Source organism: Acidimicrobiales bacterium, from assembly GCA_035533595.1.
Taxonomy (GTDB): domain Bacteria; phylum Actinomycetota; class Acidimicrobiia; order Acidimicrobiales; family Bog-793; genus DATLTN01.
The window spans coordinates 1-43,838 of record DATLTN010000058.1 but is presented as its reverse complement, the minus strand read 5'-3'; the positions used below and the strand labels follow the sequence as shown (position 1 = coordinate 43,838).

Genomic DNA, 43,838 nt, shown 5'->3' with positions numbered 1-43,838 from the left:
CATGTGCTCGGTGCCGATGTAGTTGTGGCCGAGCTGCAGCGCCTCGCGCAGCGACAGCTCGAGGACCTTCTTCGCGCGCGGCGTGAAGGGCGGCGAGCCCGTCGGCGCGGAGCCGGCGGGGCCGATCGTCTCCTCGACCTTTTCGCGCACCGCTTCGAGCGAGATGCCGAGCGACTCGAGCGCCTTGGCCGCGAGACCTTCGCCCTCGTGGATCAGGCCGAGCAGGATGTGCTCGGTCCCGATGAAGCTGTGGTTGAGGAGGTGGGCCTCCTCCTGGGCGAGCACCAGCACTCGTCGCGCACGGTCGGTGAATCGCTCGAACACTTCCCGAAGGTTAAAGCGCCGAGCGCGCTCGCACCGCTCGGATCCCTTGAGGTTCCCGGCGGGCGCCCTCAGTGTCCGGTGGCCGAGAAGTGCATGTAGTCCTTGGTCGACCCCGCCCAGGAGCCGCCCCAGCCCCAGCCGACGGAGCCGAAGGCGGCGACCACCGCCGGGGTGACCATCCCGGGGCGGACCTCGGAGCGGTTCATGTAGGAGACGGCGAGCTTGTCACGGGTCTGCCCACAGCCGACGTACGGGTTCTGCATCGGGTTCAGGTCCACCGCCTCTCCGTAGGCGTGCTCGGACCAGCTCCCGGTCCTTCCGCCGACGCACGGCGATGCCGCCGCCTGACGACACTCGAACGACGCCGACACGTCGTCGCCCGCCGGGACGTCCTGCGGCGGGCCGTAGGTGTTGACGAGCGCCATGTGACTGATCGGGAAGCGCATCGCGTAGAGCTTGGAGAACACGACGGCGAGCTTGGCCGCGGCGTCGGCGTTCACCACGAGCTGGCCGGTGTGGGCCTTCGCGTCGAATCCCCAGTACGAGACGGTGAGGACGCGCAGCTGGCTGAGCGGCACGGGGCAGCCCGGCTGCCAGTTTCCGCTCGACACGACCTCCGAGCGGGCCGGCGCCGGCAGCGGCGCGCTCGAGGAATGGAAGGTCGGAGCAACGAGAGCGAGCAGGAGCGCGACGCTGCGGAACATGGGTTGACCTCTATTCAGTCGCGGATGCCGGCCGTGGCCACCGGGGCCGCGCCGCACCGTGGCCCTGTGAGCGCCTTACCCAGCGGCAGGGCGCTGCACACGGTGCCCCGCCCCTCCGCCACCGCGCCGACGAGCGAGGTCGATGTGCCAAAGTCGACATCCGGAGAGTCAGGGATCAGCATGCGATCGCACGGCGACGAGGTGTGGAAGCAGACCGCGAAGCTGCTTCGCCGCCGACCCGGTTGGGTCGTCGAGGCGATGTCCACCCCGGGCATGCCGACATTTTGGTGCTTCGCTCGTGGCGCGAGCGCGGAGCTGTCGGTGCAGGTGGAGCGCGGCTCGATCAAAGTCCAGCCGGGAGGGACGGATCAGGTCGTGGTGCTGGGCGACGTGGGTGAGCTCGAGGCCTGGCTGGCCGCCAATCGGCCCGCATCGCTGCAGGAGCCGAAGCAGCGGGTCATCGACAAGTTGCGGGCCGGGAAGCTCTTCACCTGGGGCTGATGCGACAGCCGAGCGCGCCCGCCGCCGTCAGGCGTCGGAGGGGAGCAACTCCATCTCCGCCAGCGCGACGACTTCGCTCATCGTGAAGCCCGGCGCGGTCCGCTCGATGACGAAGCGGCCGTCGCGCCGGCGCAGGACGCAGAGGTCGGTGACGACGAGGTCGACGCAGCCGATGCCCGTGAGGGGCAGGCTGCAGCGACGGACGAGCTTCGCCTCGCCGTTGCGCTCGCAGTGCGCCATCAGCACCATGACGGTCGCACCACTGGCCACGAGGTCCATCGCCCCGCCGATCGCCCCGCCGACGATCTCGGGCGTCGTCCAGTTCGCGAGGTTGGCCTGCGAGTCGACCTGGAAGGCGCCGAGGACGACGACGTCGAGGTGACCGCCGCGCACCATCTCGAAGGAGGTGCAGCTGTCGAAGAACGAGGCGCCCGGGGCGAGCGTCACGAACTGGCTGCCGGCGTTGTACAGCTCGGGGTCGAAGTTCTCGGCGGTGGCGAGGTCGGAGTAGCCGAGGAGCCCGTTCTCAGAGTGGAGCACGATGTCGCGCCCGCTGATGTAGTCCGACATCAGCGTCGGCATCCCGAGGCCGAGGTTGACGTAGGACGGCTCGGGGAGGAGCCCGGCGGCGATCTCCGCGACCTCGGCGCGGCTCCACGCGAGCTTCCCGTTGTAGGTGCGCGCCACCTCGGCCCCCTCGGCGGTCCGTGGCACCGGCGGCACGACGGGGGGAACCTCGGTCTGGCGCACCACCCGGTCGACGAAGATGCCGGGGAGGCCGACGAGCTCGGGGTCGAGCTCGCCCTCGACGATCTCGTTCACCTCGGCGATCACGATCCCGGCGCTCTTCGCGAAGCTCGGATTGAAGTTGCGCCCCGCGCCACGGAACTGCAGGTTCCCGAAGCGGTCGGCGCGGAAGGCGCGGATGAACCCATAGTCGGCTCGGAGCGCGGTCTCGAGCACGTGCGGGACGCCGTCGAACAGCCGGATCTCCTTTCCCGCGGCAATCTCGGTGCCGACCCCGGTGCGCGTGTAGATCGCGCCGATCCCGGCGCCGCCGGCGCGGAGGCGTTCGACGAGGGTTCCCTGCGCGACGAGCTCGACGGTGATCTCTCCGGCGCGGATCTGCTCCTCGGCGGCGGAGAGGCCGGCGCCGGCGCGACCGGTGAAGGAGACGATCAGGCGGTCCACCTGGTGGTTCTCGATGAGGGACTGCGCCCGGAAGGGGCCGGTACCGAGCGAGTTGGCGATGATGCGCAGGTGCCGTGCGCCCTGGGCGCGCAGGGCGACGATGAGGCTCGCCGCGAAGCCGTGGTTCACTCCGAAGCCGGAGGTGACGATGGTCGCGCCGTCGCGGATGTCGGCGACCGCCTCCCTCGGGGAGGCGACGACCTTGTCGATCGTCATCTCACCTCCCCCGGCCGGTGCCGCGCCCTGTCGGGTCGGCGGCAGCGGGGACGGTCATCGGGGGCGGAAGCGGGGGAGGGCCGCCGCACCCTCGGTCATGTGGAAGACGAGCTCCACCTCCTGGTCGACGGCGAGGCCCTCGGGGTCGCAGTCCACGATGTTCGTCATCATCCGCGGCCCTTCGACGAGTTCGACATAGGCGAGGACGTAGGGGGTGGCGGCAGCGAAGGGAGGGCCCGCCCGACGGATCACGGTGTAGGAGTAGATGCGACCGCGTCCGCTCGCCTGCTCCCACACGGTGTCGTCGGAGTGACAGAAGGGACAGATCGGTCGCGGGTACCAGATCGCCTCGCCACAGGCCCGGCAGCGACGCAACAGCAGCTGGCCCGTGGTCGTCGCCGCCCAGAACTGCGCGGTGTCGCTCGTGATCGACGGTGTCGGCGCCGGCAGTGAAGGCGTGGTGACGACCTCGGCCATCAGGAGGACCTTCCGAGGATCAGCGTCGCGCCCCCCATCCGGCTCCCGATGTTGCCCCCCGTCCCCTGCACGAGGGCGACTTCGCAGTCGCGCACCTGGACGGCGGGGTGGGCCTCGCCGCGCAGCTGGCGGACCGCTTCGATGACCTTGGTCATCCCACCGCGGTTGGTCGGATGGTTGTTGCACAGACCGCCGCCGTCGGTGTTGAAGGGGAGGCGGCCGTCGGGCGCGACGAGCGCGCCGTCGAGGACGAAGCGACCGCCGGAGCCCTTCTCGCAGAAGCCGAGGTCCTCGATCTGCATCACGACCGTGATCGTGAAGCTGTCGTAGATCGAGGCGTAGTCGATGTCGCCGTGGGTCACGCCGGCCTCCTCGAAGGCGCGGGGTGCGGAGTAGACGGCGCCGGTGTAGGTGAGGTCGACGTGCCCGCCGTCCGCGTGCTTGGGCGACTCGCCGTGACCGAGCAGCGGCACCGCGTGGCGGTCGAGGTCACGCGCGACCTCGGGCGAGACGACGACGAGCGCCCCGCCGCCGTCGGTCACGACGCAGCAGTCGTCGCGGTGCAGTGGGTCACAGACGAGGGGCGAGTCGAGAACCTCCTCGACCGTGAGCACCCGTTGCAGGAAGGCGTTCGGGTTGTGCTGCGCGTGCAGCGAGGCGGCGACCTTCACCTCGGCGAGCTGTGCGCTCGTCGTCGCGTACTCGTGCATGTGGCGTCTGGCGGCGAGCGCGTAACCGGACGCCGTGACGGCCGGTCCGTAGACCTGCTCGAAGGCGGCTTCGGGGGTCGAGAGGTCGGGGGGCGTGGCGCCACCGGTCCTCGGCTTCCCCCCGAGGGTGATCAGGGCGACGCTGCACTTCCCCGCCGCGATCGCGGCCGCGGCGTGGCCGACGTGAACGAGTGGCGAGGCTCCGCCGCTGTCGGTCGAGTCCATGATCGCGGGGCGGATCCCGAGGTACTCCGCCATCGACAGGATCCCGCTGCCGGGGGCGTCGCGGCCACAGAAGTAGCCGTCGACGTCGTCCATCGTGAGGCCGGCGTCGGCGAGGGCGCCGAGGGCGACCTCCGCGTGGATCTGGCCGACCGATTTGTCCGGGAGCTCGCGACCGGGGTGCTCGTAGACCCCGGCGACGAGTGCCTTGCCGGATACGCCCAAGCTCTGCCCCCGCCTGCTCGGTGGCGGTCCGCGAGAAGCGGATCGCGTCCAGATCGAACCGTGGGCCACTGTAGGACGGACCGCCCGAGGCGGCCCAGCTCGAGACCTTCGGCACGCGGCGCGAGGCCTTCGTCCGTCGTCGCCCGGTCGCTCGCCAAGCAGCTCCCGAAAGGGGCCAGGGGGCGCCGGTGCGTCCCGCGCCGCACGCGTATCGTTCGCCCCGATATTGCTCGCTAGGTCACCTTACGATTATTTTCAGGTACGCTTGATATTCCGGTGAAGCGGCCGCGGTGACAGGGCACGGGGGAGGAACGTGGGCATGAGCTGCGGAAATGCGCCGTGCGGTGCCGCCGTGTCCGCCGCGTCGAAGTGGGCCGCACCGACGGCAGGGTGCGCGTGACCGCCCTCGAGGTCCGTGACGTCCACAAGTCCTACGGCGAGCAGCCGGTGCTGCGCAGCCTCTCGCTGTCGGTCGCGCCCGGCGCCTTCGTGGCGATCCTCGGCCCCTCGGGGAGCGGCAAGACGACCCTGCTGCGGGTGATCGCCGGCTTCGAGCGGGTCGACGGCGGTGAGGTCCGGCTCGCGGACGAGGTCGTCGACGACGGCCAGGGCCACTTCGTCTCCTCCGAGCGCCGTCGCATCGGCTACGTGCCCCAGGAGGGGAGCCTCTTCCCGCACCTCTCGGTCGAGCAGAACGTCGGCTTCGGCCTGCCGCGCGCCGAGCGCAAGGGCGCGAAGGTGGACTCGCTGCTCGAGATGGTCGGCCTCGTCGGCCTCGGTCGCCGCTACCCCCATCAGCTCTCCGGCGGCCAGCAGCAGCGGGTCGCCCTCGCCCGCGCGCTCGCCATCCGCCCGACCCTCGTCCTGCTCGACGAGCCGTTCTCCTCCCTCGACGCCGGGCTGCGGGCGAGCGTGCGCGCGGACGTGCGCAACGTGCTGCGTGAGGCAGGGGCGACCGCGGTGCTCGTCACCCACGACCAGGACGAGGCGCTCTCGCTGGCCGACGAGGTGGCGGTGATCAGCGCGGGGCGGATCGGGCAGGTCGACAGCCCGCAGGGCCTCTACTACCACCCCGGCAGCCCGGCCCTCGCCCGCGCCCTCGGGGAGACGAACTTCGTGCGCGGCGTCGCCCGCGGTGGGAGCGTCGAGACGCCGCTCGGCGTGCTGCCCCTCGAGAACGCGGCGGCGTCGGAGGGGAGCAAGCTCCTCGTCCTCGTCCGTCCCGAGCAGATCTCGTTCGAGGAGGGCGGCGGCTCGCTCGCCGGCCGGGTGGTCGAGTGCGAGTTCTACGGCCACGACGCGGTGGTGCGGATCCGCCCCGAGGGGGAGGGCAACGAGCTCATCGTCGCGCGCACGATCCGAGACACGGCCTCGCTGCAGGTCGGAACCCCGGTGCACGTGCGCGCCGAGGGAGCGGTCGTGGGCTGGCCCGACCAGGCGGCCTGAGCGACTGCTCGGCCCCTCTCCCCGGGGGCTGCTCCGTTAGGCTCGGCGGCCCGACCGCCCGATGGAGTGAGGATTGGATTTCGGCTCGAGTTTCGTCGTCCCCGCACCGCTCGCAACGGTCTTCGAGAAGCTCCTCGACCCGGCGGTGATGCGGAGCTGCATCCCCGGCTGCGAGGAGCTCGAGCGCCTCTCCGACGAGCAGTTCCGGGGGCGCTTGCGCAGTGAGATCGCGCACGTCCGCTTCGACGCCGCCTTCTCGGCGAACGTCCTCGAGCTCGACGCGCCCCGCCATCTGCACGCCCTCCTGCAGGGGGAGGACAAGCGGATCGCGAGTTCGATCAAGATCGACGCGCAGCTCGACCTCAAGGACAAGGGCGGCGAGACCGCGGTCACCTACAACCTCGAGCTCGCCCTCTGGGGCCGGGTCGGCCGCCTCGGCGAGGCGATCGTCCGCCGTCGCAGCGTCGAGGTGCAGCAGCAGTTCGAGGCTGCCTTCATCGTCGCCTGCGACCCCGACGGCGCCGCGGGCGACGAGACGCTCGGGGCGGCGCTCACGCCGCCGCAGGCGACGGCGGCGCGCGAGCTCGAGGAGGGGCCCGTGGCGATCCTGGACGCCCCGGCGCCCGTGGGCACCGCGCCAGCGCGCCGCTCGTGGTGGCGGGCCCTCCTCGCGCGCCTCTTCGGGGGGCGCTGAATGCCCGAGCTCCACCGTCCGACCTCGCTCGCCGCGGCGCTCGAGCTCCTCGCCGAGCGCGAGGACGCCGTCGTCTACGGGGGTGGCACGGCGATCCAGATCCTCTCCAAGCAGGGGGTGCTCTTCGCGAGCGACCTCGTCTCGCTCGGCGCGGTGCCCGGCCTCGACTTCCTCGAAGTGAGCGACGAGGCCCTCCGCATCGGCCCGATGGTGCGCCTGCGGCGGCTGGAGCGCGACGCCGAGGTGTGCCGCCGGGTGCCGCTCCTCGCGCTCGCCTGCCGCGAGGTCGCGAACCCACGGGTGCGCAACACCGCGACGATCGGCGGCAACCTCGCGCACGGCGACTACCGCCTCGACCCGCCGGTGGCGCTCATCGCCCTCGACGCGACGGTCGAGGCCTCGACGGGGCGCGGCCGACGGAGGGTCCCGGTGCGGGAGTTCTTCGCCGGCTTCGAGCAGACTGTCCTCGCACACGACGAGGTGATCTCGGCGATCGAGGTGCCCTGCCCGCGGGGAAGCGTCGTCGCCGCCTACGAGAAGCTCTCCTCCCTCGCCGCCAACGACTGGCCCTGCGCCTCGGTCGCCGTCTCCCTCGAGGAGGGCGCTGGCGGGCGCCGCCTCACCGTCGGCCTCGGGGCGCTCGCCCCGACCACGACCTACTTCGCGCTCGACCTCGGCGACGCCGACCTCGAGACGGCGACGGCGCGCGCCCTCGGGGCCGCCGAGGAGCTGCTCGACCCGCTCCCCGACGTGCGCGGCAGCGTCGCCTACAAAGCCGAGCTCGGCCGGGTGGCGATCACCGACGCGCTGGCGCGCGCCTGGGAGGAGCTCGCGTGAGCATCGAGGAGCTCGCACAAACGGGCGCCGTCGGCCAGCGCTGGCGGCGCAGCGACGACGTCGCGAAGGTGCGCGGCCAACTGCAGTACACGGCGGACCAGCGGACCCGCCAGGTCGTCCACGTCGCCTTCCACCGCAGCCTGCGGCCGCACGCGCGCCTCGCCGCCCTGCACCTCGAAGAGGCGCGGGCCCTTCCCGGGGTGCTCGCCGTCGTCACCGGCTCCGACCTCCACGACGCCCTCGGCGACGCGATCTTCACCGGGCCCGCCTTCGCCGACCAGCCACCGCTCGCCTACGAGCGGGTGCGCTTCGTCGGCGAGCCGGTGGTCGCGGTGATCGCCGAGGACCTCGCCACGGCGCGCGCCGCCGCCGACCTCGTCGGGGTCGATTACGAGGAGCTCGAGGCGGTCCTCGACGTCGACGCCGCCCTCGAGAACCGCGCCTTCGTCCACGAGGAGCTCCGCCCCTCGACGGTCTTCCAGGACCTCGCCCACCTGCGCGGCGTGCGCGAGACGAACGTCAACTACCACTTCCGCCTCCGCCGCGGCGACGCCGAGGCCACGATCGGGAGCGGCGCGAGCCGCGTCGAGGGGGAGTTCTGGTCCCCGCCGATCCACCACGTCCCGATCGAGCTGCCGCGCACCGTCGCCTGGCGCGAGGGCGACCGCCTCGAGCTCGTGACCACCACCCAGACGCCCTCCTACGTGCGGCAGATGGCCTCGGACCTGCTCGGCATCCCCCTCGCCGCGGTGCGGGTGCGCGCCGCGCCGCTCGGCGGCGGCTTCGGCTCGAAGATGTACGACCGCCTGGAGCCCGTCGCCGCCGCGCTCGCCTGGGTGACCGGCCACGCGGTGCAGCTGGCGGCGAGCCGGGAGGAGGCCTTCCTCCTCACCACCCGCCACGGCGCGCGCGTGCGCTCGCAGATGGCGGCCGACGAGGCGGGGAACCTGCTCGCCTCGGTCGCCGACATCGTCTACGACACCGGCGCCTACGCCGACGTCGGGCCGCGCATCACCGCCAAGTCGGGGATGATCGCCGCCGGCCCCTACCGGGTCGAGAACGTCGCGATCAGCTCGCGCTGCGTCTACACGAACAAGCCCTCGGCCGGCCCCTTCCGCGGCTTCGGCGTTCCCCAGCTCACCTTCGCCCACGAGTCGCTCGTCGACGAGCTCGCCCGCGCGCGCGGCGAGGACCCCGTCTCGTTCCGCCGCCGCAACCTGCTGCGCGAGGGCGACGTCGCCCCGGTCGGGACGCGCATGCACAGCGCCGATTTCCTCGCCTGCCTCGACGCGGTCGCCGCCGAGATCGGCTGGGAGGAACCCTTCGACCGCCCGGAAGGGCGCTTCCGGCGGGGGCGGGGGGTGGCGGTCGGCGTGAAGGCGGTGCTCACCCCGACGATCTCCAACGCCGTGCTGCAGCTCAACCAGGACGGCTCGGCCTCGCTGTCGATCAGCACGGTCGACATGGGCCAGGGCTCGGACACGATCATGGCCCAGCTCGTCGCCGAGGTCCTCGGTCTCGCGCCGGGCACGATCCGGGTGGTGCCGACCGACACCGACGTCACCCCCTACGACACGATCACCGCCGGCAGCCGCTCGACCTACCACACCGGTAACGCGGTGCGTCTCGCCGCGGAGAAGATGCGCGACCGCCTGCTCGAGATCGCCGCGGCGCGCTTCGGGGTCGCGGAGACCGACGTGAAGATCGGCCCCGAGGGGTTCCTCGCCTCGAGCACGCAGGAGCGCCTCACCCTCGCCGAGCTCGTGCAGGGGCACTTCGGCGCCCGCGGCACCACCCTCTCCACCGAGGCCGGCTTCGCCACCGAGTGGATCCCCTACGACCACGAGACCGGCCAGTCCGAGCGCGTCACCGAGCACTGGTTCGCCGGCGCCGTCGGGGTGGTGCTGCACGTCGACACCAAGACGGGGAGGATCGCGCTCGAGCACCTCGCCGTCGCCGGCGACGTCGGGCGGGCGATCAACCCGACCCTCGTCGAGCAGCAGCTGCGGGGGGCGGCGATCATGGGCATCGGCCTCAGCCTCTTCGAGGAGATGGTCTTCGACAACGGCCAGCTGGTGAACGGCTCGATGCTCGACTACCAGCTCCCCTCGCTGTTGGACATGCCCGAGCGCCTCACCCCGCTGATCATCGAGAGCCCGCACCGGAGCGGCCCCTTCGGCGCGAAGGGCGTCGGCGAGACGGGCATCCTCCCGGTCGCCCCGGCGATCGCGAACGCGCTCCGCGACGCGGTCGGGGTGCGCATCACCACCCTCCCCCTCACCCCCGAACGGGTGCGCAGCGCGCTCGGGGACCTCGGCTGATGCGGCGGCTCACCCTCGTCGTGAACGGCAGGTCGCGCGCCGTCGAGGCTCGCGACGAGGACCTCCTCCTCGACGTGCTGCGCGAGCAGGTCGGCGTGACGAGCGTGCGCGAGGGCTGTGGGGTGGGGGCCTGCGGCGCCTGCACGGTGCTCGTCGCCGGCGCCAGCGTGAGCAGCTGCCTGGCGCTCGCCGCCGACTACGACGGTGCGGAGATCCTCACCGTCGAGGGCCTCGGCGAGGAGGACCCGGTGGTCGCCGCCTTCGTCGCGGCGGGGGCGCTGCAGTGCGGCTACTGCATCCCGGGCTTCGTGATGATGACCCACGAGCTGCTCTCCGAGCGCCCCTCGCCCTCGCCCGCCGAGATCCGCGAGCACCTCGCCGGCAACCTCTGCCGCTGCGGCACCTACTTCGAGATCACCGAGGCCGTGGCGGCCGCCGCCCGCCGGCGCGGCGGCGGCTGATCACCCGAGCGACCGAGCGGCCGAGCCAGCCGACGAGCGTCAGCCGGTGACGCCGAGCGCGCCGAGCACGCGGGGCGGGGTGAGGGGGAGGGTGGTGATGCGCGCCCCGAAGGGGCGCAGCGCGTCCTCGACGGCGTTCGCGATCGCGGCGGGCGTCGGGATCGTCCCCGACTCGCCGGTCCCCTTCACCCCGAGCGGGTTGAGGGGGCTCGGGGTCTCCTGGTGGAAGAGCTCGGGGGTGACGAGCTCGAGGGCGCCGGGGAGCGCGTAGTCGAGGTAGCTGACGGTGAGCGGGGTGCCCTCCTCGTCGTAGTGCATCTCCTCGTAAAGGGCGTTGCCGACGCCGTGCGCGAAGCCGCCGTAGACCTGGCCGTCGACGAGGAGCGGGTTGAGGACCGTCCCGCAGTCGTGGCCGAGGATCGTCCGCAGCAAGGTGACGAGGCCGGTCTCGGCGTCGACCTCGATCACGGCGACGTTGATCGCCGAGGAGTAGGCGGCGCGCTCGGGGGTGAAGTAGGCGGTGCGCTCGAGGCCCACCGGGGAGCCGGGCTTCACGGCCATGCCGTGGCGACCGACGTTGTAGTGGCGGGTGAGCTCGAGGAGGGTGGCCCGCTGCTCCGGGTCGCTCCGCAGCACCGCCGCGTCGCCGGCGATCTCGATCTCCTCGGCGTCCACCCCGAGGAGCATCGCGGCGGCCTTGCGCAGGTCGGCGGCGAGCTGGCGGCAGGCGTCGTGCACCGCGGGGGCGGCGTTCGCGGTGACTCGGCTCCCGAAGGTGCCCTGGCCGAAGGGGATGTTCGCGGTGTCGCCGTGGCGCACGTCGACGAGGTCGAAGTCGACGCCGAGGGCATCCGCGGCGAGCTGCGCGTAGACGGTCTGGTAGCCCTGGCCCTGCGGGGCGGCCGCGAGGGTGACGAGGATGCGGCCGAAGTTCGTGAGGCGGACGCGCGCCCCCTCGTAGGGGCCGAGGCCGGTGCCCTCGACGCACATCGCGATCCCGACTCCGAGGAAGCGGCCGGCCTTGCGGGCCTCTGTCTGCTCGGCGCGGAAGGCGGCGAGGTCGATGCGCGCGAGCGCGCCGTCGAGCAGCCCCGGGTAGTTGCCGCTGTCGTAGGTGAGGGGGGAGCCGTCGCGGAAGAGGAGGCCGACGCGGTAGGGGAAGGCGTCGGCGGGGATGAGGTTGCGGCGCCGCACCTCCTCGGGGGCGAGGCCGAGGTGCTCGGCGACGCGGTCGACCATCCGCTCCATCACCGTCACGGCCTGCGGGCGTCCCGCGCCCCGTAGCGAGCTCGTCGGCGCCATGTTCGTGTAGCAGGAGACGAGCTCGCTGTGGATGTTCGGGATCACGTACGGCCCGGGCAGCGTCGACATCGTGATCGTCGGCACCTGCAACCCGAGGCAGTAGGCGCCCTGGTCGTGCTCGAAGACGTCCTTCAGCACGAGGAGGTGCCCCTCCTCGTCGAAGCCGACCTCGACGCGGTGGGTCTGGGTGCGCTCCATCGCCGCCGAGACGAAGTTCTCCCAGCGGTCCTCGATCCACTTGATCGGCCGCTCGAGGCGCATCGCGAGGTAGGGGATGAGCACCTCCTCGCCGTAGAACTGGGCCTTCGGGCCGAAGCCGCCGCCGACGTCGGTCGGGGCGATGACGCGGATCCGGTCCTCGGTGAGGCCGTAGAGCACGGCCAGCTGCTGGCGGGCGTAGTGCGGCGCCTGCGTCGCGTCCCACACCGTGAGCTCGCCGGTCGCCGCCTCGTAGCGGGCGGCGACGGCGCGCCCCTCCATCGAGTGGCCGCCGCCGCGCGAGATCCGGAAGGTCTCGCTGAGCACGTGCGGCGCGCTCGCGAGAGCGGCGTCCGGCTCGCCGGCGCGCTGGGTGATGCGCACGCAGACGTTGTCCTCGGCGTCGAGGTGGGCGACCGGCCCGCCCGCTGCGAGCGCCGCGGCGGTCGACGCGACGGCGCCGAACGGCTCGTAGTCGACGACCACGAGGTCGGCCGCGTCCTCGGCGACGCGCCGGCTCTCGGCGACGACCACCGCGATCGGCTCGCCCACGTAGCAGGCCTCGTCGAGGACGATCGGGAAGCGGACGCGCGGGCGGAGGTCGGGATGGGTGACCTTCGGCGGCAGGTCCTGGAGGAGCTCCTCGAGGTCCGCGGCGGTGAAGACCCCCGCGACCCCCGGGAGCGCGACGGCGGCGCTCACGTCGACCGAGCGGACGCGGGCGTGCGCCACCGAGCTGCGCACGATCGCCGCCTCGAGGAAGTCGGCAAAGGCGAGGTCGTCGAGGAACTCGCCCTTGCCGGTGAGCAGGCGGCGGTCCTCGCGGCGCTTCACCCCCGTGCCGACGAGGGGGGTGCGCACCGAGGTTGCGGGGAGGGTCATCGGTGCTCCGCGGCCGGCGCGGCGGCGCCGGAGAGCTCGAGCAGGGCGCGCACCATCCCGGCGTAGCCGGTGCAGCGGCAGAGGTTGCCCGAGAGCGCCTCGCGGGCCTCGTGCTCGTCGAGGACCGGCCCGTGGCGCAGGCGCGCCGTGAGCGACATCAGGAAGCCCGAGGTGCAGAAGCCGCACTGCAGGCAGTGGTGCTCGTGGAAGGCCTGCTGCAGCGGAGAGAGCTGGCCGTCGACGGCGAGCGACTCGACGGTCTCGACGTCGGTCCCCTCGGCCTGCACGGCGAGCATCAAGCACGAGCGCACGGCCTGGCCGTCGACGATCACGGTGCAGGCGCCGCAGCTCCCCTGTTCGCAGCCGAGGTGCGTCCCGGTGAGGCCGAGGCGGTGGCGGAGGAAGTCGGCGAGGCTGACGCGCGCCTCGACGAGCGCGCTCTGCGACTCGCCGTTCACCACCAGGTTCAGCGCGTGCAGCTCCTGCTCCTCAGCCATCGTGGGCCTCCCTCGTGGCGCGCAGCTCGCCGAGCGCCCGGCGGGCGAGCGTGCCGGCGACGACGCGGCGGTAGCTCGCCGAGGCGTGCACGTCGGCGGGCGGGTCGACCGCCCGCCGCACGGCCTGGTCGACCTCCATCAGCACCTCGTCCTCGAGCGCGCTCCCGGTCGCGATCGCCGCCGCCTCCTCGAGGAGGAGCGGCGTCGGGGCGACCCCCGAGCAGCTGAGCGCGGCCGCGAGGACGCGGCCGCCCTCGGAGAAGCTCGCCTGTGCGGCGGCGCCGACGAGCGCGAAGTCCCCGGCGCGCCGGGCGAGCTCGACGAAGGTCCCCGCCGAGCGCGGCGGCGACGCGGGGACCTCGACCGCGGTGAGCAGCTCGTCGGCCTCAAGGGCGGTGCCGAGGTGGAACTCGAAGAACTCCCGGGCGGGGATCCGCCGCTCGCCGCGCACCGAGCGGGCGACCATCGTCGCGTCGAGGGCGACCATCGTGGCCGGAAGCTCGGCGGCTGAATCGGCGTGCGCCAGGCTGCCGCAGACGGTGCCGCGGTTGCGGATCTGCAGGTGCGCGACCTGGCCGAGGGCGCTCGTGAGCAGCGGGTAGGAGAGCGCGGCGTCGGGTGCCTGCTCGAGGGCGTGCTGGCGGACGGTGGCGCCGATGCGCACGCCGTCAGGGGTGAACGTGAGCGTCCCGAGCTCCTCGACGGCGTTGATGTCGACGAGGTGCGCCGGTGCGGCGAGGCGGAAGTTCAGCATCGGGATCAGGCTCTGCCCGCCGGCGATGACCTTCGCCTCCTCGCCCTGCTCGGCCAGGAGCCCGAGCGCCTCGTCGAGGCGGCGGGGGCGGTGGTACTCGAACTGGCGGGGCTTCACGCCGCGGCGCTCCCGGAGTGCGCGGGGCAGCAGCCCTCGACGAGCTCGCGCTCGGTGACCGTGAGCGACCGTCCGGCGAGGTGCTCGCGGACCACCTCGCGAAGGCGCGGCGACTCGAGGATCGCGAAGTGCCGTGCCGGAGAGACGAGGAAACGGCCGTCGGGCACCCCGGCCGCGATCGCCTCGCCCATCGCGGGCGGCGTCGCGTAGTCCTCCCTCCCGGTGATCACGAGCGTCGGCGCGGTGATCGCGGCGAGCAGGTGGCGGGAGTCGAGCGCCCCGAGCGCCCGGCAGGCCTCGGCGTGCGTCGCCGGCGCGGTGCGCAGGAACAGGCCGGTCACCGCGCTCACCACCTCGGGGTGGAAGCGGCGGAAGTCGGCGGTGAACCAGCGGTCGACCTGGAAGGCGATCTGCTGGTAGCGGGGCTTGCCCGCCGCCTGCGCAGCGCGCTCCGCCCAGGCCTTGGGGGCCTCCTCCCCGTACCAGGCGGTCGTGTCGCAGAGCACGAGGCGCTCGACGCGCTCGGGCGCAAGTCCGGCGAGCGTGAGGGCGACGCTCCCGCCCATCGAGAGGCCGAGGAGGTGGGCGCGGGCGTGGCCGAGGTGGTCGAGGAGGGCGAGGACGTCGTCGGTGAGCTCCTCGACGCCGAAGGGCGCGCCGGACCACTCCGAGGCTCCGTGGCCGCGCAGGTCGAGCGCCAGCACCTCGTGCTCGGAGGCGAGCTCTCGGGCGAGGCCCGCCCACATCTCGGCGCCGAGCGCGAGCGAGTGGAGGAGGACGAGGGGGCTGCCGCTCCCGGTCCGGTGGTAGGCGAGCCTGCCGTCCGGCCCCGCGAAGCGCTCCGGGGCGCCGAAGCGCGCGGCGGGCGCGGGGCTCACGAACGCAGCTCGGGCCAGCGGTCTCCGACCTTGGTGAGCAGCTCGTGGCTCGCGGTGACGACCTTCGGGAAGTCGGCGAGGCGCTCGAAGGGGCGACAGGCGTCGATCACGGCCCGGCTGTTGTAGTACGGCGGGCCGCCGACGGCGAGCGGGTCGACGCGGCTGCCCCAGGTGTTCTTCATCACCTCGATGTCCTTGGCCGGGTCACAGCGCGTCGACATCGCCCAGATCACCTCGCCGAGGTCGCGGGGGTTCACGTCCTCGTCGACGACCACGACGAAGCGGTTCATGTAGGCCGCGCTCGGGTGCTGGGCGGCGAGGTAGCCGGCCTGCCGGCTGTGACCGGGGTAGCGCTGGTCGATCGAGACGACGAGGAGCAGGCGGCCGCCGGCGACCTCGTGCAGCCAGACCCCGGAGACGCCCGGGAGGCCGGTCGCGATCAAGCCGTCGGTGACCATCGCGGACTTCATCACGCAGCGCATGTAGGAGTAGTCGTTCGGAGGCTTGCCGGGGGGGGCACCGAGGTTGATCGGGTCGTTGCGGTGGTAGATGCGGGTGACGTCGACGGTGAGCACCTCGGTGACTCCGCCCGAGTAGTAGCCGGTCCACTCGCCGAACGGCCCCTCGGGGCGCCGGCGGTCGGGGTACATCCAGCCCTCGAAGGCGAGCTCGCTGTAGGCGGGGATCGGCAGGCCGGTGTCCTGGCCTTTGATCACCTCGACCGGCTCGCCGAGGATCGCGCCCGCGTAGTCGAGCTCGGAGACGCCGAAGGGGACTTCGGTGCCGGCTACCACGAGGAAGATCGGGTGCTGGCCGAAGCTGCCGGCGATCGGCGCCCGTCCCTCGCGCTCGAACCAGCGGCGGACGTGCTGCATGCCGTGCTTGCCGGCCTCGATGTTGATCGAGATCGCCCGCCCGTCGTCCTGCAGCTCGACGCGGTAGGCGCCCATGTTGATCACGTCGGTCTCGGGGTCGACGGTGATGATCCCGCAGCCGGTTCCGATGTACTGGCCGCCGTCGCCCTCGTGCCACCAGGGGGCGGGGAACTTCGTGAAGTCGATCTCGTCGCCCTCGAGCACGTTCTCGAGCAGCGGGCCGCTGTCGACCTGCTCGGCCTTGAACTTCGTGGCGTCGTTCACCCACTGGCCGGGCTTGGAGCGCAGCGCCTCGACAAGGCCGATGTCGTCGAGCTCGCCGCCGAGGCCGATCGTCAGGCCGAACAGGCGGGGGTTGATCACGCTGCCGGCGAGGACGCGGCCCCCCTCGGGGTAGCCGACGAGGTCCTCGAAGAGCAGGGCCTCGGGGTTCGCCCGCCGGTAGTTGAGGTGGCAGGCGGCGCCGAGCTCGAGGTGAGGGTCCGCCCCCTTGATCCTGCGCAGCTCTCCGAGCTGCTCCGCCTCGACGAGCCACTGCCGCAGATCGAACCTCGACATCACACCTCCCGAGGGCCGCTGCCCCCCGCGCGCGGGCGGCGCCTTGTGACCACGCCCAGCTGGGGCGACAATAGCCAACCGGCCCGGAAGCCTCCGGTGTGTCAGCGCTGGTCCGCGGCGCCGGCGGGAAGGGAACGAGTGGGCGCGACCGACGATGCGAAGCGGGGCCGACCCTGAGCGCCACCCGCCCGCGGCTCATCGTCGGGATCTCCGGCTCGAGCGCGCCGCAGCTCGGCGTCCACCTGCTGCGCGTCCTCGCGCGCCTCGCCAGCCACGAGGTGCACCTCGTGCTCTCCGCGGGCAGCACGCGCACGATGGAGCTCGAGATGAACCTCGCCCCCGAGGCGGTGCGCGGCCTCGCGGACGTCTGCTACGAGGTCGGTGACCTCGCGGCGGCGATCTCCTCGGGCTCCTTCCTCACCGCGGGCATGGTCGTGATGCCCTGCTCGATGCGCACTCTCGGCGCCCTCGCCTCGGGGGTCACCGGCGACCTCGTCACCCGCGCCGCCGACGTCTGCCTGAAAGAGCGCCGCCGCCTCGTCCTCGTGCCCCGCGAGACCCCCCTCAACCTCATCCACCTCCGCAACATGGAGACGCTCACGCTTGCGGGGGCGACGATCCTCCCGCCGGCGCCCGCCTTCTACCACCACCCCGAGACGATCGAGGACCTCCTCGACCACCTCTGCGGGAAGGTGCTCGACCAGTTCGGGATCGCCCACGACCTCTTCGATCGCTGGAAGTGACCGGTCGGTGGGGCGACCCGCCCGGACGGCCGGCGGCGGTGGCTGAGCCCCGTCGGCGGGGCCCCACGCCGCTGCGAAGGCTCCTCGTCAGCGCTGCCGTCGGCTGCACCGTGGCGCTCGGCGCGACGCCGGTCGCCGGCGCCGCCGCGGCGAGCGAGGCCCCGGCCTTTTTCGCCGTCGGGCAGGTGGCACGGGTGCCGGGCGGCGCCCACGCGACCGGCGCGCTCGCGTCGAACCGGCGCCTCGATCTCGGCGTCGTCCTCGCCGGCCGCGATCCCGCCGGGCTGAAGGCGCTCGCCACCGCGATCGCGAGCCCGCAGAGTCCCGAGCACGGCCGCTTCCTCGGCACCGCCGCCTTCGCCCGTCGCTTCGGCGCCACCGAGGGGGCGATCGCCAAGGTCAGCGCGGCGCTGCGCCGAGCCGGGCTGCGGGTCGCGCCGGCGAGCGCGAACCACCTCATGATCCCGGTGAGCGGCAGCGTGCGCGCCGTCGAGGCCGCCTTCCGCACGCGCGTCGAGGGCTACCGATTGGCCGACGGGCGTGCCGGCTGGGCGGCCGCGAGCGCCCCCGAGCTGCCGCGCGCGCTCGCCGGCACGGTGAGCTCGGTCCTCGGCCTCGACGACCTGGTGGTGCCGCACGGCTCCGCCGTGGCCGCGAGGCGCGGCGCGGCCACGGGCCGGGCGGGCAGCGCCCCACGGGAGGCGCCGGTCACCGGCGGCCCGACCGCCTGCGCGGCGGCGCGGCGTGACGCCTTGGCGGCGGGGGCCTGGACCGACAGCCAGGTCGCGCACGCCTACGGCCTGGATCGCCTCTATTCGGCGGGCGACCTCGCGGCGGGCCAGACGATCGCCCTGTTCGAGCTGGAGCCCTTCCTCGCCTCGGATCTCGCCACCTTCGAGCGCTGCTACCTGCACACGAGCGACCCCGGCCGGGTGACGATCGACGCGGTCGACAACTACTCGCTGTCGGGGAGCGGGACCGGGGAAGCGATCCTCGACGTCGAGGACCTCGCCGCCCTCGCCCCGGCGGCGAAGATCATCGTCTACGACGCCCCGAACACGACCTTCGGCGCGCTCGACGCCTACAACGAGATCATCAGCCAGGACCGGGCGAACATCGTCACCACCAGCTGGGGGGAGTGCGAGTCGGCGCTCGAGACGAGCGCGCCGGGCGCGGAGCAGCTCGAGAACATTCTCTTCGAGGAGGCGGCGACCGAGGGCCAGACGGTCTTCGCCGCGACAGGGGACACCGGCTCGGACGACTGCGCGAGCACCCCCTTCTCCACCACCACCGCCGTCGCCCCCTTGCTCTCGGTCGACGACCCCGCCAGCCAGCCCTTCGTGGTGAGCGTCGGCGGGACCTCGCTGTCGAGCACCGACCTCCCCCGCCCGGCTGCCGACGCCGAGACGACGTGGAACGACGGGGCGAACGGCGGGGGGAGCGGTGGGGGGCTCTCGCTCGTGTGGAGCGCCCCCTCCTGGCAGAGCGGGGTCGCCGGGCTGCTGCCCGGCGCGAGGCGCGAGCTCCCCGACGTCTCGGCGAGCGCGGACGAGCAGCTCGGGATCACCGTCTACAGCGCCGGCTTCGCCGGGGGCGCGGGCAACGTCCAGAGGCGGCCGGACGCGGGCTGGTCCTCGATCGGCGGGACCTCCTCGGCGACGCCGATCTGGGCGGCGATCGCCGCCGAGGTCGCCGCCTCGGCACCGGCGGGCACCTCCTGCGGCGCGCTCCCGGTGCGGGCGGGCGGCGCCGACCTCGGCTTCCTCGCCCCCGCCCTCTACGCGATCGCCTCCACCCCCAGCGGCTACAGCGGCTCGTTCATCGACATCACGTCGGGGAACAACGACATCTTCAGCGTCTCGGGGGGCTCGTACCAGGCGGGGGCGGGCTTTGACCGGGCGACGGGCCTCGGCGCGCCGATCGTCACCGAGCCCGCGGGTGCCGGTGGCCTCGCCGCGGCCCTCTGCGCCGAGGAGAGCGGCAGCCCGCTCGCCGGGCCGGCCGCGCCGGTGGTGACCGCGCTCAGCCCGCCGTCGGGGCCGACGACTGGTGGGACCTCGCTCGCTGTCACCCTCGCCGCCGCACCGCCGGCGGGGGCGACGGTCACCGCCTCGCTCGGTGGGGCGCCCGCCGCCGTCACGACGATCGCTGGGCGGGGACTCACCGTCGTCACCCCGGCGAGCCCCCTCCCTCCGGGCTCGCCGGCGACCGACGGCAGCGGCGCGGTGCAGCTCGTCGTCACCGTGTCGGGGCCGACCGGCAGCGCGTCGAGCCTCACCGGCCCGGCGAGCGTCTTCCAGTACGTGACGGTGGGCGCCGGCGGCGGCCCCCCCGACGTGTCGGGGATCGGCCCCTCCGCGGGGCCGATCGCGGGGGGCGCCACCGTCACCGTCTACGGCAGTGGCTTCGCCGCCGCGCAACTGCGCGTCAGCTTCGGCGGGCTGCCGGCGCGCTCGGTGTCGGTCGTGAGCAACGACGAGCTCGTCGCCGTCACCCCGGCGCGTGACGCGGGGGTCGCCTGCGCGACCGGCAACGGCTTCGAGCCGACGGTGAACTGCCAGGCCGAGGTGGTCGTCGCCGACGCGCTCGGGAGCTCGGCCACCGCCGCGATCCTCCCCCCGGTGCGCGGGCGGATCGTCTTCAACCCCGAGGGGGTCGTCCCGCCGACGCCGGGGCGCGAGGTCGCGCCGGCGGCGACGGAGTACGACTTCTCCTCCAAGCCGCGGATCCTGCGCATCACCCCCAACCCCGGTGACGCCCGCGGCGTCCACCCGGTGACGATCATTGGCCGCGGCTTCAGCTTCGACACCTTCCAGTGGGTGAACTTCGGCCCGCCCGGGAACCCGGCGAGCGAGGTGGTCGGGATCAGCTACCTGAGCGCGACCGAGATCGTCGTCGTCCCACCCACCTCGCCGGCGGGGGCGCTCGTCGGCGGGGTGAGCGTGCAGAGCATCGTCGGGCGCAGCAACGTGAAGGCCTTCTCGTACGCGAAGGTCCCCGCCGTCTCGGGCCTCTCGACGCGCACGGGCGCGGGCGGGAGCCGCATCACCCTCGTCGGCGACGACCTCTCGATGGCGACCTCGGTGCTCTTCGTCTCGGTGGCCAACGTGCGCGTCTTCCGCAGCGTCACCGGCGCCGCGCTCGGCCACCGCGCCCCGGGTGAGCTCGTCGTCGCCGTCCCCGCGGGCCTCTCCGGTGCGGTGCACGTCGAGCCGTGCTCGCCGACGGGCTGCGCCACGCCGAGGACCTCCGTCGACACCTTCTCCTACGCGCCGCTCCCGCAGGCGGGGCGGCGCGGGGGCTGACGGCCGGGCGCTGCCGCCGTAGGCTTCGCCGCGAAACCGAGGAGGTCGAGATGATCGCACGGGCACCGTTCGGACGGACCGGCCACGAGAGCTCTCGGGTGCTCTTCGGCGCCGCCGCGCTCTCCAAGGTCGACCAGCAGCGCGCCGACGAGGTGCTCTCGCTCCTCCTCCCCGCCGGCGTCAACCACATCGACACGGCCGCCTCCTACGGGGAGTCCGAGCTGCGCCTCGCGCCCTTTTTGAAGGAGCACCGCGACGAGTTCTTCGTCGCCTCCAAGACCGGCGAGCGCACCGGCGAGGAGGCCCGCCGCTCCCTCGAGCGCTCGCTCGAGCGCCTCGGGATCGACCAGCTCGACCTCATCCAGCTGCACAACCTGGTCGAGGAGGAGGAGTGGGCCGTCGCGCACGGCCCGGGCGGCGCGGTCGAGGCCCTCGCCCGTGCCCGCGACGAGGGGCTGGTGCGCTTCATCGGCGTCACCGGCCACGGTCTGCGCATCGCCGGCATGCACCTCCGCAGTCTCGAGCGCTTCGCCTTCGACTCGGTGCTCCTCCCCTTCAACTTCCCGCTGCTGCGCGAGCCCGCCTACCGCGAGGAGGTGGAGGCGCTCCTCGACCGCTGCGCGGAGGGTGGGGTCGCGGTGCAGACGATCAAGTCGATCGCCCGCCGCCGCTGGCCCGAGCCCCGCCCCGAGGAGCGCCGCAGCTGGTACCAGCCGCTCGGCGACGCGGCGGCGATCGGGCGCGCCGTGCGCTTCGTCCTCGGCCGGCCGCAGCTGTTCCTCAACTCCTCGAGCGACTTCACCCTGCTCCCCCTCGTCCTTGAGGCGGCCGCGGCCGGTGGCGGCGTGCCCGCTGACGAGGAGATGGAGGGCGACGTCGACGCCTACGAGATGGCGCCGCTGTTCGACGGCGAGGCGCTGGAGCGGATCTGAGTCAGCCGACGCGGGCGCACACCGCGGCGGCGACGGCAGAGGCGCCGCCGGCGACCGAGCCGTCGCGGGCGACGACGACCGCCTCGTCGGCGAGGGCGCGGGCCACCGCCCCCCGCAGCCGCCCGCTCGCCGGGGCCTCGCCGAGGTGCTCGAACATCAGCGCAGCGGAGAGCAGCTGGCCGACCGGGTTGGCGAGGCCCTTGCCGGCGATCGAGGGCGCCGAGCCGTGGATCGGCTCGAAGTAGGCGGCACCGTCGCCGATGTTCCCCGAGCCGCACAGCGAGATGCCGCCGATCGTCGCCCCGCCGAGGTCCGAGAGGATGTCGCCGAGCAGGTTCTCGGTGACGATCACCGAGAAGTGCCCGGGCTGCAGCACGAGCGCCTGCGCGGCGGCGTCGACGTAGAGGCATTCGACGTCGAGGTCGGGGTAGTCGGCGGCGACCTCCAGGAAGATCTGCCGGAAGAAGTAGAGGCTGCGCAGCACGTTCGCCTTGTCGACGCAGGTCACCCGTCGCACCCCGTCCTCCGGCGCGCCGGAGCGGCGGCGGGCGAGCTCGCAGGCGTAGCGGCTGACCCGCTCGCAGCCCGGGCGGGTCGCCAACAGCGTGTCGGTCATCGCCCAGTCGTTGCCGACGCCGAGGCCGCGCGAGGCGTAGAGGCCCTCGGTGTTCTCGCGCACGATCGTGTAGTCGATCGCCCCCGCCCCGACCTTCAACGGCGACTCGACCCCGGGCAGGAGGAGCACCGGACGGACGTTCGCGTAGGTGTCGAGGCCGCCGCGTAGCACCCCGCCGAGCAGGCCCGCCTCGGTGCCGTCGGGGAAGCGCACCTCGGGGAGGCCGACGGGGCCTTTCAGCACCGCGTCCGCGGCGCGCACCGCGGCCATCGACTCCTCGCTGAGCGGGCTGCCGTTGCGGAGGTACTCGGCGGCCCCGCCGGGGAGGTGGCGGTAGGAGAGGGTGAAGTCCTCGTCGGCGGCGAGGGCGTCGAGGACCTCGAGGGTGGCGGTGACGAGCTCGGGGCCGATGCCGTCGCCCTCGATCACCGCGACCTCGTACCGGCGCTCCTCGCCCACGCGCTCCCCCTATCGTCGCCAGGGGACGGTAGCCGCGGGCGCGGCGGGGAGGGACCGATGGACGAGCAAGCGGTGGCGGCGCTGCGCCGCCTGCGGGCCGCCTTCCAGGCGGGACGGACGCTCCCGCTCGCGACGCGCGCCGCGCAGCTCGCGGCGCTCGAACGCCTCGTCACCGAGGAGGAGGCGCGGATCAGCGGGGCGCTCGCCCGCGACCTCGGCAAGCCCGCCGTCGAGGGGCTGATCACCGACGTCCTCAGCGTCCGCCGGGAGATCGTCCTGCAGCGCCGGAACCTCGCCCGCTGGAGCCGGACGCGGCGCGTGCGCCTGCCCGTCGCGCTCCGGCCCGGGCGCGCCGAGCTCCGCCACGAGCCGCTCGGCGTGGTGCTCGTCGTCGCCCCCTGGAACTACCCGGTGAACCTCGTCCTCGTGCCGCTCGCGGCCGCGCTCGCGGCGGGGAACACCGTCGTCGTGAAGCCCTCCGAGCTCGCCCCCGCGACGGCGCGGCTCCTCGCCGAGCTGATCGGCCGCTACCTCGACCCGGCGATCGTCGCGGTGGTGAACGGCGGCCCGGAGGTCACCGAGGCGCTCATCGACGGCGGCGTCGACCACGTGCTGTTCACCGGGAGCACCGCCGTCGGGCGCAAGGTGATGGCGCGCGCCGCCGCGACCCTCACGCCGGTCACCCTCGAGCTCGGCGGCAAGAGCCCCGCCTACGTCGACGCCTCGGCCGACCTCGGCGTCGCCGCGACCCGCATCGCCTGGGGCAAGTTCCTGAACGCCGGGCAGACCTGCATCGCCCCTGACCACGTGCTCGTGCACCGCGAGGTCGCAGGGGCCTTCGTCGAGCGGCTCGTCGCGAGCGTGCGCGCCCTGTACGGCGAGGAGCCGAGGGAGAGCCCCGACTACGGGCGGATCGTGAACGACGGCCACCTCGCGCGCCTCGAGGCGCTGCTCGCGACCTCGCGGGCGACGATCGCCTGCGGCGGCGAGGTGGACCACGCCACCCGCTACCTGGCACCGACCGTGCTCGTCGAGCCCGCCGCCGACGCGCCCCTCCAGCACGAGGAGATCTTCGGGCCGCTGCTCCCGGTGATCGCCGTCGAGGACGCCGCCGCGGCCGCGGCGCGGATCGCCGCCGCGCCCGTGCCGCTGTGCGCCTACGTCTTCACCAAGGAACGCCGCGTCGCCGACCGCTTCATCGCCGCGACCCGCTCGGGGTCGGTGTGCGTGAACACCACGCTCGAGCACTTCGCGACTGGGAAGCTGCCCTTCGGGGGCCTCGGGGAGAGCGGGAGCGGCCGCTACCACGGCCGCTACGGCTTCGAGACCTTCAGCCACCTGCGCCCCGTGCTGCGCAAGGCCAACCACCCCAAAGTTGGCCTCGCCTATCCTCCCTACCGCAGGCGCACGGTCGCGCTGCTGCGCCGCCTGCTCTAGCCCCAATACCGTTCTGTCGGCCCCGCCGACGGGGCCGTCGCGCGAAGGGGGGACGGTGGACCAAGCGATCCTGCTCGACGAGGTGCTGGCGAACGCGTGGCCGGCGCCGCTCACCGAGGTGGTCGACCGCTGGCAGCTGCGCTTCGGCCAGGGCCTCGACCGCCGCACGAACACCGCCTGGGCGATCGGCGAGCCCGACTGCGGCCTCGAGGCGGCGGTCGAGATCACCGAGGACTTCTACGGCCGGCGCGAGATGGACGTCGAGATCCGCACCGGCGGCTCGACGCCGCCGGCGCTGTTCGAGCTGCTCGCGGCGCGCGGCTACGACGAGCGCCCCCGTCACCCCCTCGTCTGCGTCGCCGAGACGGGCGCGCTCCGGGCGGAGGCCGCCGCCGGCTTCGAGATCGTCGACGAGGAGACGATCTCGCCGGACTGGTTCGCCGTCTACTGGGAGGAGGAGCAGGGCCGCCTCGGTAGCGACCAGCGCGCCGTCGAGCAGGCGCACGCGCTACTCCGCGCCGGCCCCGAGTGCCACTACCTCTCGGCGCGCCGCGCAGGCGAGGTCGTCGCCGTCGGGCAGGCGGTGCTCTCGCGCGGCCTGCTCGTCGTGCAGGCGATCGCGACCCGCGCCGAGCGACGGCGCGAGGGGGGAGCGCGCACCGTGCTCGCGGCGCTCGGCGAGCTCGCCCGCCGGCGCGGCGTGCCACGGATGTGCCTCGCCGTCCAGGAGCAGAACGCCGCGGCGCGACCGCTCTACGAGGCGATCGGCTTTGGCGTCGACCACCGCTGCCGCTACCTGTTCCGTCCCGCCGGGGGCTGAGCGGGGCAACGGCGCCCCCCGAGGGGGCCGATAGGCTCGCCGGGCTGGCCCGGCTGGGCCGCTCCCCCCTCCGGAAGTCGGTGATGACGAACAACGCCCGCCTCGCGGCCCTGAAGTCGAGCCGCCGCGGCCGCTGGCTCGCCCTCGTGGTGCTCTGCCTCGGCCAGCTCGTGATCGTCGTCGACGGCACCGTCGTGAACGTCGCGCTGCCGATCATCGAGCGGGAGCTGCACTTCACCCAGGCCTCGCTCGCCTGGGTGGTGAACGCCTACCTCGTGACCTTCGGCGGCCTCCTCCTCCTCGCCGGCCGCCTCGGCGACCTCTTCGGCCGGCGGCGCATCTTCTTGTTCGGGCTCGGGCTGTTCAGCGCGTCCTCGGCGGCCTGCGGCTTCGCCGAGAGCCGCGAGCTGCTGATCGGCGCCCGCTTCGTGCAGGGGGTCGGCGCCGCCTGCTGCTCCTCGATGGTGCTCGGGATCCTCGTCACCCTCTTCCCCGCCCCCCGTGAGCGCGGACGGGCGATGATCGTCTACGCCCTCGTCGCGAACATCGGCGGCTCGATCGGCCTGCTCGTCGGCGGCGCCCTCACCCAGTACCTCTCCTGGCACTGGATCTTCTTCATCAACGTCCCGATCGGCGTCGTCGGCGGGGCGCTCGCGCTCGCCCTCCTCGACGAGCATCCGGGGATCGGGATCCACGGGGGGGTCGACTGGGTCGGCGGCCTGCTCGTCGTCGCCGCGCCCACCCTCGCGACGTGGGCGATCGTCAACGCCTCGGCGATCGGCTGGGGCTCGACGCGCACCGTCGGTTCCTTCCTCGGCGCGGCGGCGCTCGGCGCGCTCTTCTTGTTGAACGAGGCGAAGGTGCGGCGCCCGCTCATCCCGCTGCGCCTGCTCGCGACCCGTCGGCTGGGCGTCGCGAACCTCGCGCGCTTCTTCCACGGCTTCGCGATGAGCCCGGTCTTCTTCTGCGGCGCCCTCTACCTGCAGCACGTCCTCGGCTACAGCGCGATCCGCACCGGCCTCGGCTACTTCCCCCTCAACTTGATGATCGGCCTCTGCTCGCTGCTGCTCGTCTCGCGGATCCTCCGCCGCTTCGGCCCGTCGCGGCCGATCGCCCCCGGCTTCTGCCTCGTCGCGGCGGGGCTCTTGCTGCTCGCGAGGGCGCCGCTCGGCGGCAACTACTTCACCGACGTGATGCCGGCCTTCCTCCTCGTCGGCCTCGGCGCGAGCCTCGTCTTCCTGCCGACGGTGACGATCGCGATGGCCGGTGCCGGGTCGAACGAGTCGGGCCTCGCCTCGGGGCTGACCAACGTCACGCTGCAGATCGGGATCGCCTTCGGCACCGCGGTGGCGGCGAGCATCTCGAGCATCGAGACCAACCGCCGCCTCGCTGCGGGGGCGCCGCTCCGTCTGGCGCTCACCGCCGGTTACCACCTCGCCTTCGTCGTCACCACCGCCGCGCCGCTCCTCGCGGCGGGGCTCTGCCTCGTGGCGCTGCGCGGCTTCGGGCCGCCCGCTGCGGTGCCCGATCCCGCCGCTGGGCGCGCTCGGGCGCTCGTCGCGGAGTAGCTCAGCTGCCGGGCTCGGTGGTGCGGCGCTCCACCTCGTAGAGCTCCTCGAGCCCCGCGGCGGGGGCGAGCTCGGCGTAGAGGGCCTTCACCCGCGTCGCCTCGTCGGGGCCCGAGCCCCCCGCGTGCTGCGCGCGAAAGGCGCTGCGCATCGCGTCGAAGGCGACCGACTGGCCGGTGTAGGGGTCGACGACGAGCGGGTAGCCGAGGCGGCTCCACTCCTCGCGGGGGCGCAGGTCGAGGGGGGCCATCGCGATCAACGGGCGGGGGAGGAGCTGCGGCGCGCGCACGAGCTCGTCGCCCTCCAACAGCCCCGAGAGCAGGAGGTCGGCACCGGCCTCGGCGTAGGCGGTGAGGCGGGCGATCGCCGCGTCGAAGCTCTCGAGGCGGAGCGCGCTCGTGCGGGCGATGATCAGGAAGTCGGGGTCCTTGCGGGCCTGCACGGCGGCCCGCACCTTCTCGGCCATCTCCTCGGCCGGGACGAGGTGCTCGATGCCGCGGTGGTGGCTGACCCTCTTCGGGGCGACCTGGTCCTCGATCTCGATCGCGGCCGCGCCGGCCGCCTCGAAGTCCCACACGGCGCGCATCGTGTGCACGGGGTCGCCGAAGCCGACGCCGCCGTCGGCGATGAGCGGCAGCGCCGAGCGGCGGGTGATCGCGGCCGTGCGCTCGGCGAGCTCGGTGAGGGTGAGGAGCGCCTCGGAGACGCCGCTCGAGAAGCCGAGCGCCCCGCCGGAGAGGTAGCCGCAGCCGAAGCCGATCTCCTCGCACAGGCGCGCCGTCAAGGCGTCCAGGCAGAGCGGCGCGAAGAGGCCCTCCCCGGACTCGATCCCCCGCTTCAGCGCGAGGCGTGCCTCGTGACCCATCGCTCCTCCTCTGTTCGGACGCTACGTGCTCGGCCGTGCCGTCGTCGGTCGACGGCGACCGGCGACGGGAGGCGGCGGCGCGCTCGCCGGCGCGTTCGCCGGCGCCTGCAGGGCGGTGAGGGAGATCAGCACCGCGGCGAGCCCGACGCCGGCGCTCACGCCGAGCGCGAAGCGGATCCCGTGCGCCTCGCCGCTGAGGCCTCCCCCCACCGCTGCCGCGGAGGCGATCGTCACGATCGCCGCCAGGCCGAGCGCCCCACCGAGCTGCTGGGACATGTTGTAGAGGCCCGCCGCGATGCCCTGGTCCTCGCGCCGCACCCCCGAGGTGGCGACGCCGACCGCCTGCACGACGACGAGCCCCTGGCCGAAGCCGCGCACGAAGAGCGCGGGGAGAAAGCTCGCCGCGTAGTCGGGATGGAGCGGGGTGAGCGTCAGCCAGGCGAGCCCCGCGGTGGCGAGGCTGAAGCCGAGGACGACGGTCCCCCGCACGCCGAGGCGGGGGCCGAGGCGGCTGCTCACCCGCGAGGCGAGGCCGAAGCCGACCGGGAGGGGGAGGGTGGCGGCCCCCGCGTGCCAGGCGGAGTAGTGCCAGACCTGCTGCATGTAGAGGGGCGCGAGGAAGGCCGTCGCCGCACCGATCGACTGCTGCAGGACCGAGAGGACGTTGCCGACCGCGGCGCGGCGGCGGAGCAGGGCGAAGGGGAGGAGGGGCTCGGCGGCGCGTCGCTCGACGAGCGCGAAGGCGGCGAGCAGCAGCGGGGCGGCGAGGAGCGCTCCGAGGGTGTCGCCCCCCGTCCAGCCGTTCGACTGCGCCTCGCCGAGGCCGAAGATCACGAGCGCGAGGGCGCTCGTCACCGTCACCGCCCCCGGCACGTCGAGGCGCCGCCGCCGCAGCGGCTCCTCCACGGGGTGGAGGAGGAGGGAGGCGCCGGTGAGGGCGAGCGCGGCGATCGGAATGTTGATGAAGAAGATCCACCGCCAGCCGAGCGCCGAGACGATCACCCCGCCGAAGAAGAAGCCGGTGAGGCCGCCGATCGAGCCGGCGGTCGCCCACATCCCGTAGGCGCGCTGGCGCAGGTGCCCCTCGGGGAAGGTCGCCGCGAGCAGCGACAGGACGGCGGGGGAGACGACCGCCGCGCACAGCCCCTGCGCGGCGCGCGCCCCGATCAGCTCGGCCGAGTTCTCGGCGAGACCGGCGCCGAGCGATGCGAGGGCGAAGGCGCCGATGCCGAGGAGGAAGAGGCGCCGCCGGCCGTAGAGGTCGGACATCCGCCCGCCGAGCAGCAGGAAGCCGCCGAAGGTGAGCGAGTAGGCGGTGATCGTCCACTCGAGGTTGGCGGCGGTGAAGCCGAGGGCACGCTCGATGCTCGAGCTCGCGACGTTCACCACCGTCACGTCGACCGCGAGGATGACCTGGGCGGAGCAGAGGACGGCGAGGATCAGCCCGCGGTGCGACGGCGCCGCCGTCGGGGCCCTGCCGACCTGCGGGGCCTCCTCCACGGCGAGGGACCCTACCGAGGCGCCCCGCGAGCGGCGAGCCCGGCGCTCAACCCTCGGTCGGCTCCTCCCCGGCGGGCTGGGGCGTCGGGCGGTTCCACGGCCGCGCGTACGTCGCCCAGAGGAGGCCGACGCCGAGCAGCACGCCGCAGAGCACCCAGCCGAGCGCGGTCGTCCCGAGGCCGGCGTACTTGAGCCCCGAGGCGAAGATCACGAAGGTGATCGCCGGGCGCACGACGCGGTCCGGGGCGCTCGAGGAAAGCAGCGAGCCGACGAGCACCGCCGGCTCGCTGCCGATGATCAGCGACGTCGTCACCGCGAGCTCGATGTGGCCGAAGGCGAGCGCGCCGAGCGCGGCGGCGAGGGCGAGCGGCACCGCCTGGGTGAGGTCCGTCCCGACCAGCTGGCTCGCGCCGAGCATCGGGTAGACGAAGAGCAGCAGCACGATCATGAGCGAGCCCGAGCCGACCGAGGTCATGCCGACGATGAGGCGCCATACCGATCGCGATCGTCGGCAGGATCCGCACCGGGAGGTCCCTGACGATGCCCTCGCGGACGTTGCCGGCGCGGCGGTCGAGGACGTAGCGCAGCACCATCGCGCCAGCCCCGAGGAGGAGCGCCGCGCCGAGGGCGTGCTCGATGTTCGCCTGCGCGGCGGACTTCGAGCCGAGGAGGTGCAGCAGGTAGGCGCCGAGGAAGGCCATCGGCGCCGAGCCGACGACCATGTAGCCGACGAGGCGGAGGTTGACGCCCCCCTTGCGGAGGTGCACGAGCGAGCCGATCGGGCGCATCACCACCGCGGCGACGAGGTCGCTCGAGATCGCCGTCGAGGGCGTGACGCCGAAGAGGAGGATGAGCATCGGGGTCATGAGCGCCCCGCCGCCGGCTCCTGTCATCCCGACGAGGAAGCCGATGACCGCGCTGCCGAGGACGATGTAGGGGTCGACGTGCATGCTCTCCAGCTTCGGATCCGAGCCGCATTGGTAACACAGCGGGTGCGCCCGCCACCGCGTCGGCGGGCGCGCATTTGGAATACTCGGCAGATGGCGGAGCGCAACGTCCTCGGCGGGGAGCTCGAGCCCTGTGGCATGGACCCCCTCACCGGCTTCTACCGCGACGGCTGCTGCAACAGCGGCCCGGAGGATCTCGGGAGCCATACCATCTGCGCGGTCGTGACCGCGGAGTTCCTCGAGCACCAGCGGCGGATCGGCAACGACCTCGTCACCGCCCATCCCCAGTACCGCTTCCCCGGGCTCGTCCCCGGCGACCGCTGGTGCGTGACAGCGGTGAACTGGCTGCGGGCCCATCGCGACGGCGCCGCCGCCTACGTCGTGCTCGCCTCCACCCACGAACGTGCGCTCGAGATCGTGCCCCTCGAGGCACTGCAGGAGCACGCCGTCGACGTCCCGCCCGACACCGCCGACCTCGACGCCTGAGCGGGCCGATCAGGGCTTCGCGGGTGGCTCCTCGGCGATGTCGCCGACGATCACGCCGCTGCCGCTCGGCCACGCCACGTAGCGCCAGGTGAGGTTGAGCAGCGCCGAGGCGCGGCTGCGGTTGCCGAGCAGGGTCACGATGTGCAGCGCCAGCCAGGCACCCCAGGCGAGCGTGCCTCGCAGGCGAATGCCGCCGCGCAACTCGGCGACGGCGGCGCGCCGGCCGATCGTCGCCATCGTCCCCTTGTCCCGGTAGGCGAAGGCCTCTGTGGCCCCACCGGCGAGGAGCGCCGCGATCTGGCGCCCGGCGTGGCGGCCCATCTGGATCGCCGGCTGCGCGAGCTGCGGGAGGCGCTCGCCCGAGAGGGCGACGTCACCGACGGCGAAGATCCGCTCCTCGCCGCGGACGCGCAGGTCGCCGTCGACCTCGATCCGCCCGCCGCGCCCGAGCGGCAGGCCGAAGCCACGCACCTGCGCGGCGACGGTCACCCCCGCCGCCCAGACGGTGAGGTCGGAGCGGAGGGAGGAGCCGTCCTCGAAGTGGACGGCGCCGGTGGCGACCGAGCTGATCGTGGCCGCGAGCCTGAGCTCGACAGAGCGCCGCTCGAGCTGGGACCTCGCGTAGGCGCGCAGCGCCGGGTGGAAGGGCGCGAGCAGCTCGTCGGCGCGCTCGACGAGCACGACGCGGATCGTCTTCGGGTCGAGCTCGGGGAAGGCGTGGGTGAGCGCGGTGTCCCGCAGCTCGGCGAGCGCGCCCGCCATCTCGACTCCCGTCGGGCCGCCGCCGACGACCACCGCGACCAGCCCGCGGGAGGCGTCGCCCGAGGCGAGCTGCTCGAGCTCGCCCATCAGCCGGTCCCGCAGCGTGATCGCCTCGCCGCGGGTGTAGAGCGCGGCGCTGTGCTCTGCGGCGCCCTCGACGTCGAAGTAGTTCACGGCCGCGCCGCAGGCGAGGACGAGGTAGTCGTAGGCGAGGCTCGCGCCGCCCGCGAGCAGCAGCTGGCGGTTGGCGGTGTCGATGCGCTCCGCCTCGCCGTGGCGGAAGTGGATCCGCCGCTTCCTCGACAGGGCGCGGATCGGGTAGGCGATGTCGCCGGGGTTCAGCGCGCCCGTCGCCACCTGGTAGAGGAGCGGCTGGAAGGTGCTGTAGACGTGGCGGTCGACGACGGTGACCCGCGCGCCGGCGCGCTCGAGGGCCTTCGCGGCGGCGAGGCCGGCGAAGCCGCCCCAACGATCACCACCTCCGCGGCCACCGACTCCGCTGCGCCGGCCATGGCACCGGTCTACCGCCCCGCCCCTGGGGCGCGCCCGCGGGGGATCCGCGGCCGGGAGCGGGTAGCAATGGGTCGGGATGACGGTCTACGGAACGCCGCGGCGGCGGCTCGGGCTCCTTCTCGTGCCGGTGGTCCTCGTCGCGATCGCCGCCGCGGCGGTGATCGGCTTCGAGGTCGGCCGTCCCGGACGGCCCGCCGGGACCCCGACGGGCACCCTCCCGGCGGCGGCACCCTCCGGCCGCTCGGGCGCCGTCACGACCACGACCCCGGCCGCGCCGCTCGTCGTCGCGGGCACCAGCCCCGCCGACGGGACGAAGGGGGTCGACCCGGCGGCGCCGGTGACGGTGACCTTCTCGGCCGCGCTCGCCGCCGGCTCACCGATGCCGGTCTTCAGCCCGCCGCTGCAGGGGAGCTGGGCGGTGGCGGGCGACGTCGCCACCTTCACCCCCGCGAGCGACGCCCTCCCGCTCTCGGTGGTGACGCTCACCGTGCCGGCCGGGGCCGCGGGCCCGCACGGGGCCGCGGGTGGGGAGCTCGCCTCGGGCACCGTGACGCACTACCGCGTCCGCGACGGCTCGCTCCTGCGGTTGCAGCAGCTGCTCGCCCTCCTCGACTACGCGCCCCTCACCTGGACCCCGTCCGGTGCCGCGATCGCCCCCGGTGACAGCACCGCGCAGGCGGCCGCGCTCTTCAACCCGCCGGCGGGGAGCTTCAGCTGGACGAACAGCGGCTGGCCGAGTGAGCTCGTCAGCCTCTGGAAGCCCGGTCGTGACAACGTCTTCACGAGGGGCCTCGTGATGTCCTTCGAGGCCGACCACAGCCTCACGACGAGCGGCGTGATCGGCCCCGGGGTCTGGAGCGCGCTGCTCGGTGCGATCGCCGCGAACACGCTGAACACCGGTGGCTACAACTACGCGCTCGCCGACAAGCAGGCACCGGAGAGCCTCACCGTCTGGCACGACGGGAAGGCGGTGCTGCACAGCCCGGCGAACACCGGGATCGCCGGCGCCCCGACCCCCGACGGGAACTTCCCCGTGAACACCCGCCTCCGCAGCCAGGTGATGCGCGGCACCAACCCGGACGGCTCGCACTACGCCGACCTCGTCCAGTACATCGCCTACTTCCACGGCAGCGACGCCGTCCACTACATGGACCGCGCCGACTACGGCATCCCTCAGAGCCTCGGCTGCGTGGAGCTGCCGTTGAGCGACGCGGCGCGCGCCTGGCCCTACCTCGCCTACGGGACCCTCGTCACCGTCATCCACTGACGCCCCGCCGGCCGACCGGTAACCCCCCTTCCCCGCGCGCGGAACCCGGCGGGAGACGCAGCCTTCCTGTCCGACTCTTTAGTTGCGCCTTCAATGCACCGATCTGTGAGGGGACAACCAGTTCATCCCCCGAACATCGGCAAAGCACCGGCGGACGGGCCGTCTCGTCGGAGCACGGCGAGGGAGGGAGGTTCCATCCGCATCACGAGGCTTGTCAGGCACAAGTCGGCCATCGGCGCGGTGGTGGCAGGGCGATCGGTCTCTCCGCGGCCGGCGCCAGCGTCTCCACCAACAGCACCACGTTCTCCAACACGAACACGACGGTCGGCTACGGCTCCGAGACGGTGAGCGGCGCTGTGGTCACCTCGATGCAGTACGGGTTGAGCGCCGACGGCTCGACCATCGACTCGCTCGAAGGGGTGCTCGACGACGAGGCGGCGGCGCCCCCCGTCCCCGAGCCGGCGGTGGTGCCGGCCGAAGTCGACGGGCACCCTGAGGCCGACGGAACCGACGCCGTCGTGTTCCACTTCCCGCCGACGCGCGAGACCGCCGAGGGCGCGGGCGGCGGCGCGGACGGCGACGCAGCGGTGATCCCCCTGCGCGCGCCGCTGCCCGCCGGTGGGGCAGCTCCGGTGGCAAGCGGCGAGGCGGCGGCGGAGGCGCCCGAGGACCTCGGCCTCAACTCCTGGTTCGCCGAGGAGATGCGCGAGGAGTTCCTCGAGGACTCCGGTTCGGTCCCCGAGTCGTGGCGGCGGTACTTCGACGAGCACGGCGGAGCCGTCACTGGCTGAGCGCGCCGGCGGCGAACACCCTCCTCAGAAGGCCGCGCCTTCGTGCACTCAGACGGCCGAGACCGCTGCGGCGAGCGTCTTCACCGCCTCGCCCATGGCCCTCACGGCTTCGCCGAGCATCTGGATCGCCGACGCGGCGCGGGGGTCCTCTGCCCCGACGCCGGCGGCCCCCGAGGCGATGTTCGCCGCGGCGTCCGCCTGTGCGACGGCGGAGGTGAGCGCTGATGAGTCGACGGGCATGGCGATCTCCTTCGGTAGGCGGCGGGGCGCGGCCGACCGCCGGGCCATTCAACCGCACCGGGGGGTTGCGCGGAGATCGCTCCCCGGGGCTCCCTCGCGCCGCGGGTCGTGCCGGGCGCGCTGGCCGCGGCCTGCTCCCGTACGATCCGCGGGCCACCGACGGCTGCAGAACGGGAGGGTCATGGGCGAGGGCCTGCCAACGGCGACACTCGGAAGTAGCGGGCTCGCGGTCACCCGCCTCGGCTACGGGGCGATGTCGCTGCGCGGCGCGGGGTCGGGCTACCCGGCGCATCTCGATCGCGCCGCCGCCGGACGGCTCCTCAACGCGGTCCTCGACGCCGGCATCAACTTCATCGACTCGGCGCCCGTCTACGGGGTCACCGAGGAGCTGATCGGCGAGCACCTCAGCCACCGCCGCGAGGAGTACCTGCTCGCGACGAAGATCGGCTTCGCCGTCGGCCAGCTCCCCGTCCTCGAGCCACGCACCCGCTCCGGCTACCTGCACGACTGGTCCCCCGAAGGGCTGCGCGAGGAGCTCGACTGGAGCCTGCGGACGCTGCGCACGGATCACATCGACGTGCTCCAGGTCGCGAGCAGCCCGCCGCTCTCGTCGCTCGTCGCTTCCGGGGCGATGGACGTGCTGCTCGAGCTGCAGCGAGCGGGCAAGTTCACCCACCTCGGCGTGACCGGCGTCACCGCGACCGACATCGAGGCGCAGGTGGGCGGCGGCCGCTACGCCACCGTCCAGCTCTCCTACTCGGTGCTCGACCCGCTCCTCGAAGCGGGGATGAGGAAGGCCGCGGCGGAGGGCCTCGGGGTGATCGTCCGTGGCGGGGTGGCGCAGGGGAGCCTCTCGGGGGAGACCGAACGGCTGCGCATCGCCCGCTCAGAGCGCCGCGAGAGCGCGGCCTCCAACCTCTTGGCGTGGAGCGCCGCAGGCCTCGACGACCTGCTCGAGGGCGAGGAGCGGACCACCTTCCTCCTGCGCGCCACGCTCTCTCATCCCGACGTGCACACGACGATCGTCGGCACCTCCCGGATCGAACACTTGCAGGACAACCTCGACGCGCTGCGGAGGGGCCCTCTCGACGCGTCCACCTACGGAGAGCTGCGCCGCCGTCTGGCGGCGGTGATCCCCGCCTGAATTGGGCGCGAGACGGGCCGGCCGCCGCGAGCGCGTCCGTGAGCGCGCTCGCGTAGATTTGGCTCGTCCACGGGAGGTAGCGAGATGGCCGGCGTACGTGTGCTCGTGGGCACCCAGAAGGGTGCCTTCATCCTCACCTCGGACGGGGCCCGCCGCTCGTGGGAGGTGAGCGGACCGCACTTCGGCGGCTGGGAGATCTACCACGTCGCCGGCTCACCGGCGGACCCCTCCCGGCTGTACGCGTCGCAGTCCTCGGGCTGGTTCGGTCAGATCATCCAGCGCTCCGACGACGGGGGAGCGACCTGGGAGCCAGTCGGCAAGGACTTCGCCTACGCGAGCGAGGCCGGCACGCACCAGTGGTACGACGGCACCCCACACCCCTGGGAGTTCGCGCGCGTCTGGCACCTCGAGCCCTCGCCGGCGGACCCCGACGTCGTCTACGCGGGCGTCGAGGACGCCGCGCTGTTCCGGTCGGACGACGGAGCGAAGAGCTGGTCCGAGCTCCCGGGGCTGCGCACCCACAACTCGGGGCCCTCCTGGCAGCCCGGCGCGGGCGGGATGTGCGTGCACACGGTGGTGCTCGACCCCGTCAACCCTGAGCGGATCTTCGTGGCGATCTCCGCCGCCGGCGCGTTCCGCACCGACGACGGCGGTGCCTCGTGGCGCCCCATCAACCGCGGCCTGCGCTCCGAGGGCATCCCCGACGACGACGCCGAGGTCGGCCACTGCGTGCACCGCATCGCGATGCACCCCGCCCGCCCCGACGTGCTCTTCATGCAGAAGCACTGGGACGTGATGCGGACCGACGACGCGGGCGAGTCGTGGCGGGAGGTGAGCGGGAACCTGCCGAGCGACTTCGGCTTCCCGATCGCGATCCACGCGCACGAGCCGGACACGGTGTACGTCGTCCCGATCAAGAGCGACTCGGAGCACTTCCCACCGGAAGGCAAGCTGCGCGTCTACCGCAGCCGGAGCGGGGGAGACGAGTGGGAGCCGCTCACCGACGGGCTACCCCAGAAGGACTGCTACCTGAACGTCCTCCGGGACGCGATGGCGGTCGACAGTCTCGAGCCGTGTGGCCTCTACTTCGGCACGACGGGGGGCCAGGTCTACGCCTCCGCGGACGAGGGGGACTCCTGGGCCCCGATCGTGCGCGACCTGCCGCGCGTCCTCTCGGTAGAGGTGCAGACGCTGCAGTGATCCGCGTCACCCTGCCCGCCCACCTGCAGCAGCTCGCCGGCACCGGTCGCGAGGTGGGCCTCGAGGTCGCGGGCGCCGTCACCCAGCGCAGCGTCCTCGACGCGCTCGAGGCGGAGCACCCGGTGCTGAAGGGCACCATCCGCGACCCGGTCACCCTCAGCCGTCGCCCCTTCATCCGCTTCTACGCCTGTGAGGAGGACGTCTCCCACGAGGCCCCCGAGGCCCCACTCCCCGACGCCGTCGCGGCCGGGCGAGAGCCTCTCCACGTGATCGGCGCGATGGCGGGGGGCTGACAGCCTCCCAAAAGCGCGTTCGGGAGCTCGGCCGCGCGCGGGTCGCTGGTCGTTTGTGCCCGCTCGGGGTAAGGGAGGGCCATGAGTCCCTCGCTGAAGGCGCGCCACCTCCCCCGCTACGGCGAGCTCGGTCGGCTCCTGGTGAAGCACCGCGGCGCAATCCGCCTCGCCGCCGACGGTCGGCCGGAGCCCGGTACCGACACGACGGCGGAGGACGCCAAAGCCTTCGCGCAGCAGCTCGAGGAGCTCGGGCCAACCTTCATCAAGCTCGGTCAACTGCTCTCGACCCGCTCGGACCTCCTGCCGGCGGAGTACCTCGCGGCCCTCGTGCATCTCCAGGACGACGTCGCCCCGCTGCCCTACGACGTCGCGCGAGAGATCGTCGAGAGCGAGCTCGGTGTGCGCGTCTCGACCGCCTTCTCCTCCTTCGAGGAGGAGCCGCTTGCCTCCGCCTCGCTCGGGCAGGTCCACCGGGCCTGCCTGCGCGACGGCCGCGCGGTGGCCGTGAAGGTGCAGCGCCCAGGGGTCCGCGAGCAGATCGTCGAGGACATGGCCGTGATCGACGAGCTCGCCGAGTTCGTGGAGCGCCACGGGGACGCGGCCGGCCGGCTCGACTTCCGGGCGATGGTCGAGCAGTTCCGGCGGTCGACCCTCGACGAGCTCGACTACCGCGTCGAGGCGGCGAACCTCGTGCGCCTGGGCGAAGACCTCGCCGACTACGACCTGCTCGTCATCCCTCAGCCGGTGCACGACTACACCAGCGAGCGCGTGCTCACGATGGAGCTCCTCGACGGCCGTAACGTGGGCTCGATCCCGCCGATCGGCCAGATCGATATCGACGGCGCACCGATGCTCGAGGAGCTCTTCTCCGCCTACCTCGACCAGGTCCTCATCCACGGCTTCTTCCACGCCGATCCGCACCCCGGCAACATCCTCCTTACCTCCGACGGCCGCCTCGGCGTGATCGACCTCGGGATGGTCGCCCACGTCGCCCCGGGCACCCGGACGACGCTGCTGCGGTTGCTCCTCGCGATGGGCGACGGGCGCGGCGAGGAGGTCGCGGGCGCGCTCGAGGAGCTGGGCGAGCCGCTCGAGGACTACCAGCCGCGGTTGCTGCGTCGCGAGGCCTCCGACCTCGTGATGCGGAGCCAGGGTGCCGACCTCTCGTCGTTGCGCGCCGGCACGCTGCTCGGTGAACTGGCGCGCGTCGCGGGCCAGTGTGGGCTGCGGCCCGCGCCGGAGCTCACGATGCTGATGAAGGCGCTCCTCAACCTCGACGAGGTGGCGCGGGCACTCGATCCGACCTTCGAGCCGAACGCGGCGATCCGCGAGCACGCGACGGACCTCATGCAGCGGCACATGCTCGGCGAGCTCTCGCCGCGCCGGCTCCTCGGGACCGCCCTCGACACCAAGGAGTTCGTCGAGAACCTCCCCGCGCGGTTGAACAAGGTGATGGACTCGGTCGCCGACGGGCGCTTCAGCCTCAACATCCAGGGCTTCGACGACCCGGAGCTGATGCGAGGTTTCCAGAAGCTGGCGAACCGGGTGACCGTCGGCATCGTGACCGCCGCGCTCGTCGTCGCCGCCGCGCTGTTCTCGGGCAGCCACGGCACCCAGGTGCTCGGCTACCCCGTGCTCACCGTCGTCTTCCTCGGCTTCGCCGCGACGAGCGCCCTCTGGCTGGCGGTCAACGTCTTCCGTGCGGACGTCAGGCGGAGCCAGCCGGCGACCGGCGGGCGTGGCCGTCGATAGGCTGCCCTGGACGACCATGACCGGGGGCACGACCGTGACCGGGGCCGGGCGAGCCAGCCCCCGGTCGCGCAAATGCCCGGCGAGCGCAGCCGCGCGCCGAGCATTTGTTATTCGGTTGTCACGCGTGCCCCTGGCCCGGTTTCGGCGCCGAGGTCACGACGCTCGGTCGAGCTTCGAGCGCTCCGGCTTTGCGGGGCCGCGTCCTTCATCGGCACCCGTCTCCCGATGCACCGGCGTCACGTCAGAACTGCCGACGCCCCGTCACCGTCCAGAAGCCCGGAGCACGCGTTGGGAATATCGCCCATATCACCCGGTGGTCCTGCCTCCCTTCCAGCATTTCGATGATGCCAAATAGAAGAACGCCGGGGAGGGCGCCAATGTTCCCCCGGGGCACGGAGATTCGAAAAGAATCGACGAGCGGGACTTGCGCAATGCCCTGGTGGGCCGCGCTGCGTCGTATGGCCGTCGTGGCGCTAGTTGGAACTCGGCTCCCAGCGGAAATAGCGGGCCGCGGCGAGGATCCCGGCGGCCCCCCAGGCGGCCACGATGACGAGATCGACCCAGTCAAATGGTGTTCCGACCAGGCCCGACTGCATCCCGGCGGCGAAGTGCCGCACGGGAAAGATGCGCGACACCCAGAGGATCCACGAAGCCGTGTTATTCCCGAACGGGATAAGGATGCCCGAGAGGAAGAGCAGCGGGAGGATGCTGGCGTTCACGATCGGTGCCGAGGCGTCGGCGTTCGGGATGATCGCGGTCAGCGCGAGCTCGAGCGCGCAGAAAGTTCCTGATCCGACAACGAGCATCAGCACGAAACGGGCGAGGGCAGCCCCGGTGGGGATCTCTGCGTGGTACAGGGCGCGCCCGAAGGCGACGGTGAGGGCGACGAGCACGACGGCGATCAACAGCGCGTGAAGGATGCGTGAGGCAAGGAAGGCGGCCCGCGGCATCGGAGAGCCGTCGATGCGCTTCAGGATCCCTGCGTCGCGGCCTTAGCTCATCGCGATCGCGATGTTGTTGTAGCAAGCGGTGATCACCGAGAACGCGGCCATCGCGGCGACGTAGTACGTCGACGACCGGATCGTGACCTGGCCGAGGCGGAGGGTGTAGTTCCCGAGCAGCGAGGTGAAGATGACGAGGAACATCAGTGGAAAGGCGAACGTGAAGAAAGCGCGTGCCGGATTCCGCCAAAAGGCGCGGTTGACGTAGTGCACCTGGGACAGCGTGATACCCACGGTGCTCACGAGCGCGCCTCCCCGGACGGTCGGGGAAAGGCGGCGCCCACCCCGTTCGTGAGTTCGAGGTAGACGTCCTCGAGCGACGGCCGGGTGACCTCGAACTCCTACAGCTCCACGCCGTGCTCCTCGGCCCAGTGGAGCAGGCGGTGCAGAGTCGGCAGCACGTCGTCGAGTTCCACCTCGAGCGTGCCGTCCTCGGCGGGCCGACCGAGGTCGTTCGGCGGGAGCATCGGTGGGACGAGCCGGCAGTGCAGTCGTGTCCGGGCGCGGCTGCCCGACTCGAGTGCGGCGGGAGCGCCCTCGGCGACGATCCGCCCCGCCGAGATCACTGCGACGCGGTCCGCGAGAAAGCGCGCCTCGTCCATGTAGTGGGTGGTGAGCAGCACGGTCTTACCGAGGGCGGCGAAGCGCTTCACGAGGTCCCACGCCTCATGGCGGGCCGAGGGATCGAAGCCGGTCGTCGGCTCGTCGAGGAACACGAGGTCCGGGTCACCGACGAAGGCGATCGCCATTTCGAGGCGGCGCTGCTGCCCACCGGAGAGGTGGATGACCCGCTCGTCGCGCTTGGAGGTGAGTCCGACGATCTCGATCACCTCGTCGACGCCGAGGGGCCGTGGATAGAGCTCCGCGTACATGGACACCGTCTCGACGACAGTGAGATAGGCCTCGATGCCCGTCGCCTGCAGCACGATGCCGATGCGTGACTTCAGCGCGGCCCGTTCGCGGCCCGGGTCGTGGCCGGGCACGGAGACCTCACCCCGGTCGCGAGCGCGGTAGCCCTCCAGAATCTCCATCGTGGTCGTCTTGCCCGCGCCGTTCGGACCGAGGAGGGCGAAGATCTCCCCGCGAGCGACCTCAAGGTCGATGCCGGCGACCGCGGCCGTCCCCCCATAGGCCTTCTCCAGGCCCCGGACGATGACGGCGAGCTCGGAGGAACCCGGCCCTGCGTGATCACTCACGCCGAGAGGAGCTGTCGGCAGGTCGCGCTAGTGGGTACGGGCAGGCGAAGCTCGACCTGTGGTAGCGCCTGCGTGATCTTGGTGATCTCCGCGAGCGCGTCGAGCCCGATCGAGTTGGCCTCGGTGAGGTCGACTACAAGGGCGGGTGGGGCGAGCGCCAGGATGCCCGCGATGACCACGCCGAGTTCCGGCATCCGCTGCAGGTCGACATGCCCGTGCAGAACCAAGGTGGCGTGGTCGTGGCCGATCACGCCCTCGACGGGTGCGACGGACCGCGGACGGGCGCGCAGGGCCGCGAGGCGGTGGAGCGCCTCGACGCGCCGCACGAGCTGGCCGACCGACCGCTCGAATTGGGGGGCGATAGGAAGTTCCAGGCTTGCGATCATTGGGGTCCTTCCGGCTCGGGTCGCGTGGGGGAGTTGCGACGCTCTCGTGAAGGTAAGACGGCGGGAGACCCGGCCAATAGGGGCTTTGGTCACCTCGGCTGCGGAGATCTCGGTCTCAGGTCTCCCGGGGAGCGTTGTGGCGCAGGGGCATTCCTGGCCGCAGATCCCGCTGCCCTGACGGACGTCCTAGCCGACAGCCTTGGGGGATCGAGGCGCCGATCCTCGACATCGCGGCGTAGCAGCCGGCATGGAAGAGCGGCATCACCTCGCCTCGACAGGGCGTTCTCCTGGGTCAACCCGCCGACGACCGCGTCGAAGCGACGCCAGCGGCGGGCGGCGCCGAGGTCACGCCTGGGCAAAGCGGCCCCGCAGACACCGAGCGGTTCGCTGCAGGGGTTGTCGGTCGTCTCGATCCGGGCTGCCTCTCCCCCCGAGAGGGTGCCGAGCGCAAATGCGAGATGCGGCGTCGTTGCATCGGCGGCGCTCGTGGTTTCGCCTCGCGCAGGTCGCGGAGAAACGCTCGGGCGGCGACGCTTCGTGGCATTCCCCGAGGAGCTCGGCACCGTGCGCGCCGACGCTCGACGCGGGCGCGGTGCCCGGGAGCGCGCAACGGTCTCAGCGCGTGTCGCGCCCGCTTGACGCCCGGCTCTCGGTGCAGCAGCAGCTCGCGCGGCTCCCGACGTGGCGAGGGCATGATCGAGGCGACGGCCGTATTTCGTGTGCGGCTCGGTGCTGCTGCGGCGAACCGCGTCGTCCTCGGCGATGAGCTCGCCGACTTGTGTCCTCAGTCGGTCCCGGATCGGCTCGGCTGGTCACCGGCCTTCGCGGTGTCGTCACCGGTCGCCTGTGGTCGGCGATCGACCGCTCGCGCCGTGGGGCGGCGCGACGATCGCCCTGTTCGGAGGCGGCGCGCGGGCCGGCGGCGCGATTTACCGCTTTTCCTGATGACGGTCCTTCGGGACGTGGATGATCGCGACCGGGCAACGTGCGTGCGCCGCGAGATGCTCGCTCACCGATCCGAGGAGCAGGCCCGCGAAGCCACCGTGGCCGCGGCTCCCCACCACGACGAGTGCTGCCTCCTCGGAGCGCTCGACCAACACGAGCGCCGCGTGGCCGTGGATCACCGTCGCCGTGACGGGCGCGTCGGGTGTCTCGCCGAGGACCGAGGTGATGGTCTCGTCGATCATCTTCTTCGCGTCCTCGCCGAGATCGAGGTCGAGGTCGGGGTAGTCCCATCCGTCGGTGTTCGGGAACTCCCAGGTGATGACCGCCTCCAGCGGCAGGCCGCGCAGTCGCGCCTCCTCGGCGCCCCACCGGAGCGCCGCGCGCGAGGGTTCGGAACCGTCGACCCCTACGACCACCGGGCGCAGGCTGCTCATTGTGTCGCTGCTCATGAGGTTCCTCCTCTGGATCGTTGACTTGGCATCGGGCGGCCGACGTGCGCGGCCCTTGGCTCATCCCCGGCGTGCGGCCCTTAGGTGCTCGACCTGCGCGTCCGGCCCGGGGAACACCAAGCCGACATGCCCGTCTTCGGACCACCGCACCAGGTAGGGCGGCGTGCCCCGACCGCCGTGGACCTCGAGGATCTCACCGTCGCGGTCGGGCTCCCCGAGGTGGTGGCCCTTCACGACGAGGCGGTCTCCAACGACTGCTTTCATCTTGCTCCTCCTCTGCCAGTGCTCCGATGCCAGCCTCCCCCCTTTCGGCAGGCGCCAGTAGGGCCGATTGGCCCTTCCCGCTGCGCCGGCCGAGGCGGCGGCCCTGCCCTCCTGGCGCGCGTGGCCACGGTCGGTTCAGGCCGCCCACGCCGCCGCGCCAGCCGTTTCCGCACCGTTAGTCCCTGAAGGGCTCCGTGCCGTTCGTGACAGAAGAGAGCCCTTCGGCCCTATTGGCGAAAGCGCTGGTCCTCCACGCTTCTCTAGAGCCGCAGCTCGCGGGAATTGAACACGGAGGTAGTTGCAAATGGATGGAATCCGGATCGGGCGACGTTTGGGAGCGGGCTTCGGCGTCGCCTCCCTCGTCGGCCTCGTCGCGATGAGCGGCTCAGTGGGGGCGGTGGCCAAGGCCACGGTCCCGGCCGGGCTGAGTGTGAAGTCGTTCAACAGCAGCTTCTCGGAAATGGCGAAGTTCAAGGCGCTGACGGCGGCCGGCAAGGGTCTCGTCGGGGTGATCCTGCCGGACACGACCTCGTCGACGCGCTACGTCGACTTCGACGCCCCCTACCTGGCCAGGGCCTTCCGACTCGCTGGGTACTCGAAGGCGCAGTTCAAGATCGACAACGCCCAGGGCGTCGACGCGACGGAGCTGGCAGACGCCCAGGCCGACATCGCGGTGGGCGCCAAGGTGCTCGTCTTCGACCCGATCGACAGCACGGTGGGTGCCCAGATCCAGTCCTACGCCGCATCGCACGGCGTGGCGGTCATTAGCTACGACCGGGCGACGTTCGTGGGCTCTAAGACCTACTACGTGAGCTTCAACAACTTCACCGTCGGCCAGCTGATCGGCAAGGGCTTCGTGTCCTGCGTCACGGCCTGGCACGTGACCAAGCCGAAGGTCTTCGTGCTCGACGGCGGCCAGGACACCGACCCCAACGCCGTCTCCTTCGCCCAGGGCTACAACTCGGTGATCTGGGGCAAGGCGAGCACGCCGCTTAGCGCCGGGCTGACGAACCAGAAGGGCTACACGCTCATCGGCGAGCAGATCACGCCCGGGTGGGTGAACGCCACCGGCGGCACGATCTTCCAGCAGCAGTTCACCGCTCACCCGAGCATCAACGCGACCGTCGAGGCCAATGACGGCCTCGCGAACGCGGTGGTGACGGACCTGAAGAACGCCGGCGTCGGCCCCCGCAAGATCCCGACGACGGGTCAGGACGCGACGCTGCAGGGCATGGAGAACGTGCTCCAGGGCTACCAGTGCGGATCGGTCTACAAGGCCGTGTACCAGGAGGCCCAGGACGCGGTCGCCTTGGCGACCATCATCCGGGCGCACAAGGCCCCGCCGAAGGCGCTCGTGAACTCCACGACGACGCCCCCCGCCGGGGTCTCGGGCCAGAAGCAGCCCGCGTCGTTGCTGACGCCGGTCTGGGTCGACCGCTCGAACATGGCCTCGACGGTCGTCAAGGACAAGTTCATCTCGGCCTCGGCACTGTGCTCTGCGGTCACCAAGGACGTCTGCAAGGCGGCAGGTATCAAGGCCTAGTCGGGGCGCGCCTCGTGGGGGGGG

The 43,838-nt window shown here is 72.8% G+C and carries 43 protein-coding genes; 21 read left to right on the top strand and 22 right to left on the bottom strand.

Going from position 1 to position 43,838, the window contains the following annotated elements; all coding sequences use genetic code 11:
* Both VNF07_11165 and VNF07_11160 read right to left on the bottom strand, forming a co-directional pair.
* A partial coding sequence (locus VNF07_11165; protein ID HVB06792.1) for a Clp protease N-terminal domain-containing protein occupies positions 1-324 on the bottom strand: 324 nt, incomplete at its 3' end.
* A 68-nt stretch (positions 325-392) separates the two neighbouring features.
* Complete coding sequence (locus VNF07_11160) at positions 393-1,028, bottom strand: M15 family metallopeptidase (protein HVB06791.1); 636 nt, start codon at positions 1,026-1,028, stop codon at positions 393-395.
* Positions 1,029-1,052: 24 nt separating this feature from the next.
* Here VNF07_11160 and VNF07_11155 point away from each other — a divergent pair, with 24 nt between their 5' ends.
* Complete coding sequence (locus VNF07_11155) at positions 1,053-1,529, top strand: hypothetical protein (protein HVB06790.1); 477 nt, start codon at positions 1,053-1,055, stop codon at positions 1,527-1,529.
* Between the two features lie 27 nt (positions 1,530-1,556).
* On the opposite strand, the gene VNF07_11150 is transcribed toward VNF07_11155, so the two are convergent.
* The 3 genes from VNF07_11150 to VNF07_11140 are packed head-to-tail and all read right to left on the bottom strand — an operon-like array spanning position 1,557 to position 4,570.
* Positions 1,557-2,936: a 3-oxoacid CoA-transferase subunit A gene (locus tag VNF07_11150; GenBank protein ID HVB06789.1), complete on the bottom strand. Its 1,380-nt coding sequence runs from the start codon at positions 2,934-2,936 to the stop codon at positions 1,557-1,559.
* A gap of 54 nt (positions 2,937-2,990) precedes the next feature.
* Positions 2,991-3,413, bottom strand: a complete 423-nt coding sequence (locus VNF07_11145; GenBank protein ID HVB06788.1) for a Zn-ribbon domain-containing OB-fold protein — start codon at positions 3,411-3,413, stop codon at positions 2,991-2,993.
* Positions 3,413-4,570: a thiolase domain-containing protein gene (locus VNF07_11140; GenBank protein ID HVB06787.1), complete on the bottom strand. Its 1,158-nt coding sequence runs from the start codon at positions 4,568-4,570 to the stop codon at positions 3,413-3,415. Before VNF07_11140 ends, VNF07_11145 begins: the two co-directional genes overlap by 1 nt.
* Positions 4,571-4,966: 396 nt before the next feature.
* On the opposite strand from VNF07_11140, the gene VNF07_11135 reads away from it, so the two are divergent.
* The 5 genes from VNF07_11135 (at position 4,967) to VNF07_11115 (ending at position 10,329) form a co-directional block, all read left to right on the top strand.
* Positions 4,967-6,016 (top strand): ABC transporter ATP-binding protein, encoded by a 1,050-nt coding sequence (locus tag VNF07_11135; GenBank protein HVB06786.1) that lies wholly within the window; start codon positions 4,967-4,969, stop codon positions 6,014-6,016.
* Positions 6,017-6,089: 73 nt separating this feature from the next.
* The gene (locus VNF07_11130) at positions 6,090-6,710 is read left to right on the top strand and encodes an SRPBCC domain-containing protein (GenBank protein ID HVB06785.1); all 621 of its coding nucleotides are present in this window, start codon (positions 6,090-6,092) and stop codon (positions 6,708-6,710) included.
* Positions 6,711-7,547 (top strand): FAD binding domain-containing protein, encoded by an 837-nt coding sequence (locus tag VNF07_11125; protein HVB06784.1) that lies wholly within the window; start codon positions 6,711-6,713, stop codon positions 7,545-7,547.
* Positions 7,544-9,868 carry a xanthine dehydrogenase family protein molybdopterin-binding subunit gene (locus tag VNF07_11120; protein HVB06783.1) on the top strand — a complete coding sequence of 775 codons (2,325 nt, stop codon included), beginning with the start codon at positions 7,544-7,546 and terminating at the stop codon, positions 9,866-9,868. The genes VNF07_11125 and VNF07_11120 overlap by 4 nt, the downstream gene beginning before the upstream one ends.
* Complete coding sequence (locus tag VNF07_11115; GenBank protein HVB06782.1) at positions 9,868-10,329, top strand: (2Fe-2S)-binding protein; 462 nt, start codon at positions 9,868-9,870, stop codon at positions 10,327-10,329. Before VNF07_11120 ends, VNF07_11115 begins: the two co-directional genes overlap by 1 nt.
* Before the next feature lie 39 nt (positions 10,330-10,368).
* Here VNF07_11115 and VNF07_11110 read toward each other — a convergent pair whose 3' ends face one another.
* Genes VNF07_11110 through VNF07_11090 form a run of 5 tightly spaced genes read right to left on the bottom strand, consistent with a single transcriptional unit; the run spans position 10,369 to position 16,390 of the window.
* Positions 10,369-12,711, bottom strand: coding sequence for a xanthine dehydrogenase family protein molybdopterin-binding subunit (locus VNF07_11110; GenBank protein ID HVB06781.1), 2,343 nt, complete (start codon positions 12,709-12,711; stop codon positions 10,369-10,371).
* Positions 12,708-13,208, bottom strand: a complete 501-nt coding sequence (locus tag VNF07_11105) for a (2Fe-2S)-binding protein (protein ID HVB06780.1) — start codon at positions 13,206-13,208, stop codon at positions 12,708-12,710. Before VNF07_11105 ends, VNF07_11110 begins: the two co-directional genes overlap by 4 nt.
* Positions 13,201-14,079 (bottom strand): xanthine dehydrogenase family protein subunit M, encoded by an 879-nt coding sequence (locus VNF07_11100; protein ID HVB06779.1) that lies wholly within the window; start codon positions 14,077-14,079, stop codon positions 13,201-13,203. Before VNF07_11100 ends, VNF07_11105 begins: the two co-directional genes overlap by 8 nt.
* Positions 14,076-14,957, bottom strand: coding sequence for an alpha/beta fold hydrolase (locus tag VNF07_11095; protein ID HVB06778.1), 882 nt, complete (start codon positions 14,955-14,957; stop codon positions 14,076-14,078). The genes VNF07_11100 and VNF07_11095 overlap by 4 nt, the downstream gene beginning before the upstream one ends.
* A complete protein-coding gene (locus VNF07_11090; GenBank protein HVB06777.1) occupies positions 14,954-16,390 on the bottom strand; it encodes a UbiD family decarboxylase in 1,437 nt (478 codons plus the stop codon). The genes VNF07_11095 and VNF07_11090 overlap by 4 nt, the downstream gene beginning before the upstream one ends.
* 98 nt (positions 16,391-16,488) lie before the next feature.
* On the opposite strand from VNF07_11090, the gene VNF07_11085 reads away from it, so the two are divergent.
* From VNF07_11085 to VNF07_11075, 3 genes are read left to right on the top strand one after another with little or no spacing between them, the layout of a single operon-like run.
* Positions 16,489-17,133 carry a UbiX family flavin prenyltransferase gene (locus VNF07_11085; protein ID HVB06776.1) on the top strand — a complete coding sequence of 215 codons (645 nt, stop codon included), beginning with the start codon at positions 16,489-16,491 and terminating at the stop codon, positions 17,131-17,133.
* A 38-nt stretch (positions 17,134-17,171) separates the two neighbouring features.
* A complete protein-coding gene (locus VNF07_11080; GenBank protein HVB06775.1) occupies positions 17,172-20,438 on the top strand; it encodes a protease pro-enzyme activation domain-containing protein in 3,267 nt (1,088 codons plus the stop codon).
* A gap of 50 nt (positions 20,439-20,488) precedes the next feature.
* On the top strand, positions 20,489-21,370 hold the full coding sequence (locus VNF07_11075; GenBank protein ID HVB06774.1) for an aldo/keto reductase: 882 nt from the start codon (positions 20,489-20,491) through the stop codon (positions 21,368-21,370).
* Between the two features lies 1 nt (position 21,371).
* On the opposite strand, the gene VNF07_11070 is transcribed toward VNF07_11075, so the two are convergent.
* Entirely contained in the window at positions 21,372-22,445 is a 1,074-nt protein-coding gene (locus VNF07_11070; protein HVB06773.1) for an isocitrate/isopropylmalate family dehydrogenase, read from the bottom strand.
* A 57-nt stretch (positions 22,446-22,502) separates the two neighbouring features.
* Between VNF07_11070 and VNF07_11065 the strand changes: the two genes are divergently transcribed.
* The 3 genes from VNF07_11065 (at position 22,503) to VNF07_11055 (ending at position 26,270) form a co-directional block, all read left to right on the top strand.
* Positions 22,503-23,882, top strand: a complete 1,380-nt coding sequence (locus VNF07_11065; protein HVB06772.1) for an aldehyde dehydrogenase family protein — start codon at positions 22,503-22,505, stop codon at positions 23,880-23,882.
* Between the two features lie 55 nt (positions 23,883-23,937).
* Complete coding sequence (locus VNF07_11060; protein ID HVB06771.1) at positions 23,938-24,702, top strand: GNAT family N-acetyltransferase; 765 nt, start codon at positions 23,938-23,940, stop codon at positions 24,700-24,702.
* 83 nt (positions 24,703-24,785) lie between these two features.
* Positions 24,786-26,270 (top strand): MFS transporter, encoded by a 1,485-nt coding sequence (locus tag VNF07_11055; GenBank protein HVB06770.1) that lies wholly within the window; start codon positions 24,786-24,788, stop codon positions 26,268-26,270.
* Position 26,271: 1 nt separating this feature from the next.
* On the opposite strand, the gene VNF07_11050 is transcribed toward VNF07_11055, so the two are convergent.
* Genes VNF07_11050 through VNF07_11040 form a run of 3 tightly spaced genes read right to left on the bottom strand, consistent with a single transcriptional unit; the run spans position 26,272 to position 29,110 of the window.
* The gene (locus VNF07_11050; protein HVB06769.1) at positions 26,272-27,135 is read right to left on the bottom strand and encodes an isocitrate lyase/PEP mutase family protein; all 864 of its coding nucleotides are present in this window, start codon (positions 27,133-27,135) and stop codon (positions 26,272-26,274) included.
* A gap of 21 nt (positions 27,136-27,156) precedes the next feature.
* On the bottom strand, positions 27,157-28,635 hold the full coding sequence (locus VNF07_11045) for an MFS transporter (protein HVB06768.1): 1,479 nt from the start codon (positions 28,633-28,635) through the stop codon (positions 27,157-27,159).
* Positions 28,636-28,681: 46 nt separating this feature from the next.
* Positions 28,682-29,110: a TSUP family transporter gene (locus VNF07_11040; GenBank protein HVB06767.1), complete on the bottom strand. Its 429-nt coding sequence runs from the start codon at positions 29,108-29,110 to the stop codon at positions 28,682-28,684.
* A gap of 266 nt (positions 29,111-29,376) precedes the next feature.
* Here VNF07_11040 and VNF07_11035 point away from each other — a divergent pair, with 266 nt between their 5' ends.
* Both VNF07_11035 and VNF07_11030 read left to right on the top strand, forming a co-directional pair.
* Positions 29,377-29,571, top strand: coding sequence for a hypothetical protein (locus tag VNF07_11035; protein HVB06766.1), 195 nt, complete (start codon positions 29,377-29,379; stop codon positions 29,569-29,571).
* Positions 29,572-29,675: 104 nt separating this feature from the next.
* Positions 29,676-30,068 (top strand): DUF2237 domain-containing protein, encoded by a 393-nt coding sequence (locus VNF07_11030; protein HVB06765.1) that lies wholly within the window; start codon positions 29,676-29,678, stop codon positions 30,066-30,068.
* A 9-nt stretch (positions 30,069-30,077) separates the two neighbouring features.
* On the opposite strand, the gene VNF07_11025 is transcribed toward VNF07_11030, so the two are convergent.
* Entirely contained in the window at positions 30,078-31,421 is a 1,344-nt protein-coding gene (locus tag VNF07_11025; protein HVB06764.1) for an NAD(P)/FAD-dependent oxidoreductase, read from the bottom strand.
* Between VNF07_11025 and VNF07_11020 the strand changes: the two genes are divergently transcribed.
* Entirely contained in the window at positions 31,420-32,610 is a 1,191-nt protein-coding gene (locus VNF07_11020; GenBank protein HVB06763.1) for a L,D-transpeptidase family protein, read from the top strand. The genes VNF07_11025 and VNF07_11020 overlap by 2 nt on opposite strands.
* Positions 32,611-32,954: 344 nt before the next feature.
* Entirely contained in the window at positions 32,955-33,401 is a 447-nt protein-coding gene (locus tag VNF07_11015; protein HVB06762.1) for a hypothetical protein, read from the top strand.
* Positions 33,402-33,449: 48 nt separating this feature from the next.
* Here the strand turns inward: VNF07_11015 and VNF07_11010 are convergent, their stop codons facing one another.
* Positions 33,450-33,641, bottom strand: coding sequence for a hypothetical protein (locus tag VNF07_11010; GenBank protein HVB06761.1), 192 nt, complete (start codon positions 33,639-33,641; stop codon positions 33,450-33,452).
* Positions 33,642-33,822: 181 nt separating this feature from the next.
* Between VNF07_11010 and VNF07_11005 the strand changes: the two genes are divergently transcribed.
* From VNF07_11005 to VNF07_10990, 4 genes are all read left to right on the top strand, one after another.
* Positions 33,823-34,785, top strand: coding sequence for an aldo/keto reductase (locus VNF07_11005; GenBank protein HVB06760.1), 963 nt, complete (start codon positions 33,823-33,825; stop codon positions 34,783-34,785).
* A gap of 84 nt (positions 34,786-34,869) precedes the next feature.
* On the top strand, positions 34,870-35,985 hold the full coding sequence (locus tag VNF07_11000; protein ID HVB06759.1) for a sialidase family protein: 1,116 nt from the start codon (positions 34,870-34,872) through the stop codon (positions 35,983-35,985).
* Complete coding sequence (locus tag VNF07_10995; GenBank protein HVB06758.1) at positions 35,982-36,278, top strand: MoaD/ThiS family protein; 297 nt, start codon at positions 35,982-35,984, stop codon at positions 36,276-36,278. Before VNF07_11000 ends, VNF07_10995 begins: the two co-directional genes overlap by 4 nt.
* Positions 36,279-36,359: 81 nt before the next feature.
* Positions 36,360-38,030: an AarF/UbiB family protein gene (locus VNF07_10990; protein HVB06757.1), complete on the top strand. Its 1,671-nt coding sequence runs from the start codon at positions 36,360-36,362 to the stop codon at positions 38,028-38,030.
* Positions 38,031-38,503: 473 nt separating this feature from the next.
* Here the strand turns inward: VNF07_10990 and VNF07_10985 are convergent, their stop codons facing one another.
* From VNF07_10985 to VNF07_10960, 6 genes are all read right to left on the bottom strand, one after another.
* Positions 38,504-39,004 carry an ABC transporter permease gene (locus VNF07_10985; GenBank protein HVB06756.1) on the bottom strand — a complete coding sequence of 167 codons (501 nt, stop codon included), beginning with the start codon at positions 39,002-39,004 and terminating at the stop codon, positions 38,504-38,506.
* 18 nt (positions 39,005-39,022) lie between these two features.
* A complete protein-coding gene (locus tag VNF07_10980; protein HVB06755.1) occupies positions 39,023-39,274 on the bottom strand; it encodes a hypothetical protein in 252 nt (83 codons plus the stop codon).
* A 98-nt stretch (positions 39,275-39,372) separates the two neighbouring features.
* Positions 39,373-40,227, bottom strand: coding sequence for an ABC transporter ATP-binding protein (locus VNF07_10975; protein ID HVB06754.1), 855 nt, complete (start codon positions 40,225-40,227; stop codon positions 39,373-39,375).
* Positions 40,224-40,613: a hypothetical protein gene (locus VNF07_10970; GenBank protein ID HVB06753.1), complete on the bottom strand. Its 390-nt coding sequence runs from the start codon at positions 40,611-40,613 to the stop codon at positions 40,224-40,226. The genes VNF07_10975 and VNF07_10970 overlap by 4 nt, the downstream gene beginning before the upstream one ends.
* A gap of 929 nt (positions 40,614-41,542) precedes the next feature.
* Positions 41,543-42,007, bottom strand: coding sequence for a universal stress protein (locus tag VNF07_10965; GenBank protein HVB06752.1), 465 nt, complete (start codon positions 42,005-42,007; stop codon positions 41,543-41,545).
* 60 nt (positions 42,008-42,067) lie between these two features.
* Positions 42,068-42,271: a DUF1918 domain-containing protein gene (locus tag VNF07_10960; GenBank protein HVB06751.1), complete on the bottom strand. Its 204-nt coding sequence runs from the start codon at positions 42,269-42,271 to the stop codon at positions 42,068-42,070.
* A 304-nt stretch (positions 42,272-42,575) separates the two neighbouring features.
* On the opposite strand from VNF07_10960, the gene VNF07_10955 reads away from it, so the two are divergent.
* Positions 42,576-43,814, top strand: a complete 1,239-nt coding sequence (locus tag VNF07_10955) for a substrate-binding domain-containing protein (protein HVB06750.1) — start codon at positions 42,576-42,578, stop codon at positions 43,812-43,814.
* Positions 43,815-43,838: the final 24 nt, after the last annotated feature.

Coding starts and splice junctions, on each gene's coding strand:
- VNF07_10965 (HVB06752.1), bottom strand. CDS start 42,007: ATGAGCAGCGACACAATGAGCAGCCTGCGCCCGGTGGTCGTAGGGGTC.
- VNF07_10960 (HVB06751.1), bottom strand. CDS start 42,271: ATGAAAGCAGTCGTTGGAGACCGCCTCGTCGTGAAGGGCCACCACCTC.
- VNF07_11000 (HVB06759.1), top strand. CDS start 34,870: ATGGCCGGCGTACGTGTGCTCGTGGGCACCCAGAAGGGTGCCTTCATC.
- VNF07_11145 (HVB06788.1), bottom strand. CDS start 3,413: ATGGCCGAGGTCGTCACCACGCCTTCACTGCCGGCGCCGACACCGTCG.
- VNF07_10970 (HVB06753.1), bottom strand. CDS start 40,613: ATGATCGCAAGCCTGGAACTTCCTATCGCCCCCCAATTCGAGCGGTCG.
- VNF07_11075 (HVB06774.1), top strand. CDS start 20,489: ATGATCGCACGGGCACCGTTCGGACGGACCGGCCACGAGAGCTCTCGG.
- VNF07_10955 (HVB06750.1), top strand. CDS start 42,576: ATGGATGGAATCCGGATCGGGCGACGTTTGGGAGCGGGCTTCGGCGTC.
- VNF07_11090 (HVB06777.1), bottom strand. CDS start 16,390: ATGTCGAGGTTCGATCTGCGGCAGTGGCTCGTCGAGGCGGAGCAGCTC.
- VNF07_11020 (HVB06763.1), top strand. CDS start 31,420: ATGACGGTCTACGGAACGCCGCGGCGGCGGCTCGGGCTCCTTCTCGTG.
- VNF07_11040 (HVB06767.1), bottom strand. CDS start 29,110: ATGACCTCGGTCGGCTCGGGCTCGCTCATGATCGTGCTGCTGCTCTTC.
- VNF07_11050 (HVB06769.1), bottom strand. CDS start 27,135: ATGGGTCACGAGGCACGCCTCGCGCTGAAGCGGGGGATCGAGTCCGGG.
- VNF07_11155 (HVB06790.1), top strand. CDS start 1,053: ATGCCGGCCGTGGCCACCGGGGCCGCGCCGCACCGTGGCCCTGTGAGC.
- VNF07_11010 (HVB06761.1), bottom strand. CDS start 33,641: ATGCCCGTCGACTCATCAGCGCTCACCTCCGCCGTCGCACAGGCGGAC.
- VNF07_11105 (HVB06780.1), bottom strand. CDS start 13,208: ATGGCTGAGGAGCAGGAGCTGCACGCGCTGAACCTGGTGGTGAACGGC.
- VNF07_11125 (HVB06784.1), top strand. CDS start 6,711: ATGCCCGAGCTCCACCGTCCGACCTCGCTCGCCGCGGCGCTCGAGCTC.
- VNF07_11160 (HVB06791.1), bottom strand. CDS start 1,028: ATGTTCCGCAGCGTCGCGCTCCTGCTCGCTCTCGTTGCTCCGACCTTC.
- VNF07_11055 (HVB06770.1), top strand. CDS start 24,786: ATGACGAACAACGCCCGCCTCGCGGCCCTGAAGTCGAGCCGCCGCGGC.
- VNF07_11115 (HVB06782.1), top strand. CDS start 9,868: ATGCGGCGGCTCACCCTCGTCGTGAACGGCAGGTCGCGCGCCGTCGAG.
- VNF07_11005 (HVB06760.1), top strand. CDS start 33,823: ATGGGCGAGGGCCTGCCAACGGCGACACTCGGAAGTAGCGGGCTCGCG.
- VNF07_11110 (HVB06781.1), bottom strand. CDS start 12,711: ATGACCCTCCCCGCAACCTCGGTGCGCACCCCCCTCGTCGGCACGGGG.
- VNF07_11150 (HVB06789.1), bottom strand. CDS start 2,936: ATGACGATCGACAAGGTCGTCGCCTCCCCGAGGGAGGCGGTCGCCGAC.
- VNF07_11030 (HVB06765.1), top strand. CDS start 29,676: ATGGCGGAGCGCAACGTCCTCGGCGGGGAGCTCGAGCCCTGTGGCATG.
- VNF07_11065 (HVB06772.1), top strand. CDS start 22,503: ATGGACGAGCAAGCGGTGGCGGCGCTGCGCCGCCTGCGGGCCGCCTTC.
- VNF07_10990 (HVB06757.1), top strand. CDS start 36,360: ATGAGTCCCTCGCTGAAGGCGCGCCACCTCCCCCGCTACGGCGAGCTC.